We start from the raw sequence: 55,670 nt of genomic DNA on the forward strand, positions 1-55,670 counted from the left end.
GGCTTCACCGCCGGCCTTGACACCACGCTCACGCAACCATTGGCCTACTTCAGCAAGAGAGTGTTGTGCGGCCGCAATTTCTGTTTCAGCATCTGCTGTGCGCTGGATATCAGCTGGTTCCGCTAGGGGCTCGGGCATCCGTTTGATGGGGCCTGCGGCAATGCCGCGTCCGACGCCAATTCCGGTGAGCTCCATTGCTGCTCCTAGTAATCAAGAGGGATAAAGACCTAAATTGTCACCCTCAGAATTCAAGGATAACGAGGCACGTCGTGCCCAAGTATGTGGTTGGCCCACACAAAAACGGGCACAAACACAACGATACCCCCGTTTTGGGTTGACAAACAAGTGGAATCGGGAGTAAAAAAAGATAAACAAACATTTCTGTTGGTTCTCAACAGAAATACCTCGACGACGGAGTCCCATGTACGCACCTGAACGCCACCAGGCCATTTTGGCTAAGGCGCGTCACGCAGGTCGTGTGGAAGTCCGCACTCTCGCGGAAGAACTTGATGTCACTCCCGAAACAATCCGTCGTGATCTCACCGTCTTAGAACGACGAGGCCTCTTGCACCGTGCACACGGTGGAGCTATCCCAGTGGACCGCCTCAGTGTCGAACCCGACGTGACCTATCGCGAAGGTGTTCTCTCCGCAGAAAAAGAACGCATTGCACGGATGGCGCTCTCCGAAATTCCCGCAGGCGGCTCCATTATCTTGGACGCGGGAACAACCACCGCACGTCTTGCCGCGCTCCTTCCCCAAGACATCGAACTCACTGTTGTCACCAACTCCATCCCCATTGCTGCAGTTTTGGCCACTCGACCCAACATTCAGCTGCATCTCCTTGGCGGTCACGTTCGCCCCATCACCTTGGCCATGGTTGGGTCTTGGCCAGAAGATGCTTTGAAATCCCTCTCCGTTGATGTTGCCTTTCTCGGCATCAACGGGCTCACACCTGAACGTGGACTCACTACTCCCGACTTGGAAGAAGCGCGCATCAAGAGTGCATTCGTCGATGCAGCACGACGCACCGTCGTGCTTGCGGACCACACTAAGTTTGGACGTGAAGATTTTGGCCACGTTGCACCGATGAGCCGGATTGATACGGTCATCACCGATAGCAATATCGACAACGAGCACTTACTCGAAATCGAAATGTCTGGCCCAGATGTGGTGGTGGCATGATCATCACTGTGACCGCTAACCCCAGCTTGGACCTCACCCTTGAGGTTGAGAAGTTTGAGCAGGGTGAAGTGAACCGTTCAACCAGCAAGCACAAAGACCCTGCTGGCAAGGGAATTAACGTTTCTCGTGCCCTGCACAAAAACGGCGTCGACACTGCCGCTGTCTTTCCCGCAGATGCCTCTGTAGGTGTCTGGATTGAAAAGGCCCTGACTGAATCTGGAATCCACACCATCACCACTCGAATCAATGATGAGGTTCGCCAGAACATCACCATCGTTGATGCTCAGGGCGACACAACCAAGATTAATGAGACTGGCCCCTTACTCATTGCAGAAGAAGTCTCTTCACTCCTGGCCCAGATTGCTGGCCTGCTGGAAGCCCAACCAGAGTGGCTCGTTGCTGCAGGAAGTTTGCCTCCAGGCCTGGATGGCTCCTTCTATGCTGCGTTGGGCAAGCTCGCTCACGAACACGGTGTGCGTTTCGCAGTAGACAGTTCCGGCTCTGCATTCAAGGAAATTGCACACGCGGGTGTAGCCGATGTGATGAAACCTAACCACGAAGAGTTAGAAGAATTAGCGGGCCGCGAGCTTCCCACCGTCGGAGATGTTGTTGACTTTGCCAAGACCATGCTTGGCAACCCAGATGCCGCCATAGTGGTGAGCCTGGGCGAAAACGGGGCCTTGCTCGTGAACAGCCGCGGAAGCATCTGGGCTGGCCACGAACCTGTTACTCCTGAAAGCACTGTCGGTGCAGGAGACAGCACACTCGCCGGATATCTCAGTGCTGATGTCTCACTTTCGGAAGAAGAATCTGACTCTGAAGCTGGCGATATTGCTCGTATCTCAACAGCTGTCGCTTGGGGCTCGGCCGCCGTGCAGTTGCCTGCCACCACGGTTCCAGGTCCAAAAGACATTACTATTACGGCAGTTCACACTGTTGTTAATCCAAGCCACACCACCGCAATTAAGGAGCTCCACGTATGAGTGCACTAACTACCGAGGACATCGTCATCGTTGGTCTTGTTGCCGAAACCAAAGAAGACGCAACCCGTCAGTTAGCTGTGAAGCTCGCCAACGACGGCCGAGTCACCGACCTCGATGGTTTCCTCGCCGATGTTCGCGCCCGCGAAGAACAGATGGCGACCGGACTTCCTGGGGGCATCGGCATTCCTCACGCACGTTCGGCTCACGTCACCGTACCTTCAGTTGCCGTCGCTACGAGCGTTGACGGCGTGAACTTTGGTGCAGCTGATGGACCCGCACACTTGATCTTCTTGATCGCTGCACCAGATGGTGCAGATGACAAGCATCTCCACATCCTCGCTGCGCTGGCTCGCAAGCTTGTGCACGAAGACTTCCGTCAATCCCTGCGCGACGCCAACTCTGGTGCCGAGATCGCAGCGATTATCACCCGAGAGGTACAGCAATAATGACCAAAATTGTCGCAGTAACATCCTGCATCACGGGTATTGCCCACACCTACATGGCAGCTGAGGCTCTCGAGCAGGCGGCCAAGAAGGCTGGCTACGAGATCACTGTAGAGACTCAGGGTTCTGCAGGCTCATCCCCCATGAAGCAGTCCACGATTGACGAAGCTGATGTTGTCATCTTCGCTACCGATCTTGAGGTCAAGGACCGTTCACGTTTCAACGGTAAGCCTTTTCTTCAGATCGGTGTGAGCAAGGCTCTTGCAGACGCAGAAGGCGTCGTTGCTCAGGCTGTGTCATCCATCGCCACCCTTCCCAAGGATGGCGGAGCTGCACCCGCAGCACCGAAAGCTGCTCCTGCAGCCGAAAAAGCACCCAAAAAGGACTCTGGTGACAAGCCTGGTTTCTTTGGTCGCCTCTTCGGAAGCAAGTAGCAGATTCCCCACAGAGTTCCTGCTGAGACGGCAGGTTCAGTAATACAAATAAAAATGCAATGAGGCATTGGAGGCCACAATTGTCTAGTAATTCAGGAACAGGAACACGCATCCGCCAATGGCTGATGACCGGTGTTTCCTACATGATCCCCTTCGTGGCGGCCGGCGGTATCCTTATCGCTCTGTCGTTCGCAATCGGTGGTTATGACATCGTTTACCAGGACCAGGGAGAGTTCCTGGCAGCGGGCTTCAACCCACTGTCGGCACACGACTGGGCCTACGTCATGTTCGCCGTTGGTGCAGCAACCTTCGGCTTCCTTGTACCCGTGCTGTCAGGTTTTATTGCGTACGCAATTGCTGACCGTCCAGGTCTTGCTCCCGGTTTCGTTGGTGGTGCCATCGCTGGTACCGTTGGCGCCGGATTCCTCGGTGGTCTGATCACCGGTTTCCTCGCAGGTTTCGTCGCACTCTGGCTCAGCCGCCTCAAGGTTGCTGGCTGGTTCCGCCCCATGATGCCTGTTGTTGTGATTCCTTTGATCGCAACCTTCGTCACCGGTGGTTTGATGCTTGTCATCCTCGGTGGTCCACTGAAGGCTCTCATGGACTCGCTCAACGCTTGGTTGACCGGTCTTTCCGGTGGAAGCGTTATCCTCCTAGGTATCGTTCTCGGTCTCATGATGGCTTTCGACATGGGTGGTCCCGTCAACAAGGTGGCTTACACCTTCGCAGCAGCTGGTCTTACTGAGGCCGGCGCAACCGCTGCTGACGACGACGTTCGCTTCGTTGTGATGGCTATCGTTATGGCTGCAGGTATGACACCTCCTCTGGGTCTCGCACTCGCGACTGTTCTCCGCAAGAGCGCATTCTCGAACGCTGAGCGTCAAAACGGTAAGGCTGCATGGGTTCTTGGTGCATCCTTCATCACCGAAGGTGCTATCCCCTTCGCTGCTGCTGACCCCATCCGTGTGATTCCTTCGATCATGATCGGTTCTGCAACTGCAGGTGCTCTCGTTGGAGCATTTGGCTGCACCCTTCGCGCACCTCACGGTGGTCTGTGGGTATTCGGCCTCGTAGGTAACTGGCCAATGTACCTGGTAGCTATTGCTATCGGTACCGTCGTTACCGCTCTCCTCGTTCTCGTCGCAAAGAACATCAAGCCTGGTGTATCTGACGAGGAGCTGGAGGAAGCAGTTGCCTAAAGCTCAGAGAACAGTCACCGTTGGTTCGCGTGTGGGACTGCACGCTCGCCCCGCCAGCACTTTTGTGCAGGCAGTGGCAGCAACCGGTCACAATGTGACGATTACCAAATCAAACGGTGATGACGCAGACGGTGCAAGCATCCTCTCGGTACTCGCTCTGGCAGTTGGACACGGTGAAGAAATCGTGCTCGATGTCGAAGGCGACAACGCTGAGGCCATTGCAGACGAGCTGGCTAGCCTGCTCACGTCTGACCTCGATGCTGACTAATCGTTAGCAGGGCTCTTTGGCCCGTGGGTTCCGATAAGGAATCCACGGGCCTTTCCCTTTAAGCTGACAGGTATGAAAAAGGCACTGGTGTGGGCGCAACAGCGACGCCCCTATCGTGTCTACAAGATTTACAGCGCCGCAGGAGGAAACCTGCTGGCGGCAGGTATGTCATTTCAGGCGTTATTTGCCACCTTTGCTGCTGTGTGGGTTGGATTTAGCCTGAGCGGGATTTACCTCCACGAGAGACCCGAACTCAAGAACGCCATCATCGATTTCATCAATACTCAAATCCCCGACCTAATTCGATCAGGCGGACCTATTGATCCACATGTTCTTGATTCAGCTACGAGCCTGGGGTGGACTGGTGGAATTGCCGTTTTAGTGGTCTTGTACACCGCAATAAATTGGCTCAATTATGTGCGCACGGCGGTCCGTACCATTTTCGCTTTGCCACCATCCAGATTGAATTTCGTTCTGCTCAAGCTCTATGACCTGGTGTTGGCATTGGGTTATGGAATCTTTGTAGTTCTCACGGCAGCACTGACGGTGGTTGTCACCAATCTGGCAAACCTCATCTTCCCCGCGATTGGAATCATCGATGAAAACGGGTGGGGGAAAATAGCTTTTCAAATTGGCGGTTTGGTCATCGTTTATTTCTTTGACGTGGTGATGTTAGCTCTGATGATGAATGTTCTCAGTGGCGTTCCCATTCCACTTCGCAATCTACGAGATGGGGTGCTTCTCGGCGCACTGGCATTGACACTGTTGAAGGTTGCAGGCTCGTTCATTTTGACAAGAACAGACAGCAACCCCCTCCTAGCAAGCTTTACTGTGTTTATCGGGTTGCTGATCTACTTCAATTTCGCCTCTCGAATTTATTTGTTTGCGACCAGCTGGGTTGCATTGAGCATGCAAGACGAACAGGTAGAAGTTCGAGACTTAGGGTGGATTGTTCCCCACCGTCACTCCTCTGACTAGCCCTAGACTTGAAACCATGTCTGTACGCATCGCCACCGTCAATGTCAATGGCGTTCGTGCCGCCTTCCGGAAGGGAATGGACCAGTGGCTTTCCAGTCGCAATGTTGACATTCTTGCCTTGCAAGAAGTGCGTGCATCTACCGAAGATCTAGCTGAGCTATTGGGTCCCGAATGGAACATTCTGCATGATGCCGCCAGTGCGAAGGGTCGTGCAGGGGTTGCCTTGGCCAGTCGCAGCAGTGCAGAGATTCACCGCGTCAGCTTGGGTGCTGACGACTTTGATACAGCAGGTCGCTGGCTTGAAGCAGACTACAAAATTGGCGACAAGATTCTTACTGTGGTGAGTACCTATGTTCACTCAGGCGAGGTAGACACCCCCAAACAGGTAGAGAAGTTCAAGTTCTTAGAGGCGATGCAAGAGCGCCTACCCGAGCTCGAAGCACACACTCCCTACGCACTGGTCGTGGGAGATCTCAACGTCGGCCACACCGAGCTTGATATCAAGAACTGGAAAGGCAACGTCAAGCGGGCAGGATTCCTACCCGAAGAACGCGCCTACTTCTATCGCTTTATGGGCCCCAAGGGTGAGATTGTCACCGGTCCTGACGGTTCCACTGGGACCGGCCTTGGTTGGGTTGATGTGGGCCGCCAAGCAGTCGGCGACGTGCCTGGCCCCTACACCTGGTGGTCCTGGCGTGGGCAAGCATTCGATAACGATGCGGGCTGGCGTATTGATTACCATTTAGCAACACCAGCCTTGGCTGCCCTTGCCTCGAATTACAGTGTTGATCGCGCAGACACCTACGACACTCGCTGGTCAGATCACACTCCCGTTGTTGTCGATTACAACCTCTAGGACATCATGAGTAACAAACCTGTCATTCTCTCCGGCATGCAACCCTCGAGCGATTCGTTGCACCTTGGAAACTACATCGGTGCGTTGGGTAACTGGGTGACCATGCAGGATGAATTTGATGCCTTTTACTGCGTTGTTGACCTCCACGCCATCACGGTTCCTCAGGACCCTGCAGAACTTCGCGAGCGCACCCGCTCCACTGCCGCACAGTACATTGCTGCCGGAATCGACACCGACAAATCAACGTTGTTCATTCAGTCTCACGTACAGGCACACACCCAAATTGCGTGGGTGCTCAACACCATCACCGGATTTGGTGAAGCAAGCCGCATGACGCAATTCAAGGACAAGTCTGCGAAGCAGGGTGCTGATGCAGCTTCGGTGGGTCTGTTTACATACCCCATCCTCATGGCAGCGGACATCCTTGCATATCAAGCAAACGTTGTTCCCGTAGGTGAAGACCAACGCCAGCACCTGGAACTCACTCGTGACCTCGCCACGCGTTTCAATGCACGTTTTGGTGAAACCTTCACGATTCCTGAAGGCTATATTCTCAAAGAGACTGCCAAAATCTTTGACCTACAAAACCCCACAGCCAAGATGTCCAAGTCGGCCGAGACAGAAGCTGGTCTGTTGAAAATCATGGATGACCCCGCTGTCACGGCAAAGAAGGTCATGCGTGCTGTCACAGATGCTGATGGTGAGATTCGCTTTGACCGGGAGAATAAGCCCGGTGTAGCAAACTTGCTCACGATTTTCTCTGTGCTGTCAGGTCGCAGTATTGATGACCTGGTCAATGAGTATGCAGGCGGTGGCTACGGAGCTCTCAAGAAAGATCTTGCCGAGCAGATCACAGCGAGCTTTACTCCCATCCGCGAGCGCACGAACGAACTGTTATCTGATCCCGCTGAGCTGGATCGACTGTTAGGTCAGGGCGCTGATCGTGCCTCTGAAGTGGCAGATAGGACCCTGACGAAGGTCTATGACGCCATCGGTTTACTCCCCCGCTACCACGGCTAGCCTCGCACGCTCTCAGCGAATTCACACCCCAGCCTTAGGTGGGAATAACTCTAGGGAGTAGACTGTTATCTAGAGCAACGCGCTTCGGGGTCAGTGAAAATCTGAGCCGGCGGTGAAAGTCCGCGACCCTCATGCAAAAGCCACCCGGCTGGAGGATGAGGTTGATTCGGTGAAATTCCGAAACCGACGGTTAAAGTCCGGATGGGAGAACGCGCGGGGTAGGTGTAGTCAGTGACCCCTGCCCAGTTCGGATGTCATTTTGGCACCCGTCTACCCGAAGCATGCCTCTAATTCAGAGAGAGCACCCGGTAGATGAACGAAAAAGACACCACGCAGGCCGAACAGGCCGCTATGCGTCGTGCCATCGTGCTTGCCGGGAACGGCCCACACTATGGCGTGAATCCCCAGGTGGGATGCGTTGTGCTCAACCCTGCTGGAGAGATTATTGCCGAGGGGTGGCACCGTGGTGCCGGCACAGCTCACGCTGAAGTAGATGCGTTAAGCCAGCTCACGCCAGAACAGGCGAAAGGCTCAACCTTTGTGGTCACCTTGGAGCCCTGTAACCACACCGGCAGAACGGGTCCTTGTGCACAGGCTTTGATTGAGGCTGGCGTAGGACGTGTTGTGTACGCCGCTACAGACCCAGGTCATGACTCCTCTGGCGGGGCACAGCGTCTGCGTGACGCAGCTATTGAGGTTGTTGGTGGCTTGCTCGAAGCGGAAGTGGAAGAACTTCTCGAAGAGTGGATGCTGGCAGCTCGCTTACACCGTCCCCACGTCACTGTGAAGTGGGCGTCTAGTTTTGATGGCCGTGCTGCAGCAGCTGATGGTACGAGCCAATGGATTTCTGGTCCACAATCGCGCGAGCGTGTTCATCTGCAGCGTTCTGCAGCAGATGCCATCATCGTGGGAACAGGAACGGTTTTGGCAGATAACCCTTCTCTTACTGCGCGCACCACCTCTGGCGATCTTCACGAGCACCAACCGATTCCTGTCATTATCGGGAAACGTCAGATTCCTGGAGATGCTCAGATTTATCAGCACCCTCTCGAACCTCTCGTGATTGGCCACAATGACCTGCATGGCGCATTAAGTGAAATGTTCGACCAAGGTATTCGAACTGTCTATGTCGAAGGTGGCCCCACCTTGGCCAGTGCATTCATTGCGCAGGGGTTAGCCGATCGTCTCTACATCTTCCAAGCACCTGTGTTGCTTGGCGGCGACAAGCTTGCCCTGGGAGATCTCGGAGTATCCACCCTGTCTGAACGTATCGATCTTGAGGTGAGCTCAATTGAGAACTTGGGTGAAGACATTTTGATTACTGCTAAACCACTCAGGAAAGGGGCCTAAACCATGTTCACTGGCCTGATTGAAGAACGCGGAACAATTACCGCAATAGAAACTTTGCCAGATGCGGTGAGACTCACAGTCACCGGACAGAAAGCACTCTCTGGAGCCCAGCAGGGTGATTCCATAGCGGTTAGCGGAGTGTGTCTGACGGTGATCGAACACGATGCCACCTCGTTCACCGCTGATGTGATGCAACAAACCCTCGATATGTCTACCCTTAGTGGCGCACAGGTGGGCTTGGCGGTTAACCTCGAACGCGCTGCTGAGCTTGGTAGTCGCCTGGGCGGCCACATCGTGCAAGGTCATGTGGATGGAACCGCAGTGGTTCTCTCCATTACTCCTAGCGAGGATTGGACAGTAATTCGCTTTAGCCTCAGTAGAGAGCTTGCTCCCCTATTGGTAGATAAAGGGTCCATCACCGTTGATGGTGTTTCACTCACTGTGAGCAACATCAGTGACCCTTCAGAATCCGACCAATGGTTTGAAGTTTCTCTCATTCCAGAAACACTCACAGTGACCACGCTTGGCCTTCGTGCCGTTGGCGATGCAGTCAACCTCGAAACAGACATTATTGCCCGACAGGTCGCACGCATGCTGGCCTTCCTTCCCCAACAGAATGTAGGTGCCTAACATGGCTCTGACACCCATCCCCGAAGTTCTTGAAGCTCTCAAGGCTGGACGCATCGTGCTTGTGGCCGATGACGAAGGCCGCGAAAATGAGGGCGACGCCATCATGGCGGCAGAGTTCGCCACCAAAGAATCCATTGCGTGGATCGTAAAAAACTCCTCCGGTTTGATTTGCGCCCCCATGTCACGCGACGTGGCAGACCGCCTCAACTTGCCCATCATGGTTGAACACAACCAAGACACACGCAAGACCGCATACACGCTCACTGTGGATGCCGCTCACGGAGTCACGACAGGAATTAGTGCATCAGATCGTGCGCTCACACTCAACGTTCTTGCGAACCCACTCTCCGTCTCCCACGACTTGATTCGCCCTGGACACATTCTTCCGCTTCGTGCTGTTGATGGTGGTGTTCTTGAACGCCCAGGACACACTGAAGCAGCCGTCGATCTTCTCCGTATGGCAGGTCTTTCTCCTGTTGGTGTTATAGCGGAAATCGTTGATGAAGATGGCGACATGATGCGCATGCCCGGCTTGGAAAAACTCGCTGACAAAGAAAACATGCCGCTGACCACTGTGGCCGCACTGATCAACTACCTAGAAGCTCATCCTCTCCCTGCGCGTATTGAGGGAGAGATGGATAAGGACCGTGTCGTATTTGAAGTGGAGACAAACGTCCCCACCGAAAATGGCACCTTCCGTATGCGCGGATATCGCGATCGCACCACCGGCACTGACCACGTCGCTATCGTGGCAGGAAACCCCGGCGGTGAAGACGTTCTTGTTCGCGTTCACTCTGAATGTCTCACCGGTGAAGCTCTGCATTCACTCAAATGTGAGTGTGGACCGCAGCTCGATGAAGCATTGCGCATGATTGAAGCCGACCCCAACGGTGGTGTGGTGCTGTATATGCGTGGTCAAGAGGGTCGCGGTATCGGCCTGGTGAACAAGTTCAAGGCCTACCAACTTCAAGAACAAGGCTTGGATACCCTTGATGCCAACCTCGCATTAGGCCTCCCTGCTGATGCGCGCGATTACACCGCTGCAGCGCGAATGCTCTCAGATATGGGAATTCGATCAGTTCGCTTGCTTAGCAACAACCCTGAAAAACAGCGTCAACTCGAAAAATATGGAATCAGAATTAACGGCCTGGTTCCTCTGATCGTTGGTCTAGGTGAGTTCAACACTGGTTACCTCAACGTGAAGCGCGACCGTATGGGACACCAGTTACCTGGCATCCTTCCAGCAATTGAACCAGCTGTCGCCGCCAAGGAGGTCACCGCATGAGTGGAGCAGGCTCCCCCACAATCTCTGTTGATGCAACAGGACTGAACATTGTTATTGTTGCCGGGCAGTGGCATGACGTCATCACTGATGCGATGATTGCATCTGCCCAGCGCACCATTGAGGCAAGCGGCGCATCGCATTCACTTGTGCGCGTGGCAGGAAGTTTTGAGCTTCCTGTGGTGTGTAAAGCAGTCTTGGATGCCGGTGCAGATGCTGTTGTTGCTCTGGGAGTCATCATTCGTGGTGGCACCCCCCACTTTGAGTTTGTCTCCGATGCAGCAACCTCAGGACTCACCCGTGTGGCACTCGATACCGGAAAGCCTGTTGGCTTTGGAGTGCTCACCTTGGATGATGAACAACAGGGTCTCGACCGAGCTGGACTACCCGATTCCACAGAAGATAAGGGTCAAGAAGCGGCACTCGCCGCCTTGGAAACAGCAGTTACCCTTCGAAAGATTCGGAACAAGTAGCTAGGCTGAGGATATGGAACTTTTAGTCACAATCCTCGTCATCCTTCACTTCATTGGTCTGTCCTACCTTTTGGGTGCATTCCTGCTTCAGATCAAAGACATCGCCAAGGGTAAGGGTCGCGTTGTTCGCGGCATGCTCGATGGTGCCTACACACAGTTGGTGACCGGTGTCGCACTGACAGGTATTTACTCTGCCGGCCTCATTGAAGGCGAAGAGGTCAACAACACCAAGATTGCCGTGAAGCTGTCTGTGCTCATTGTGATCATTGTCTTGGCCCTCGTATTCCGCAAGCGTGAGGTTGCACCTTCATGGGCACTATGGACCATCGGTGGTCTGACCTTGCTCAACGTTATTCTCGCTGTCGCCTGGTAGCTAGGACCTGATGAGCTCACCCCGCATGGGTCGTCGTTCATCGGCCCCTGAAAATTCTTCAACTGCACCCAAAGCCAGCTTTGGGCAGTTGATGCCCTACTTGCTTGAACACAAAAAGGTTCTTTCTTTCGTTATTGTGCTCAGCGTATTGGGGGCGGCCGCATCCTTGGCTCAGCCTTTACTGGTTGGTCAAGTAATCAACCGCGTGAGCGCCGGTGAGCTCATGGGCAACCTCGTGTGGTTGCTGATCGGCCTTGTTGTTGCCTCTGCGCTGATTAATGGCTACCAGCACTACCTCCTTCAGCGCACCGGTGAGGGAGTGGTTCTTTCCTCCAGGCGTCGCCTCGTGGCGCGAATTCTGCGGCTACCGATTAGCGAATTTGATACCCGGCGAACCGGTGACCTTGTTTCACGCGTGGGTAGTGACACAACTTTGCTCCGTGCCGTCTTGACCCAGGGTCTTGTTGAAGCCATTGGAGGTTCACTGACGTTCATTGGAGCCATCATTGCGATGGCCATTATTGACCCCGTTTTGTTGGGACTGACCGTCTTGGTGGTCTTCAGCGCGATCATCATCGTTACTGTTCTCTCTCGTCGTATTCGCGTCGCAAGCCGAAAAGCTCAAGCTAAAGTAGGCGAACTTGCTGCTTCTGTGGAGCGAGCTATTTCTGCCGTGCGCACCGTGCGTGCCGCCAATGCAACAGATCGAGAAATCAAGGTCGTTGATGATGAGGCCGAGGGCGCGTGGCGCATGGGCATCAAGGTTGCCAAGATTTCAGCTCTTGTTGTCCCTGTTGCTGGAATCGCCATGCAGGTAGCGTTCCTCACCGTACTCGGCGTGGGTGGTTTCCGCGTTGCTTCGGGGGCCATCACGGTAGCTAATTTGGTGACATTCATCTTGTTTTTATTCATGATGATCATGCCGCTAGGGCAAGCCTTTGGTGCGATCACCTCAGTGAACTCAGCACTGGGTGCTCTCGGGCGTATTCAAGAAATCATTGCCCTGCCCAGTGAAGGAGAGTTCGATCGTGAACTTGCTCCCCTGGCAACGTTAGATAACGGTGCACGCGGCGCAGTGAAGAACTCCCCCATCGCAGTGGAGTTTGTGGACGTTCGCTTCTCGTATCCTGTGCTGGTGCTTCCCGTTGAGGAAGATGAGAGTACGACCGATCCCACCGCCAAAATGTCTCGTGCTGAGAAAGCACGAATCAAAGCTGGTGGCGCAGCAGGTGAAGCTCTCGCCGAGGAAGCGAAGCCCCTTACTGAGGCTCCCGAGATCCTCAAGGGAGTTTCCTTTAGCGTTGCACACGGAACTCGTGCCGCTCTCGTCGGACCCTCTGGTGCTGGTAAATCAACCATCCTGGGTTTGATCGAAAGATTCTATGACCCTAGCTCGGGCGAGATTCGTGTCGGGGGTGTCGATATCAAGGCACTCGAGCGTGAAGATTTGCGTGCACAGATTGGCTATGTCGAACAGGATGCTCCAGTGCTTGCCGGCTCCCTGCGAGATAACCTATTGCTGGGTTCACCCGACTCAACAGATGAGGAGTGCATCGCAGTCTTGGCCGATGTAAACCTCACCTCTGTCCTCGAGCGCAGCCCCCTTGGCTTGGATGCTCCCGTGGGTGAAGAAGGTGTCATGCTCTCCGGTGGTGAACGTCAACGCTTGGCGATTGCTCGCGCCCTGTTAGCTGCACCACCCATTCTGTTGTTGGATGAATCCACCTCAAGCTTGGATGGGGCAAACGAGCAGCTCATGCGTGAGGCAATTGACCGTGTTGCACAAGATCGCACGCTGATCATCATCGCGCACCGCCTCTCCACAGTCGTTGATAGCGATCAGATTATTGTGCTGGAAAACGGTGCTGTTGTCGGAACGGGAACACATTCCGAACTCGTAAGGACAACTCCGCTATATAAAAACCTGGCCAAACACCAGCTATTGGTCTAGTCAATAAACACAGAATCCCCCTCCTTCCGAGGGGGATTCCTTATGTGTTTGAAACTTAGGCAAAAGGATTGGGAGTCATGGTGTACTTCACCGAGAGGTACTCGTTGATACCCTCAAAACCACCTTCGCGTCCCAAACCGGACATCTTGACACCACCAAATGGTGCTGAAGCGTTGGAGATCACTCCAGCGTTGAGGCCCATCATGCCGGTCTGTAGTTTCTCAATCAGACGCTGACCTCGCTGGAAATCTTCGGTGTAGACATAGCCGATGAGACCGTATTCGGTGTCGTTAGCGATCTTGATCCCCTCTTCTTCCGTTGAGAAGGTGGTAATTGAGAGCACCGGACCAAAGATTTCTTCTGTCATGATGTCTGCACCAGGCGTGACACCGGTGAGAACGGTGGGCTCATAGAAGGTTCCCACACCCTCAATTGCTTGACCACCGGTGAGCACAGTTGCACCCTTCGCAACAGCGTCCTGAACAAGTTCATCTGCTTTGGCCACAGCCTTTTCATCAATCAGTGGACCAATGCTGACGCCCTCTTCGGTGCCGCGGCCAACCTTCATTGACTTCACACGCTCGGTAACCTTCTTGGCAAATTCTTCTGCGACAGCCTCGTGGACGATGACACGGTTAGCTGCGGTGCAGGCCTGCCCGATATTACGGAACTTGGCAATCATGACGCCATCAACGGCCTTATCGAGATCAGCATCTTCAAAGACCAGGAATGGAGCATTTCCGCCAAGTTCCATCGAGGTGCGCAACATGTTTTCAGTTGCGAGCTTCATCAACGACTGGCCAACGCCGGTGGAACCAGTAAAGGAAAGCTTACGTAGACGTTTGTCGGTCACTATGGGGTCAGATACAGCTGCGGTGGTGGATGTCGTGAAGACGTTTACCACACCAGCGGGAACACCAACCTCTTCTAAGATCTTGACGAAATAGAGAGTTGTGAGTGGCGTTAGAGTTGCTGGCTTCACTACGACCGTGCAACCGGCAGCTAATGCAGGAGCAATCTTGCGCGTTGCCATGGCCAGTGGGAAGTTCCACGGCGTGATGAGGTAGCTGGGACCGACTGGCATGTGGGTCACGATGGTGCGACCTGTGCCTTCAGGGTTAGTGCCGTAGCGACCAGTAATGCGCACTGCTTCTTCGCTGAACCAACGAAGGAACTCCGAGCCATAGTTGACTTCACCGATGGCTTCCGCCAGGGGCTTACCCATCTCGAGTGTCATGAGAAGTGCAAACTCATTCTTGAGTTCTTGCACACGATCAAAAGCTTTGCGGAGAATGTCACTCCGTACCCGTGGAGGAGTTGCTGCCCACGCATCCTGTGCTGCAACGGCAGCGTCGAGTGCTTTCATTCCGTCTGCAGGTGACGCATCGGCAATGTTTTTCAACACAGCACCTGTTGCCGGGTCGTGCACGGCAACCGTCTTGCCACCTTCAGCATCAACCCACTGACCGTTGATGTACAACTGAGATGGTACCTGTGCAAGCAGTTCTGATTCGGAAATCGTTGACATTCTTCACCTTTTCTACGAATTCCTTATTCTATTCCCAAAATGGGTACGAAATAAAGAGGTCGTTAGGACTCAAACGATAATACAAGAAATGCCAGGATGTTGTCCCCGCAAAACCAGAGAAGGGAGAAGTGCGGGAGAAGAACTGACGTTACGTGGGGCCGCCTGCGGGAATTGAACCCGCGACCTATTCTTTACGAGGGAATCGCTCTACCAACTGAGCTAAGGCGGCGTGAACCGCCTCAGGCGGAACAAGTATCTAGCTTAGTAGCTTGTTTATTTGCTCTGCGAGTTACGACGGCGACGCATCGCCATAAACACAATGACAAGAGCTAACACAACTGATGCGGCTGCGGTGATACCCAAAACTAGTTGTATTTGAGCTGCAGCAGGATCTTGAACCGATGTGGTGCGCAACATGTCTTCGGTGACTACAGGCTCCTCAACGGGCATGGGGGTTTCAACCGGTGCGGGTTCAATTACAGAACCCTCGACCGAGAAATCAACCTGACCCGAAGCAGGGTGGCCATCGATGGAAACAATGCGGTAAACAGCGGTGTAACTTCCGTTAGGCAAGGCGCCCTGAACAATCGGAACTGTCATCGTTGCCCCTGTTGCGTCAAAGGTTGGAGCACCAAGTTCAAAACCAGTTCCGTCTGAAGCGGTCAACACAACCTCTGGTGGAAAGCTCTGCTCAACAGGTTCAACGAACGTGAATTGCAGTTCACTGACATCAGAAACTACGGCACCGTTTGCGGGGACAGAGAGAAATTCATCACTGTGCGCCGAGGCAACACTGGAGAAACCAAGAACAGCAGCAATACTCAACAGCATGGCGACTAACACTGCGCTAAAACGACGAATCATGACAGTAATCCTTCTCCAATAAATCCTCCCGGCTGGCAGCCTGGCGGTAATGCAAACACAGCTGAGCCTATGGGGATAGTCCAAGTATTCAGTAAGTCTAGGTCAGCCAAGCGTTGCTGCACAGGAACAAACTGGTGACCAATGTCTGCCATGTATGCAGCAAAGAGCAACCCAACGTTCGGTGAACCGTCGGAGTTAATTCCTTCGTCGTAGTTCAGCGGTCGACGAAGGAACTTCTGGGTTGGATCATCGGTTCGGGCACGACGCAGATGAGCAAAAGAAGGAATGACCGGCAAACCATTGTCGGATTTCGCCGCAAGGTTCGGTGGATCAAATTCATTGACTCCTGTCAGGGGGGCTCCGTTTGAGAGTTTGCGTCCGACAGAAAGTTCCTTACTTCCCTCATCCAGCTTGTCCCAGGTATCCAAGTTCATTGCGATACGTCGCAGCACCAGAGATGTACCACCGTCAAACCAACTTGGTTTCCCCTGCGCCCAAACTTGAGCATCAAACTCTTCCGAAGTTCGGGGATTAACTGTTCCATCAACTTGGCCGAAGAGATTTCTTCCCGTTTGTCCGTCAGGTTTTGCGCCTGGGGTAGAAGTAAATCCGCTTTGTGACCAGATAATTGTGGCGAAACTGCGTGCTGTTCTTGTGAGTTGACGGACAGCATGTGAAAGCGTTAGCGGATCATCTGACCCCACCTGAATGACTAAGTCGCCACCGGAATACTCGGACTGAAGCTTGTCAATGGAGAAAGCTGGAAGTTCAGCAAAGCCATGGGGAATCTTGGACTCCAAGCCCAGCTTGGTAAAGAAGCTCGGCCCAAAACCAAACGTTGCAGTTAATCGTGCAGGGTTGAGTGCAAGATAGGGATCGTTATCTGGCAATGCCGGTACGCCCTGCGTAAGCCGTGCAGCATCATCGGTGAGCAGTCTCATCATCCGAATAGCACCCTCACGGTCAGTCGAGGGTTTCAGGTTCCAGCCCAGAAATGTTCCATACGCCTGAGGAGGTGTCTCAATTCCTGCTTGGTGTTTTCCGTAAAACGGAACTTTTTCTTGCCCCAGCTCTCCCGAGGCTGCCCTCTGTGCGGCCTGAGCTTGAGCTACCGTGTATCCCGTTCCCACCCCAACTGCAGCAACTCCGGTGGCAAGCCCGGCGGAAACAAGGAAACCTCGCCGTGACACGGCACGGCGAGGTTCCTGTGTTTCTGATGAAGAAAACTTTGACATGTGTCCTGCTTATCAGAGTCAGCTGAGAGCTAGTGGCTCATTTCCATCGAACCTTCGGCATCTGCTTCAGGGTCGTAGGTTTCATTTGCGTTTGCAATTTCACGAGCAATTGCCTCAATGGGCAGAGTTGTTCCGTTGGAGAATTCAAGCGTCAAGGTAATTGTGCTTCCAACAGGAATGGGCTTGAGGAGATCCCAGTACATCACGTGGTAACCACCTGGCTTGAGAGTTACTGAACCCTTGGCAGGAATAACAATTCCACCCTTGGCTTCTTGCATCACCATGTCGCCAGCATCATTCTTGACAACCTCGTGAACCTCAAGTGGTGATTCCGTCAAACCTTCAGTGGTGTTTGTCGCACCGACAAGAGTGATGTCTTCGTCAGAGGGATTTTCCAAAGTCATGAAGACTCCAGTCATTGCCATGCCGTCCATCAGTTCTGGTACTGCTTTGACCCACACATCGGTTGCGCTGGGGGTGACGGGTTCTGGCGTTGCTGGTGCGCAGCCGACTAAAGCCAAAGCCGCAACGATAATGCTGGCCAGTGAGAGACCGCGCTTGATGGGGAAAGTTGTTGTGCTCACTTGAGTTCCTTTGTGACGGGTGTATTCTACGTAACGTAGAAGATTCATATTATTCTACATAACGTAGAATAAGCAACGTGGGAGAGAGAATGACCCCTTCTCGCAATCGAGGAGAGCTAGAGGCAGCCATCATGGACATCCTCTGGGCCTCTGAAACAGGACTCACTGCTAAAGACGTGCAGGCGAGATTCTCCGAGAATATTCCGGCAATCACAACTTTGATTACCGTACTCGACAGAATGTGCGCCAAAGGCCAAGTTAGTAAATCCGCATCAGGTGGACGTAGTTTCGTGTTCTCTGCGACATCCAACAAAGTCGATCACGTCACTGGACTCATGAAGAACGCTTTGCTCAGTGCTGATGACCACATGGCGGCGTTACTTCATTTCGCCGGGACCCTCTCTGAGGATGATCGAGCGTTCCTGCGTAAAGCAATCGATAATTCCTAACTGAGCATGTCTCTTCAGACAATCGTGATTCTCTTTGGCGTATACGCCATAGTCACGTTGGTAGCTCCGAGAGTGCTTATTGACCCTCAGCTGATGAATAAGCATCCCCGGTTTGTTCTGTTTGCCTGGCTTGCTTCGCTGGGAGTTGCAGGAATTTCCCTCATCCTCGCCCTCGGTGGCTTGGTTAGTCGTGCTCTCGAACAACATGTTGAAGATCCTGACTATGCCCGAATCATTATTCCCATCCTGGATCACGTCTTTGGCTGGATTGCGTTAGCTGCCCTGGGTATCTTGCTCTTTCGCCTCATTGCTGCGGTGGGTGAACTCCGGACTGCTCGAGCAGAATTGTTGTCGCAATGGAGCATGATTTCCACAAGTTCACAACATCACACAATTGATGGCCACAGTGTTCACGTCATAGATGTGCCAGAAAACATATTGATGGCAATCCCATCGGCGCACACCATCGTGGCGAGCACGGGATTGATGCAGGCTCTCTCTCCCAGTGAATTAGCAGCTGCACTCGTTCATGAACAAACACACATCAATGAACATCACCAGGCCATACGTGAAGCTGGAGTCTTAGCAGTAGCAGTGGCACCCGGATTTTCCGCGAGTGCTCGAATGGCTCAGGCAACTCGAATCGCAACGGAGCTTATTGCTGATGATGAAGCAGCAAAAAAGTATGGCCCTGAGGTTGTTTCACATGCCCTCGTGGCTGCCTTTGGTGACTCTGCCCTGATTGAAGAACGCGTAGCACGACTGCGTGCTTAGCACCGTAAATCTCTCGGTGGAACTGTTCCTCTCAGTAGGAAAGAATCGACGGCATCCTTCACACACGAGTTGGACTTGTTATAAGCCGTGTGGCCCTCGCCTACATAGGTGATGAGATGACCACGGTCCAACTGGGCGGCAAGCTCCTGTGCCCAACGATACGGAGTTGCTGGATCTCCCGTTGTCCCAACGACAAGAATGTCCCCGGAGCCTGAAGCTGAGACTTCACCGGGGCCCAACACCGCAGGTGCTGGCCATGAGGCACAGGACTGCTCGCCCCACGCCAAATAAGGGCCAATCACGGGAGCAACTGATTTCAACTTCTCAGCGTTGCGTGCCCACTGGGATTGATCGCTTTCAGTTGGGTAATCAAGGCAGTTGATAGCGATGAAAGCTTCCGTGGAATTATCTCCATAAACACCCGCATCGGAGCGGTTGTAATACCAATCTGCCGCTGCGAATGCAGGATCTGCATCGCCTTCATTTACCGCGGAGAAAATATCGGAAAGATAGCCCCAAGCTTCTTTGTCATAGAGCGGTGCAATGATGGCAGTGACCATGGCATCAGCACCTAGAAGGCGGCCGTCAGAAGCTTCAAGTGGTTTTCTATCAAGCTGTGACAGCAGCTGTGAAATGGTGGTCATCGCCTGGTCGACGGTGCCAGTAAAAGGACAAGATGATTGAGTCACGCAGTCGGCAAGATATGCCCGCAAGGCGGCCTCGAAACCCTGCGCCTGTGTCACGGTGACATCAAAACTGGACGAGGCTGGGTTAAGTGCCCCGTCGAGAACCATGCGCCCGGCATTACCTGGAAAAGTTTCTGCATAAATCGCGCCCAGAAGAGTTCCATAGGAATATCCCAGGTAGTTCAGCTGACGATCACCGACCAGATAGCGCAGCATATCGAGATCACGTGCCGCACTGAGAGTGTCAACATGTCCTAACAGTGCTCCAGTTTTTTCCGCGCAATCCAGGGCAAAAGCTTGTGTTGCCGCGGCCCTCTCAGCAAACCATTCAGGCGATTCGCGAGGAGCATTGATAAAGCCGTAGAGATATTCATCCATTTCGGCATCTGAGTCAACACATGTCACTGGGGTGGATTGACCGACACCTCGAGGATCAAAACCAATCACGTCGTAGTTCTTTTGAACGTCTTTACTCACCGCATAGTCCAGAGAATTTGCAATGAGATCCACGCCCGAAGCGCCCGGTCCTCCAGGGTTCACGAACAGAGAACCGAGGCGGTCGGTGCTGGAGGCAACATGTCGCACCATCGCCAGTTCCAGTGTCTGACCTTGAGGGTTGCTCCAGTCAATAGGCGCCTTAGCAACCGCGCACTCCATCGCTTCGTAGCAGTCCTGCCAAGAGATGTCCTGGTTATAAAACGGCGCATACTCGGTTGGGATACTCTCTGGAGGTAAAGAAGGTTTAGGGACCACCGGCGCAGAGCATGCGGACAACGTCACTGTCAGAGTGGCAACAAGTGCTGTCAGTCGCAGAGAAATTCTCATACGGATACTTCAGATCGCGAAGCACGAATCAGTAACGCCTCCATAGCAAGCGCAGGTGAAACATTAGAGTCAATGCGTTCTCGTGCTTGGGCTATTGCTTCCATAGTTGCCAAGGTGTCCTCGGACGGACGTGCTGCGGCCGCAGCGCGGAGTTCGGTTTCAAACTCAACATTGATGAGATCTTCGTTGACACCCAGTTGGATCCGCAAGACGTCCCGGTAGACCGAGAGCAGGTCCACAAGAATGCGATCCAATCCATCGCGCAAGCTTCGTGTTGCGCGGCGTTTTTGCTGCTCTTCTAAACCTTTGACGTGACTGCGCAGATTTGCTGGAACAGCGTCGCCTTCGGCAATACCCATCGATTTACGCAAGTGCTCGAGTTCTTGAGCATCACGTTCTTCAGTGATTGCTTTGGCGTCATCTGTTGCGATCTCAATCATGCGCGCTGCAGCCATCACTGCCTCACGAACGGTCATCACATTCAATGCCAGACGGACTGTTTCTTCTCGCCTCGCAGCAGCTTCAGGATTGGTGGCTAAGCGGTGAGCCATCCCGATGTGAGATTGTGCGTGCCGGGCAGCTCGCTCTGCAGTCTGAGCATCAACACCATCGCGTGCGGCAATCAATTTCGCCACATCCTCAACACTGGGCACACGCAAACGAACAGAGCGAACCCGCGAACGAATTGTCGGAATCAGGTCGGCTTCACTAGGTGCACACAAAATCCATACTGTGCGCTCAGGTGGTTCCTCAAGTGCCTTCAACAGGACGTTGGAGGTGCGCTCAGCCATTCGATCAGCATCTTCGATCACGATGACGCGATATCTGGAGACCGCTGGTGAATACTGTGAGCTTTGCACCAGTGCGCGAACCTCATCAATAGAGATAATCACACGTTCAGTGGTCAGCGAAGAAAGATCTGGGTGTGTGCGGGCAGCGACTTGAGTGCAATCAGAACAATCACCACATCCCCCCTCGCGACAGAGCAAAGACGCGGCAAACGCATAAGCAAGATTGGAGCGCCCAGAACCCGGAGGGCCTGTCACGAGCCACGAGTGCGTCATCGCAGAATCGTGTGTAGCAGAGCTGGCCAGTTCCGCAAGGGATGCAGCACGGAAAACTTCTATGGCCTCTTGTTGGCCAACGAGGTCATCCCACACTGTCATAGTTCAAGGCTACCGCCAGGAGCTGACAGCACCTGTGCGCTAGCTGAGCTCTTGGCTAACTCGAGTTCGAATAGCCAAGGCTAACTCGCCAATCGGTTGCGTCGCATCGAGTACAAGGAACCTTTTCGGTTCAGCGTGAGCTAAGGCAAGGAAGCCCGCTCGTACTCGGGAGTGAAACTCTGCCTTCTCGCTCTCCAAACGGTCAAAAGGTTTATCTGCAGCATCCAGTCGGGTTTGTGCAACATTCTCGTCCAAATCCAAAAGCACAGTGACGTCCGGCAGCAAACTTTCTGTTGCCCACAACGAGAGGTCCCGAACCTCGGTTGCATCCAAGACTCGTCCAGCGCCTTGATACGCAACAGAGGAATCAAAGTAACGATCTTGAATAACAATTTCACCGCGCTCAAGGGCTGGCCGGACCACTGTTGCGATGTGTTGGGCGCGATCTGCGGCATAGAGCAAGGCTTCAGCTCGAGGATCAATGTGTCCACGATGGTGTAACACGAGGTTGCGAATCTCCACACCAACCTCAGAGCCGCCAGGCTCGCGGGTGCGAACGACAGTGCGACCTTGCTCGGTCAACCACTGAGCTAACAGGCCTGCCTGAGTGGACTTGCCCGAACCGTCTCCGCCTTCAAAGGTGATGAACAACCCGGCCATGAAGCTACTCGCTGGCCTTAGAGGAAATTCCTGATTTACCCAAAGTGGTCGCAGCCTTCTTTGCTCCAGCTTTCTTCACCACGATGGTATCGCCGACCTTCTTTGTGGTCTTCTTCTTGGCGGCAGGCTTCTTTGCAGCAGCCTTCTTGCGTACAACGGGTCCTTTGGCGCGCTTGATTGCGAGAAGTTCAACCGCACGGTCGAAGTCAATTTCTTCGGGAACCTCACCACGAGGAATGGTTGCGTTGGTGGTTCCATCAGTGACATAGGGGCCGAATCGGCCATCCTTGATTTTGATGGGTTTGCCACTTTCTGGGTCTGCATCAAATTCTTTAATGGCACTGGCAGCCTTGCGTGCACCGTACTTGGGCTGCGCAAACAGTTCTAGTGCTCCAGCTAAATCGATGGCAAAGATTTGGTCTTCGTTCTCAAGAGAGCGGGTGTCGGTGCCCTTCTTGAGGTACGCGCCGTAACGACCATTTTGGGAGGTGATGACCTCACCGGATTCAGGGTCAACTCCAACCTCACGAGGAAGGTTGAGCAACTTCAGTGCAGTCTCGAGATCAACCGTTGCAGGGTCCATGCTCTTGAACAGGGACGCTGTGCGAGGCTTGACTACCTCGGCCTTTGCAACTCGCTTTTTCTTTTTGACCTCAACGACCTCACCGGTAGCAGGATCAATTTCTGCTTCATCCAGGGCAACCTCTGGCTCTGGTTCAAGCTCGGTGACATAGGGGCCGAAGCGACCGTCCTTGGAAACAACAGTTTTCCCATTTTCTGGGTTGATTCCCAGTACTCGGTCAGTAACGATGGGAGCATCAATGAGTTCTTGCACCTTTTCAGGAGTGAGCTCATCGGGTGCCAAATCCAGCGGAATGTTCACGATGCGAGGCTTTTCATCCTCGGTGGCATCCGGGTTGGCTACTTCGATGTAGGGACCATATTTACCCACTCGGATTGCTGCACCAGTGTCCCCCACAGGGAACGTGTTGAGCTCGCGAGGATCAATATCGCCGATGTTGTCGAGGATTTCTCGAAGACCGTGGTGGCCAGGCTCACCAAAGTAGAACTTCTTCAACCACTGTGATCCGGTTCCTTCGCCGCCGGCGATCTTGTCGAGGTCCTCTTCCATTTCTGCCGTGAAGGCATAGTCCACAAGATCCGTGTAGTGCTCTTGCATCAGTCGCACGATGGAGAAGGCAACCCAAGCAGGAACAAATGCGGAGCCCTTCGGAGTGACATAACCACGGTCAACAATCAGCCCCAAGATAGATGCATAGGTGGAAGGTCGACCAATACCCAGCTCTTCCAGCTTCTTGACCAAGGTTGCTTCGGTGTAGCGGGGAGGCGGGGTTGTGTCGTGGCCTTTGGCTTCGACCTCCGCGAGGATGAGCTTTTGCCCCTCGGTCATCACCGGAAGCTTTGCTTCTGCTTGAGCATCTTGAGCGTTGCGTTCTTCGTCAGTGCTTTCCTCATACGCATTGAGGAAGCCACGGAAGGTAATGACGGTTCCGCTGGCGGTGAATTCAACACTCTCGCCAGAGGCGGGCGTTGCTTTCACGGTCACAGTTGCAGTCTGCCCCTTAGCATCTGCCATTTGAGATGCCACGGTACGCTTCCAAATCAGGTCGTAGAGCTTCCACTCGTTACCGCGCAAAACGTTTTCAAGCTCTGCCGGGGTTTTGAAGGTTTCACCGGCAGGACGAATCGCTTCGTGTGCTTCTTGAGCGTTCTTGCTTTTACCTGAGTACTGGCGGGGAGCATCTGCTACCTGATCAGCCCCATAGAGGGTGGTGGCTTGGGTACGAGCAGCTGCAATAGCTTGCCCAGATAGTGAAGGAGAATCGGTACGCATGTAGGTGATGTACCCGTTCTCATACAACCCCTGAGCAATGCTCATCGTCTGCTTTGATGAGAACTTCAGTTTGCGCGAGGCTTCCTGCTGCAGCGTCGACGTGGTAAACGGCGCTGAAGGGCGACGCGTGTACGGCTTAGTTTCCAGTCCAGCGACTGTGATTTCCGTGGTGGACTCTCGCAATGCAGCAGCGAGTGCAACTGCAGCTTCTTCACTCAACAGGGAAGCCTTGGTGGTCAGCTCACCGTTGTCATTGAAGTCCTTACCCGAAGCAATTGTGTTTCCACCAATGCGCACAAGTTTGGCTTCAAATTGCGTGCTTGCCTCGGTTGTTGTTCCCAAGGTTGCCAGAAGGTCCCAGTAATTGGCTGAGGTGAACGCCATGCGTTCACGTTCACGGTCAACAACTAGACGCAATGCAACTGTTTGGACTCGACCAGCTGAAGTTCCGGGCCCTACTCGGCGGCGCATCACATCGGACATTTCCCAGCCGTAGAGACGGTCCAGGATTCGACGTGTTTCTTGGGCATCTACGAGCGCTGTGTCGAGCTCTCTAGTGTTTTCTTGAGCCGCCTGAATGGCTTCCTTGGTGATTTCGTGGAACACCATCCGGTGCACAGGAACTTTAGGCTTGAGAACTTCGAGAAGGTGCCACGAGATGGCTTCACCCTCACGGTCTTCATCGGTTGCCAGATATAACTCATCAGCGCTCTTGAGTGCCTTCTTGAGCTCAGCAACAGTCTTCTTACTGTTTTCACTCACGACGTAGTAGGGCTGGAATCCATCTTCCACGTTGACAGCAAACTTACCGAAGGGTCCTTTTTTCATGTCTGCAGGAAGCTCGCTGGGCTTGGGTAGGTCACGGATGTGGCCGACGGATGCGAGCACTTCGTAGTCGTCGCCAAGGTACTTGCCAATGGTCTTGGCTTTTGCTGGTGACTCTACGATGACGAGCTTTTTGGTGCTAGACAAACATTCCTCCGAAAATATGGCGTTCCAAAAGGTCAAGATACACGGCAAATCGGGTTCGTCAATCATCGAAGCATATTTTTAGGTCCTGCTTTTGCTCGAGTTTCGATCAAAAACCCCAACACGGTGACCTTCATGGTCACTCGTGCACTGAGGTTATCGACACTGCAGGTTTCAAAATTGAGTTGATGCTTCTGGGCCAGTCTTTCCGCACGATCACAGGGATATCCCGGGATGCGTCCGGAGGCAGCATCTGCTGCTTCTAATGCCGCCTGGTCGGTAACCGCCTGTGCTCTTTCGTACATAACGAGGGCACTTCCGCATACAAATAAAAAACTTGTCACCGAAATCACTCCACTGACCAAAATGAGGGTTGCAGAACTGCTCGAGCCACGATCAGTGCGCATCAAGAACACACTCTCGAACACGGATCTGGGGAACGATCCATTCCAGTGGACCTGGCCCAATGTTTTGTTGCAGCGTGACACAAATCACATCGCTTTCCGCACTTTGACGAAAAAGTGCTTTGCTATTTGCGCTATGTAGTGCTCGCGACACGAGAGCCCCGTCAACACCGCGAGCGAGTTCTTGTGCTGCTTGACGAGCTAACGAAGCATTACTGAGCTGAGTGCCCAAAGCCGCGATTGCCTGTAGGCAGATTCCTAGTATCAATATGATGACCGGGAGCACCATGGCTAATTCCGCGGTGACGCTACCCTCCGAACGTGAGTGCACGTCGAACCATGTCAGTCAATATTGCTTTGACTTCATCCCCGCGAAGGATGGCCACAAGTAAACCTGCAAACCCCACTGCAGCCATGGTTGCGATCGCGTATTCGGCCGTTGCTGCACCTTCTTCCAGTGTGAGGTTGGCCCAGATTTTCTTCAATTGTTTCTTCATGAGAGTTCTCCTTTCGACACCAAGTAGAGTCCACTCGGTTGCTGTAGAAAAACACCTGTATATAAGAGGTGGAAAATCTCTCTAGTACAAGGTTGTGGAGGAGATAACACTTGCCACCAACGGGAGCACCCCCACAGCAATAAATGCGGGGAGAACGCACACCCCGAGGGGAATCATGAGCTTGACACCTAAACGCTCTATGGCTTCATGTGAGGTGCTTCGTGCACGATCGCGCAACAGTTCTGCGTGAGCATGCAGTAGGTCGCTCAAAGCAACACCTGTTCGTGTTGAAAGCTCCATAAATTCATCACACTGCTCAAGCTCGACATGATCAGTGAGATAGTCATTAGCTATTTCTTGAGCACACTGACGTGCATGCCTCAATGAGGCCCCGGAGCGTAAAGCCATCGCCATTACTTCAGTCGGCATTCCATTAGCCCACGTGGTGTGTTCTGCTGTTGCAACGAGCGAGGCAGACCACGTATGTGCAAGCCACATCAACCCGGCCGCCACAACAAGCAAAAACCAGCCCACAGGTTGAAACAATAAAAAAGCGAGCGGGTTGTAGCCGGCAGCCATCCCTCCCACAATCGCAATGCCCGGCAAAATCATGACCAGTTTGGTCGCAGCTTGTGGCCCTGCAAGTTGGCTTCGAGCTTCGCGAGAATTTCGGGATGCGTGAGCAAGCGCATGCGACAGTGACACAAGTATGTCTTTCAGCGGTGCCCCAAGGTCAATGCCCAATCGCCACACATCTGCGAGGAAAGCCAGCGGTGTAGGTGGTTTATTGGCGAAGAACTCTTCGCGCTCAACCCGAGCATGCATAAGTGCTTGATGGGGGCTCAGCCCCGCGACGAGCAGCATGGCTAACAGTTGTGAGAGTGCAGCGACCTCACCCAAATCGTCACGAGCTGCCGAGGCGGAGCGGCTGAATCTCGAGTGAATGAGAGTTCCGAGCAAATGTGCCCATTTGTGCAATACGTCGACCATGTTCACCTCGCTCCACATGAACAACAAGGTCGACTGCCCCGTGAACCAAGGTTGTGAGCAACGGCTCACTCAAACCAGAGAGGAAACCGAGTGCTCGCAATCGTGTAGGGACATCACTCAATGAGTTGGCGTGTAACGTCATCCCGCCACCAGTGTGGCCTGTGTTCAAGGCGCTAAGCACGGCACCGATTTCACTACCGCGACATTCACCAAGGACAAGCCGGTCTGCCCGCATACGCAAAGCCTGTGGCACAAGCTGTTCGAGGGTTAGACCACCCACGCCTTCATTATTTGCTTGCCTAGCCTCCAAAGTGATGACGTGTGGGTGCCGTATGTGTAATTCAGCCACGTCTTCCAACACGAGAATACGCTGGTGTGGATCGGCATCAGATAAAAGGAGGGCCAACAAAGAGGTCTTCCCTGCACCTGCTGCACCCGTAATTAGAAGTGTCTTTTGTGAGTGCACGGCTGCCTGAAGATACTCATGCTGCTGAAGGCTGAGATAGCCCTGTTCCAGGAGCTTTTTCCACGTTAGGTCGTGGTGACGAGATATACGAATAGAGATTGCTGTTCCGTGAGCGGCGACCGGAGCGAGCACAGTATGAACACGAATACCGCCCTCAAGTCGGACGTCAACACAAGGGTGGGCAATATCTAAGTGACGCCCGCCTCGGTCTATTAGCTCAACAGCGAGCGCTCGGACCTCTTTCTCTGTTGCCTGCCAGCCAGGAACTAGAATGAGGCCCGATCCTTGATCGACCCACATTCCTGCATTACTCGAGATGAGGATGTCAGTGACGAGGGGATTGCGAATCTGGGTATCCAACAGGGCAAACATGGCCTCAAATTAGAGAAAAAATTCATCAGATGAGAATTTTTGGACCAAATTGGGGGTATTTGTACCCCTTTTGCCCCTGTGGAGGACAGGTCATGTGTATCCGAAAGACCTCACACACAGAGGAAGGCGACACCAGTTGGGGGGAACGGTGTCGCCTTCGTGGCGCCAGATTGGGGGAATCGGCGGCGCCACCAGTCAGATACGAAGCTCTGAACAATATGAGTGTAAGGCATTTTTCTGAAAATATTCTGTACCCCGAGTACAAAAAGTAACTTTGTATACAAAGTGTGATTTTGGGGGTAATCTCGTATCAGACTTTGATAGAACTTTGTCACCACCCAATGAAGTGAGGTGCTCAAATGAGCAACAACATTGACAACCTGATGCACGAGGAACGTCGCTTTCCCCCCAGCGCAGAATTTACTGCCCAGGCTGTAGGAAAAGCTGACCTTTACGAGGCGGCCAAGAAAGATCGCCTTGGTTTCTGGGACAAGCAAGCCAAAGAACTGCTTCACTGGCACAAGCCATACACTCGCGTGCTCGACTGGAGCGACGCTCCTGTCGCCAAATGGTTCGAAGATGGTGAGTTGAATGTGGCTTACAACTGTCTAGATCGACACGTTCTCGCCGGTAATGGTGACCGCGTTGCACTCTATGCCGAGGGTGAGCCCGGAGATCAGCGTGTATACACATACAGTGAATTGACCGCTGAAGTAAAGCGGGTTGCAAATGTGTATCTCTCGCTGGGTATCACCGCTGGTGACCGTATCGCGATTTATATGCCCATGATTCCTGAAGCCGTGATCGCCATGCTTGCTTCGGCACGCATTGGCGCGGTTCACACCGTTGTCTTTGGTGGATTTAGCTCCGACAGCCTCCGCAGCCGAATCGATGATGCTGAAGCAAAGCTTGTGGTGACAGCCGACGGCGGGTGGCGCAAAGGTAAAGTATTCCCTCTCAAGCCCACTGTTGATGCAGCACTCGAGGCTCACGGTGGTGGCAGCACAGTCACGAATGTTCTCGTAGTCAAGCGTGGCGAGAACGAGGTTGAGTGGACTGAGGGTCGTGACGTCTGGCTTCACGAGGCTATGGCCGGTGTTGACGCAGAACACGAAGCACAGGGTTTCCCCGCAGAGCACCCACTTTTCATTCTGTATACATCCGGTACAACCGGTAAGCCCAAGGGTATTTTGCACACCACCGGTGGCTACCTCACCCAGGCAGCATTTACCCACAAAAACATCTTCGATCTTCACGAAGAAAAAGATGTTTACTGGTGCACCGCAGATGTGGGCTGGATTACGGGCCACTCCTACGTTGTCTATGGTCCACTCGCTAACGGGGCAACCCAGGTGGTCTACGAAGGAACGCCTGACACACCTCACCCAGGTCGCTGGTGGGAAATCATCGAGAAGTACAAAGTCTCGATTCTCTACACCGCGCCAACTGCAATCCGTTCCTTCATGAAACTTGGGCGGGAAATCCCTGCCAAGTTTGACCTCTCCAGCATCCGTGTACTCGGATCCGTAGGTGAGCCCATTAACCCCGAAGCATGGATTTGGTATCACGACATCATCGGCGGCGGAACAGCGCCGATCGTCGACACCTGGTGGCAGACCGAGACCGGCGCAATCATGATTGCGGCGCTCCCAGGAGTCACCACCCTCAAGCCAGGTTCAGCACAAGTACCCATTCCTGGAGTTGTCATCGACATTCTCGACGAACAGGGTGTTCCTCAGGAGAAGAACTCTGGAGGATTGTTGGTCATCTCAGAACCTTGGCCTTCCATGCTCCGCGGAATTTGGGGAGACCCAGCACGATTCCAGGAAACCTACTGGGAAAAGTTTGGAGATAAGTACTTCGCCGGCGATGGTGCTCGTTACGACTCAGATGGTGACATTTGGCTCTTGGGCCGCGTCGATGACGTGATGAATGTCTCCGGTCACCGTCTCTCCACTGCAGAGATCGAATCTGCACTGGTGGGCAACAACATCGTTGCTGAGGCTGCCGTTGTTGGCGCTGCCGATGAGACAACAGGTCAGGCAGTGGTTGCTTTCGTCATCCTGAAGAAGAGCCACGTCGATGACCAGACTCCAGAGGAAGCAAGCGCCATCCTCCGTAAACACGTTGCGGACCAAATTGGTGCAATTGCTCGCCCTTCAAAGGTGTACATCGTTGAAGAGCTTCCCAAAACTCGTTCTGGCAAGATCATGCGCCGTCTTCTCCAGGACGTCGCTGAAGGTCGCGAGATTGGTGACACCACCACGCTGACAGACACTGGTGTGCTCAGCATCATCAGTGCTCAAGTTCACTAAACGAAGCACGAACACACTGAACCCCAGGCCACAGGCCTGGGGTTCAGTGTTGTTGGTCCAGAACTACGTGAACGAAACGATGATTTCTACTTCAACGGGAGCATCAAGTGGCAAAACAGCGACACCAACCGCTGAACGAGCGTGAATTCCTGCATCTCCGAAGATTTCTCCGAGGACCTCAGATGCACCGTTAATCACACCGGGCTGTCCCGTGAAAGCAGGGTCACTGGCGACAAAGCCCACAACCTTGACCACGCGGGTGACACGGTTAAGGTCACCGAGTACTGACTTAACTGCGGCGAGCGCATTGAGTGCACAGGTGCGTGCATACTCTTTAGCGTCGGAGGCAGGCATGAGGCCGTGGCCTTCACCGACTTTGCCAGTGGCAGGAAGTGCACCAGAGACCATTGGCAACTGGCCTGATGTGAACACCAGGTCACCCTGAATGACCGCCGGAGTGTAGGCAGCAACCGGGGGGACGAGATCAGGGATATCAATGCCGAGCTCAGCAAGGCGGTCGTCAATGTTTGCCATGTTGTGTCCTTCGTTTGTGGCTCGAGTTGAGTCTATTCAGCAAGTGGTCGTTTGAGATAGGCGACAAGTCCGCCTTCAGGTCCAGTCACTATTTGGACGAGTTCCCAGCCCTCAGTTCCCCACGTATTGAGGATGGCAGTGGTGTTGTGAATCAGAAGTGGAGTGGTGGTGTACTCCCATTTTGTGGCGCTCATGGCTCTCCGTTCGGTAGTTTCTCAGAAATCCGGGATAAATTAGAGTCTATGTTTGCCAAGAAGCCCTCGAAGTCAGGACTGGTCGGAGGACTGCTCGCGTTTGTCGGCATGAGTGCCGTTGCGTCAGTACTTATTGCAGCCGCTGTAACCCCCGCTATCGCGGTTACCGGCCTCACCACCAACAGTGCTTTGGGTGTCTTTGACGAGTTGCCCGAATATTTGAAAATTAACCAGCTCGCGGAAAAGACCAGTATCTACGCCAAAGCATCAGATGGTTCTGATGTTCTTCTTGCATCGTTCTACGCCCAGAACCGTGTCACGGTTCCTCTGGATGAAATTTCTCCCTACGTCATTGACGCAGCAATCGCGACCGAGGATCCCCGCTTTTATGAGCACGGTGGCGTTGACCTCATTGGTACCGCTCGTGCAATCCTCTCGAACGCATCCGGTGGGGATGTTCAAGGCGGTTCATCCATCAGCCAGCAGTACGTCAAGAACATTCTGGTTCAGCGTGCTGAGGAGCTCGCAGACCCCGACGCTCGTAAGGCTGCCTACATCGCTGCTACCCAGACCAGCATTGAGCGCAAGCTCAAAGAAATGAAGCTGGCTATCAGCATTGAGTCGAAATACTCGAAAGAGGAAATTCTCAATGGTTATTTGAACATTGCTTCTTTCGGTGGTCGTACTTACGGAATCGAAGCAGCAGCTCAGTACTACTTTGGCGTAAAGGCGAAAGACCTCACACTTGCTCAGGCAGCAAGTTTGATTGCCACGGTAAATAACCCAAACAACCTCCGTATTGACTACGAAGAAAACATTCAGGCAAACACTGACCGTCGAAACTACGTTCTAGAGCGAATGCTTGCCGAAGGCAAGATCACGCAGAAGGAATACGCGGCTGCTGTTGCAGAACCTGTGACCCCTGTCATCACACCACCCAGCACTGGTTGTCAGACTGCTGGTGGAGCTGCATTCTTCTGTGACTACGTCACCTGGGTGATCAAAAACGACAAAGCCTTCGGCGCAACTGAGGATGAGCGTTGGAACAACTTCCAGCGTGGTGGATACAAAATCATGACCACCCTCAACCTGGACGTTCAGGCAGCAACCAATGCTGCTATTGACGAGCGCGTTGCCAAAGTGGTTGATGAAGGAAACATCGCTGCAGCCTCTGTCTCGGTAGAGGTAGGAACAGGACGCATTTTGGCGATGGGTCAAAGCAAGGATTACTCCGCTGATCCTGAGGTGGTTGCAACTGGAGCTAACTACACCTCCGTGAACTACAGCACTGATTCGCGTTACGGAAGCTCCACCGGGTTCCCTGTGGGTTCGACCTACAAGGTCTTCACTCTCACTGAATGGCTGAAGAACGGTCACGGCCTCAACGAAATGGTTGACGGCAAGAACCGTATTTGGACCGGTAAAGAGTTCACCAACAGCTGTGAAGGTGTGGGAGATCTCAACAACTGGAACCTACAAAACTTCGACGGTCGTGGAACTGGTCGTGTCTGGTCTGCTCTGCAGTCTCTGATCAACTCGTGGAACACCAACTTCATGATGATGGCGTCCAAGCTGGACCTGTGCAAGATCCGCAAGACTGCCGAAAGTTTTGGTGTTCACCGCGCTGACCTGAATACACTCACCAGCAACCCCATGGCTGTGTTGGGATCTAACGAAATTGCACCATTGACTATGGCCGTGGCAGCTGCGGGCTTCGCCAACAATGGCAAGGTATGTACCGCAATTGCCATCGATGAAATCACAGACCGCAATGGCAAGAAGGTTGATCCGCCTAAGTCCAAGTGCAACCAGGCTGTTCAACCCAACATCGCCAACACTGTCGCATATGCCATGTCTCGAGTTATCGAAGGATCGGCTCGATGGGCTTCTCCTAACGACGGCGTTCCTTTCATCTCTAAGACCGGTACCTCGGATAACTCCGAGCACAACTGGATGATGGGTACCACCACTAAGGTCTCCACCGTCTCCTGGATTGGTAACGTAACCGGCCACACGAACGTGGGTGAGTATGTCTTCCCTCCTTATGTCTTCGTTCAAGGCATTTGGCGCCAAGTGATGGCAACCGCCAATAGCATTTATGGTGGAGATGCCTTCCCGGCACCAGATCCCAATTTGATGAAGGGTAAGTCTGTTGCCGTCCCAGCAATTGACGGCCTGACCCTCAAGCAAGCTCAAGAACTCATTGAAAGCGTTGGCCTGACCTTCAAAGACGGCGGCGAGATGGACTCTGAGAAGCCCAAGGGAACCGTCGTCAAATCAGATCCACCTTCGGGTGAAAACACCGCTGTGGGTGCTGAAATCACGGTTTACACCAGTAACCAGTCACTTGTAGCTGGCCCTGGAACTACGCTTGGCATGACTCAAGCTGCCGCAACCAGTAGCCTGCAATCTGGTGGTTGGGTTGTCCAAGTTATCTTGGCTCCAAGCCCCACACCAACGCCTTGTCCTAGCACCCCTCCTGTTGACCCCAACAACCCCAATGTGATTCCGGCTCCAGTACAAAGCACCTGTCCTGCACCACCAAGTCCAAATGTGGGCAAGGTCATTGCTCAGGACATAGTGGGTGGTTTTGTGAAACCTGGTGCCACTGTGACAATTACGGTTCAGCAATAGCTCGCTGATGGACAAGTTTGTTCGTGATGCGCTCCTCGGAGTAGGTGTCGCCGCTGCCGGCGCCCTGGTCTGGGGGACGCTCATTGAACGGAACCAGTTCACCCTTCGTGAAGTCGAAGCCAAAGTTCTCGAGCCTGGTGCACAACCTCTTCGTGTTCTTCACATTTCAGATCTGCATCTTGCCCCCTGGCAAAAAGGGAAGATCGAGTGGATCAAGTCATTAGCTGCATTGTCCCCCGATCTTGTAGTGGACACCGGTGACAACCTCGGTCATATCAATGCTCTACCTGCCGTAGAAGAGGCACTGTCTGCCTTCCGGGGCATTCCTGGAGTGTTTGTTAATGGTTCCAACGACTACTTTGCTCCCGAGTTCAAAAATCCTTTCACTTATTTCGCTGGCCCCTCACAGGCGAAGACCCATGCGACTGTGCTGGACACAGCAGGACTGCAGCACTTCCTAACCACCGATTTAGGTTGGGCAAACCTCAACAACAAAGCTGCCTCCATCCAAATCGGTGATCGCCGGTTAGATTTCATGGGTGTTGATGACCCCCACCGCAACTTTGACTCACTTTCTCGCATGGAACGCGCATTAGAAAGCCTGCAGTCGGAAGACATTTTTGAAGAAACTGCACCTGAGCTCACAATCGGTGTGGCACACGCTCCTTATCAACGCATTCTGAACGAGTTCGTTGCCCAGGGTGCTCAAGTGTTGTTTGCTGGCCACACCCACGGAGGTCAGGTTTGCGTTCCAGGATTTGGAGCATTGGTGACAAACTGCGATATCCCTCGTGATCAAGTCAAGGGATTAAGCACTTGGCGCCACGGCGCCCACACAGCGGCTTTGAACGTCTCGGCAGGCCTAGGAACATCCATTTATGCTCCCGTGCGATTTGCGTGCCCTCCTGAGGCTTCTTTAGTCACTCTCAGCCCTAGAGACTAGTTAGGGACGCCCCAGGCTGCTGTAATGGAAGCCTGCGGCTCTCCACCTGTCAGGATCTAAAACATTTCTGGCGTCCACGATCCGTTTGTGAGCCATCAAATCTCCAGCTGCCCGAGGGTCTAATCCAACAAACTCAGGCCACTCAGTGACCAAGACGGCGATATCCGCACCCACCAGAACTTGCTCAAGAGTGTCTGCGACGTTGAGTTCGGGGAATCGCTGCAACGCAGGTCCGTGAGCTTGAGGGTCATAAGCAACAACATCTGCTCCTGCCGCACGTAAACCGTGAGCAACATCCAAAGCTGGCGAGTCACGAACGTCATCTGAGTGGGGCTTGAATGCCAGCCCCAACACTGCCACTCGCAGGCCTACGACATCCCCTCCAGAATCGGCAATAACACGGGCAATAACTCGCTCACGCTGCCGGAGGTTAATGGCATCCACTTCATCTAAGAACGCGACCGAGGATCCTAGGCCGAGTTCATGAGCACGAGCAGAGAAAGCTCTGATGTCCTTGGGCAAACACCCGCCACCAAAGCCCACTCCAGCGTTAAGAAATTTCCTGCCAATCCGCGCGTCAAAACCTATGGCATCTGCAAGCTCGGTGACATTTGCGCCCGTTGCTTCAGCAATCTCGCTCATGGCGTTGATGAAACTAATCTTTGTTGCCAGAAACGCATTAGCTGCGGTTTTGACCAGCTCTGCGGTGGCAAGGTCTGTCTCCACAACCGGCGTTCCAGAGGCAATCGCTTGTGAGTACACATCCCTAAGTGCAACGCGTGCCTGCTGTGCACCAGGGCCCGCTCCATAACCAAAGACCAAACGGTCTGGCGAGAGAGTGTCCTTGATGGCGAAGCCCTCACGTAAAAATTCTGGATTCCAAGCCAGGGTCGCCGAACTGCCTGCTGATAGAAGCTTGAGCGCTAAAGCTTCTGCTGTGCCAACCGGAACGGTGCTCTTTCCCACAATGACATCTGTTGATCCCAGATGAGGAATCAGAGAATCTAAAGCTGCGTGTACATAGCGAAGATCTGCCGCGCCACTGTTCTCACTTTGGGGTGTTCCCACAGCAATGAAGTGCAGCGATGCCTCCTCAACTTCACTGATGTCTGTTGTGAAACGCAGCCGCCCAGAGGCTAAAGATGAGGCAAGTATTTCAGGCAAACCCGGTTCAAAGAAGGGCGGTTTACCGTGAGCAAGTGCATCAATTTTCGCCGAGTCAACATCCACGGCAATAACCTCATGCCCAAGATCGGCCATGGCTGTTGCATGCACTGCACCCAGATAGCCGCAACCGATGACTGAGATGCGCATGGTGAAAAACTAGCTAAAGTCGGGGTCTGGCTCGAAAGAATAGGCAACAGGCCACTGACGACGGCCGGCGTTGAGAACACCGTTGCTCTCGATGAGGTAGCAGTTTCCGCACAAAGGCTCATAAGTGACTGCGACGCCATCAATGGCAAGCTGATCGCCGTCAAAGATAAAGCGGTCGTTATATTTGCGAGCGTTAAAGATTGCTTTTTTACCGCAGCGACAAATGGTCTTCAATTCTTCAATTTCGTGGGCGATTTCTAGCAATCGTCGAGAGCCTGGGAATGCAACCGTTTGGAAGTCTGTACGAATTCCAAAGGCCAATACAGGAACGTCTTCGAGTAAAGCGATGCGCAGAAGATCATCGACTTGAGCTTCGGAAAGGAACTGCGCCTCGTCTACCAGTAAGCAACGGACGTCAGCACCTGTTCGACGGATGACCTCATCACGTTGGTGCTGAAACAACCCATACAGGTCACTGTCTGCACCAATGACAAAATCAGTCCTGCGATTGATGCCCAAACGTGAAAGAACACCCTGATCGCCCTTGATGTCAATTGCGGGCTTACACAACACCACATTGTGTCCACGTTCTTCGTAGTTGTGGGCGGCTTGCAACATCAACGTACTCTTACCGCTGTTCATCGCACCATAACGGAAATAAAGCTTGGCCATTAGGTCAAATATCCATCCTCGGCTGCACGCCGAACCAAATCAGCCCGCCGAGACGCGGGTCTTCCTGCTCTAGCGTACTTCTCACGGACCCGTCTGAGGTACGTTTTGGCCGTCTCAAACTGAACATTCATGGCTTGGGCGACATCTTTAGTTGCTAAACCTTGGCAATACAGCATTAATGCCTGTTCTTCCCCGGCACTCAAACGAGGCTTGAACACCTCTTCGGCGTGTTGATGAGGCTCACCCGGGGCGTTCGAATGCATGGCAGGCATTCCCAGTAACTGGCGCATTGTGGCAGCAATGACACGCATCGACGTTGCTTTATCGAAGTATGCATCAGCTCCAGAAGCGTTGATGCGTTCCTCAAGCTCAGTGCCACCAAGAGCACTGATCACCACGACCTTGGCCCCGGCAGCTTTACACGTGAGCACACGTGCCTCAATAGAGACGTTTTCTGCCAACTGGTAGTCCATCAACACCATATCGGCAGGAAAAGCAGGGTTCCCTAAACACCCCGCCCACGAGGTTTCACTACAAACCACGTCGAAATCTGGAGCGTTTTCAGAAAACCAACTCGTGATGCTTTCGACCAACAGCCCGTGGTCATCCAAAATTGCCAACGTCGCAGGCGCTCTGCGTCCCCCATTACTGTGCATAGTAGAACAACACCTTCACTTCCCCATCTTGTTCAATCATGCGCACATCGTGAAACACGACGTACATCACACGCAGATAAGGGGCGAGTTTGATTCGCAAACGGTAGCTGGCGGCATTTCGTTCGCCATGGTCTTTCCCTAAGACCACGCAGGAAAGTCGACCAGTTACCGGATCTGACCGCAAGGACACGGTGATTGATCGAACTCCGTTATCTCTCAAGCCAGTGATCAAGGCCGAAATGCTTGATTGGGAAGAGAGGTCAAATCGTCCCAACAATTTTTCTGGATCGTGCAGCTCACAGCCAATCCGCTCAACCCAGGTACGAGTGGAGAGGCTGAGAAGCTCTCCACGAATTTCAGCTGAGAGTTGCCGTGCTTTTTCGACGTCCTCCGCATTCACACGACCTGTTTCGAGAAATTCTACGTAAAAATGTTTCACCTCGTCAATGAAAGGTTTTGTGACGTCAACAGTCACGGCACTTTGCGGTTGAGATGGTGGCTGCGTTTGTTCGCTCAAGGTTGCATTCCACGCTCTGAGAACACTGGTAGCTTTCTGGGTGTAGCTGGCCTGGCCTAGGACAACGATGCCGATGAGCGTTATTCCAGACACAGCAAAGTATGCCGGTCCGAACGGGATGTTCAGATTCAGGCTAGTCAAAGCGAGTAGGCCACCAACTGACAGGACTGCGGCCAGACCTGCGTAATACTGATCCGAAAGTGGACGATACCCGCTCGCGCTTGCAAAGAGCAATGCCAGTGCTATTGGCCCCCATTCGAGAAAATATCCTGTGACGTGGGTATCCATTGCCGAGACTTGAAAACAGGCCGCACTGATGGCAAAGAACACCACGATGGCGTAGCTCCACTTGCCATATGGGGCATGACGAGGAGCAGCAAACCAGAGATGCAGCCCAAGTGAAATTGTCATAAACATGACTGCCAAAGCCATCAGTGCGATGTGCGAAACATGCGCCAAAGAGCTAATCGTGGCAAGGACGACGTAAACCCACGTCACGAGAACAATGATGATGGCTGCTTCCCAGCTCGTGGCAGCGGTAAGCGGATCAATTTGTTGCAGGCTTCTGCCTCTATCGCTCATCACTCACCTCCGTTTGGAACTGCATCATGATTGCGGTACCTTGATTTGGATTCGCCCATATTCGAACAGAGCCACCCGCCTTTTCAATACGTTCCCGAACTGAAAGCCTCAGGCCCAACCGGTCTTCAGGGACCGCTTCAACATCAAAACCCACACCACCATCAATAACTGTGATGCTCACGTGCGAGGAAACTCCCAAGAGAACAATTTCGGAGTTCCTCTGACCTGAATGAGCTAACACATTGGCTAAACACTGGGTGAGTGCTGCAGCAACTGCAGAAATCTGATCATCTGTCAGGCTTTCTAAAGAAGCAAGATCCCCACTGAGGTTGATCACGAGTCCGTTTCGCTCCGCTTCAATAAGCGCCTGTGAAACTAAGCTCACGCGTTGATGATTTTCTGAGCCGTTGCCCTGTGCAGCAGTTGTCTGTCGAGTAGTCGCGAGTTCACTCTTTTCCAGACGTGCAAGTTGCGCCTCGATTGATTCACGAACATCCTGCTGAAGCATTCCAGGTTTTGTTTGCGCAATCAGGGCTAGGTTAGCCAGCAACGTGTCATGCAAGTGCGCGGCAATATCTTTAGCAGAGGCAACAACCTCAGCATCCTGTGAAACAAAATCCATGCTCTTATCAAGTGAAGGCTGAATCTTGCTTTGTGAACGCAGCATTCCTGGAGTGAGGGAAACTGCGATTACTACAATCACAAACCCCGCAAACAGCCTCAGATCAAATTCAAAAACACCCCCGGCAATCTGTGCTCCCACAAAAATTGCCACATTCGCCATCAGATATCCCAAGGTTGCCCAGAACAATCTGTCCCGAACACGAGCAGCAACACCGCAGGTAGTAATCAGGGCAAATCCCAGCAGGCTAAATGGCAGAAACTTTGTCGACACCACATCTGGCATCGTTGCGAGCACAGCCCACGTAGCAATGACTAAACAGGTACTTAAGAACACCAAATACAGGGATGCCGAGAAGGGTGACAGCGGTGAAAACATAAGCCACCACAGCACAAAACCAGGAAAGCCGACCAAGAACCCTGCCCACAAAACAGCAGCATTGCCCTCATGCCAGCCAGCGAGCAAAAGTAGAACTTCAGCAAAGATGACTGAGTAGGCCGAGTACACCAAGAACAGGCGTGAGAGTGCCTGAGCAAACAAGACAGGCGCGAGTTTGGCAGGAATACCGATCTGCATTCTCGCTCCCCCTCACACACATGGTCGTAAAGACCAGTCTTCCCTATGTGGAGAGTTTGAGAGCCTGAGCTGAAGCTGCAAAAGACTTCTTCGCGGTCGCAGGGTTGTCAGACAAACGTGTTCCGTAACTGGGAATCATTTTCTTGATTTCTGGCTCCCACCCAGCAAACTCCGCGGGGAAGCAGCGCTTGAGTACGTCCAACATGACAGGCACGGACACAGAAGCACCTGGCGAGGCACCCAACAGGCCAGCAATGGTGCCGTCCGCAGAGGCAATGACCTCCGTACCAAACTGAAGCACACCCACCTTCTTGGGGTCAGACTTCATAACTTGAACGCGCTGACCGGCAGTGATGAGCTCCCAGTCTTCGTGCTGTGCTTCAGGGAAGAATTCACGCAACGCATCGAGCTTCTTTTGCGGGCTCGCCATTAATTCGCCGATGAGGTATTTCAACAAGTCAAGGTTGGTCGCTCCGACGGCCAACATGGGGAAAATGTTGTTTAGGCGAATTGAACCAGGAAGATCGAACCAGGAACCCTCTTTGAGGAACTTGGGTGTAAATCCTGCGAACGGTCCAAACAACAGTGACTTTTCGCCATCAACAACACGGGTGTCTAAGTGAGGAACGGACATTGGAGGCGCACCAACAGATGCCTTGCCATAGACCTTGGCTTGGTGGCGAGCTACGAGGGCGGGATTGGTGGTGCGCAGGAACTGTCCGGAGATAGGGAATCCACCGAAGCCCTTGGCTTCTTTGATTCCCGCGCTTTGGAGCAGTGACAAAGCGCCACCACCGGCACCCACAAAGACAAACTTGGCCGTAATGGAATGCGGGGTGTTGCCGACCATGTCACGCAAGCTCAAGCGCCAGTGCCCGTTGTGAAGCTTCTTTACGGATGTCACCTGAGTTCCTGTGCGCAGTTTTGCACCGTTGTCGGTGATGTACGTGAAAAGCTGCTTGGTAAGTGAACCGTAGTCAACGTCAGTACCAGACGTAATTCGAGTTGCGGCAATCGGTTCGTCACCGGTGCGGCCATCCATGAGAAGTGGTGTCCACTGGGCAATGACTTCTGGATCTTCCGAATACTCCATGCCGGCAAACAGCGGCTGATCTTTGAGCACCGCATAGCGCTTGCGCAAATATTCAACGTTTGCTTCTCCCCAGACGAACGTCATGTGAGGGGTTGAGTTAATGAAGGTGGTGGGCGCATCAAGCATCTTGGAAGCGACCATGTATGCCCAGAACTGGAGTGATACCTGGAATTGCTCATTAATCGCAACTGCCTTAGAAGGCTCGACAGAACCATCAGGAGCCTCAGGCATATAGTTCAATTCACATAAGCCTGCGTGACCGGTTCCCGCGTTGTTCCAAGGGTTTGAACTTTCCTGAGCTACTTCGCCCAGACGCTCATAAACTTGGATGCTCCAGTCAGGTTGCAGCTGTTTAATGAGTGCGCCCAGGGTGGCGCTCATAATTCCGCCACCAATCAGGGCGACGTCAACTGTCTTTGCATTCACATCCGCAAGTTTACGTGGCAAAGCCACTGAGCAGTGCCCTCGGTGCTTCCATCTACCGGGAGGAACACTGAAGGCCACCAGAAGCTCTCCTGGTGGCCTTCGTGAAATGGTGAAGAGAATTAGGCGCGATCTGCAGCAATCAACTCAGCAATCTGCACTGCGTTGAGGGCAGCACCCTTACGCAAGTTGTCATTACTGACAAACATTGCCAGGCCGCGACCGCCATCTACTGTCTCATCTGCACGGATTCGACCAACGAAAGAAGGATCAGCTCCGGCAGCTTGAAGTGGTGTGGGTACTTCTTCGAGCTGGACGCCGGGAGCGTCTGCGAGCAATTCGCGAGCGCGCTCTGGCGAAATTGCCTTACCAAATTCTGCATTGATGGACAAAGAGTGACCAGTGAACACGGGAACACGAACACACAAGCCGGAAACTAACAGTTCAGGAAGCTCCAGAATCTTGCGGCTTTCGTTGCGCAACTTCTTTTCTTCATCGGTTTCGTTGAGGCCGTCTTCCACGATGGCGCCGGCAAGTGGAACAACGTCAAAGGCAATCGTCTTGACATATTTCACAGGTGCGGGGAAAGAAATAGCTGAACCATCGTGAACCAAGTCTTCAATGTTTCCCTGATCAACGGCTGCACGAACTTGGCCAGCAAGTTCTTCGGCACCTGCCAGTCCAGAACCAGACACAGCCTGGAAGGTGGTCACGTTCATTCGCTCAAGACCTGCTTCAGCATCGAGAACTTTAAGCACAGGCATGGCGGCCATGGTGGTGCAGTTGGGGTTCGCAATGATGCCTTTGACTGCCTGCTTGATGGCGTGAGGATTGACCTCGGACACAACCAGAGGAACTTCTGGATCCATGCGCCATGCAGAAGAGTTGTCCACCACAGTGACACCGGCGGCTGCAAAACGTGGAGCTTGCGCCTTGGAGGCTGTTGCTCCCGCAGAGAACAGGGCAACATCAATACCAGTTGGGTCAGCGGTTTCTACGTCCTCAACGACAACATCATGGCCTGCGTAGGGAAGCACGCTTCCGGCAGAACGAGCAGAAGCAAAGAAACGAATCGACTTGACTGGGAAGTTACGTTCCTCGAGCAAACGACGCATGACCTTACCGACCTGGCCAGTTGCACCGACCACGGCAACATTGAGCCCCTCGGGGGCGATGACGGTCATCGGCCGGTTCCTGCATGAACGACGGCCTCAACAGCGGAGTCAAGTCCGAAAGCAGTGTGAACCTTACGTAAAGCCTCGTTGAGCTGGTCCGCACGCATGATGACCGAGATGCGAATCTCAGAGGTAGAGATCATGTCGATGTTCACCCCTGCTTCAAACAGAGCGGTGAACAGCTGAGCAGAAACACCCGAGCTAGTGCGCATACCCGCACCCACCACGGAGAGCTTGCCGATGTTCTCATCCAGTGCAAGATCGGTGAAACCGATCTGTGACTGAGCAAACTTTAGAGCAGCAAGAGCTGAGTCAGCTTCTGCCTTGGGGAGGGTGAATGAAATATCGGTCTGTCCAGTTCCTGCAGGCGATACGTTCTGCACAATCATGTCGATGTTCACATCTGCCTCAGCAACGATGGTGAAAATTTGTGCTGCTTTACCTGGGACGTCTGGAACACCGGCAACGGTGATCTTGGCCTCGCTCAGGTCACCGGCAACACCGGTGATGATGGGCTCTTCCACTGTTTCTCCCTCCGTGGGGTTGTACACGATTGTTCCCTCGTCGGGGACGAAGGAGGAGCGCACGTGCAATGTCACACCATGACGGCGTGCATATTCCGTTGCGCGAATATTGAGAACTTTGGCACCGTTTGCTGCCAACTCCAGCATTTCTTCGGTTGAAATGCGGTGAATTTTAGATGCGTGAGGAACAACACGTGGGTCAGCAGTAAAGACACCATCCACGTCGGTGTAGATCTCACACACATCTGCGTTGAGGGCTGCCGCAAGAGCAACAGCTGAAGTATCAGATCCGCCACGACCGAGTGTGGTGATGTCACCGGTGGAACGGTTGAAGCCTTGGAAACCAGCAACAATGGCAATGTCGCCATCGGCAACGGCATCACGCAGACGGTCAGGAGTGACTTCAACAATGCGAGCAGTTCCGTGCTGGGCATCGGTAATCATTCCGGCCTGAGATCCCGTGAAGGATTTTGCATCGTGCCCGAGAGAGCGCACAGCCATGGCGACTAGAGCCATTGAAATACGCTCACCAGCGGTGAGCAGCATGTCAAGCTCACGTGGCGCGTGGTCGTGTGAGACCTCGTTAGCAAGGTCCATCAGTTCATCGGTAGTGTCTCCCATTGCAGAAACGACAACAACGACATCATTTCCCGCTTCGCGAGTATCGACGATGCGCTTGGCGACGCGCTTGATGCTTTCAGCATCAGCAACGGACGATCCGCCATATTTCTGCACAATCAAGCTCACGGTTTGAAACTCCTGAAAGAAGATGCTCACGGCTTCGTTTCACGCGAGCTGGAAACTCTATTCTACGGGGAGTTTCAGGGCGCTTTTGACGCTCAGGAGACGGTGCGACGGCCTTCAAAGGCGCGGCCGAGGGTCACTTCGTCGGCATATTCCAAATCGCCACCAACAGGAAGACCGGAAGCTAGACGCGAGACCTTAATTTCTAGAGTCTTCAACAAACGAGAAAGATACGTCGCGGTTGCTTCGCCTTCGAGATTGGGGTCGGTGGCGATGATGACCTCAGTGACTGTGCCATCCGCTAGACGCGTCATGAGTTGGCGAATACGAAGGTCATCCGGCCCAATGCCATCAATGGGGCTAATTGCTCCGCCCAGTACGTGGTAGAGCCCGCGGAATTCTCGGGTGCGCTCAATAGCAACGACGTCTTTGGCTTCTTCCACGACACAGATGAACGTCGGGTCACGCCTGGGGTCACGGCAGATAGCGCAGGTCACTTCTTCAGATACGTTTCCGCAAATCTCACAGAACTTAACTTTTTCCCGAACTTCCAACAACACTGCTGACAGGCGGGTCACATCGAAAGATTCTGTTTGCAGAATATGAAACGCGATGCGCTGAGCTGACTTGGGTCCTACACCGGGAAGTCGGCCCAATTCATCAATGAGCTCCTGAACTATGCCGTCATACATGCCTAGTCCTCAGCAGAAATAACGGGAGTGGGGGCAGTGACCTCTTCAGAAATAAACTTGGCATCCAAGATTTCCCGAACTACTGCTTCACCATAACGGCGGTCTTGAAGCTCTGCTTCCTCGGCGCTGAGTTGAGAACCAGTGTCAGCCACGTCAGGCTCGGATGTGGCCTTCGAATCTGAAGATGATTCATCATCGAGAACTGCTGGAGTTCCTGACGGGATTGCAACAACATCCCAGCCATCATCGGCTTGCACATCTACTGGAGGTTCTTCTGCAAGATCAGCTGGTGGTTCCTCCGGAAGAGGAGGCTCCTCTTCTGCGGGAGCTGGGGTTGCAAACTCTCGCGGTGCGTTGTGAGCGGATCTCCCAGCATCTGTTGTTGTGCTGACTTTGTCGATAGGTGCGGTCGCACTGGAGTCACTGGAAACTTTGAAGCTCACGCGAACACCAACGGTATCCAGGATTGCTTGACGCAAAATTTCGTGGACACCGCCGGGAACACCCTTTTGTGGGCGGAAAGACGCAGCATCTGCTTCGTTACTAAATACGAGCGTGAGTACTTCATCTTCAAGAGAGCGAACTTGCGCTGCAACAACGACGAGCCAGGCTGCACGGGACGTCGCCTGGATTTTGTCCAATACAGCAGGCCATGCTTCAAGAAGTTCACGTGTTCCCACCGGCCCTGCAGGAACCACCTTGGATTCTTCCTTCATTGGCTCAGTGGCAGGTGCAGGCTTTTCAGCCTTTGGTGTTGGTGCAGAAGCAACTGCAGTTGCAGGTGCTGGAGCTGGGGCTTCCTTTTTCTGTGCAGCAGGCGCAACAGCCGGTGCGGATGCAACTGGAGCCACAACCGGACCAGAACCACTACCGGTTGCACGAACAAGCAGACGGGCAATCATCAATTCAAGATGGAGACGCGGTGAAGTTGCACCGGTCATCTCAGTTAGTGAGGAGTTGACCACATCTGCGGCACGAGAAAGATCCGCGGCACCAAAATTCTGAGCCTGTGCCTGCATATGCTCGAGTTCATCTGAAGGAATACCGCGCAGTACCGCGTTTGCGTTTGCTCCGGTTGCGGCAACAAGAATGAGATCACGCAGTCGTTCCAGAAGATCTTCCACAAAACGACGAGGATCTTGACCTGTCTGAATCACTCGATCGACGGCAGCAAATGCTCCTGCGGAATCTCCAGCGGCGAGCGCATCAACGGCTTCATCAAGCAGTGCGGCGTGGGTATATCCCAGGAGGGAAACAGCACGCTCGTAGGTGACGGCATCATTTTCAGAACCGGCAATGAGTTGATCGAGCAAGGAGAGAGTGTCGCGGGCAGAGCCACCGCCCGCACGAACAACCAATGCCAGCACCCCTGGTTCAACCGAGATATTTTCTGAGGCGCATAAGCTCTCGCAGTATTCCAACATTTGAGCTGGAGGAATCAAGCGGAAGGGGTAGTGATGGGTGCGCGAACGAATCGTGCCGATAACCTTTTCAGGTTCCGTAGTAGCGAAAATGAACTTCACATGCTCGGGTGGTTCTTCGACGAGCTTGAGCAAGGCGTTGAAGCCCTGCGGGGTGACCATGTGTGCTTCATCGAGAATGAAGATTTTGTAGCGGTCACGCGCAGGAGCAAAGACCGCACGCTCACGTAAGTCGCGTGCATCATCAACGCCGTTGTGGCTGGCAGCGTCAATTTCGACCACATCGAGAGATCCGCCACCCTCACGAGAAAGCTCGACACAACTGGGGCAGACGCCACAGGGAGTATCAGTTGGTCCTTCGGCACAGTTCAAGCATCGAGCGAGAATTCGAGCAGAGGTTGTCTTACCGCAACCACGAGGACCGCTGAAAAGGTAAGCGTGGTTGACCCGATTTGTTCTCAGAGCCGTCATCAACGGTTCGGTGACATGGGATTGCCCAATTACGTCAGCGAAGGATTCAGGCCGATAACGGCGATACAGTGCGGTAGCCACAGTTCAATAGTACGCGTCAGAGCCGACATCCAGACCACTACGTCAACGCTGTGAGCGCAATAAAAAGGACCCCCCGCGCACCCGCCAGAGCCCGGTTACCCTTGCTACGTTTCCGTCCTGGGGGAGTTGGCCTGGATGGCGCCACGCGAGGAGCCATTCAACATTCTAAAGCACTGAACTGTATGGCACACCCTCGGTTCGTCAGCACCAGTGTTGAGCAGTTAGAATGTTCAAGTTGTCCTCTTGCGTAAGCAGGCGGGCCATCAGGAGGATTCGCCTAGTGGCCTATGGCGCACGCTTGGAAAGCGTGTTGGGTTAACGCCCTCGGGGGTTCGAATCCCCCATTCTCCGCCACCAAAAATGACCGCCCTACGTGGCGGTCATTTTCTTTGTTACGTCCCCCATTTGTTGTGATGAACGAGAGCCCCCGCCTCCAGTAGTGTGTGGCCATGGTTAATTCCCTCTTTGTGAATCTCCCCATCGCAAACCTCAAGAAATCTGTTGAGTTCTTTACTGCACTGGGTTTCACCTTCAACCCCCAATTCACGGATGATCAATCAACCTGCATGATTGTCAACGACAACATCTTCATCATGCTGCTCGAACACGCAAAGTTTGAAAGCTTCATTGAGAAGAAGATCGCCCCCAGAGACACCGCTGAAGCTATTTTTGGACTGTCGTGTGACTCTGCTGACAAAGTACGCGAGCTCTGCGAGAAGGCATTTGCCCAAGGTGCACGTCAGCTGAATGATCCTGAAGATATCGGCTTCATGTTCAGCTGGGGTTTTGAAGATCTCGATGGCCACCTGTGGGATGTGTTCTGGATGAATCCAGAACACATTATTTCCTAAACACATTTCGCAAGAAGGAACTCCTATGCCAACTCCCATTGATTTCACCACCGTTTCAACTCACGGCGTGGAATCTTCCCCGCACTCTGAGGCGCTGGCGGGACTTCGCGCCAATGAAGCTCGCTATTTCAAGAACAAGTACGACATCGTTTTCGAAACCACTCCAGCCAGTGAGGCACCTCAGCTCGTGGATTACGTAGCTAAGGTGTTACTCGAAAGAGACATTGTTGTATCGTCTAAACCGCTGGAAGTCACCCAAATGATGGTTGACACTGCGGATGGCCTCGTGAGATGGACCTATGTTTTTTATGAAAGCGGGCTTGCCATCAACGTTCTCTACACCGTCAACGACAACAAAAAACGTGCTGTCGGCTTCAAGCTCTCTGACGGCATGGACGTTCCAGAGGAACTAAGCAGTTTCAAGTTCGCACGGATGAAGTCCAAGCTTGCCGGAACGATTCGTGGCAGTTACTTCGTTGTAAAAGGTGAGTACTAGTCACCCACTTACCAAGGTGATGGGCGCTCGTGATCTCTCGTGGCATCGTGCGGGTAGCTGGTGAGCTCACCTGCACCAGCACGAATGCAAATCCACCGCAATTGACCATCGCTTTCAGGTAGTGCTCGCCAGGTTCGCCACACGTCCTGTCCCACGCGAACGACAGAACCGGCAGTGACATCAACAATGTCCTCATCAAGACCCATCTGCCCTGAGCCTTCAAGAAAGATGTAGAGCTCTTCGATCTCGGAATGGGTATGCCAGTATCCGGCTTCTTCACCGGGTTCATAGGCATTAGCCGTCATACCAATAAATTGGTTTGTCATTTCATGATCGACGACCCTCCGACCCTGACGTGTCGTCTGGGGCACGAAGCCGCCAAGGTGGTCGCGCCATGTTTCCGGCGCACCTATGTTCGTGATTTCGTAACCGCTCATGCTGTCACGCTAGCAACCGCCCGCGATCAAGGGAAGGACTAATTCGCCACCAAGAAAAGCATGTATTGCCCTCCACCAGAAGTGATCTGGGTACTCACTGAGAAATCGGGCGCATATCGCGAGAGACGATCTAGTAACCACTCAGATGCTTGTTCAGCATCCTCCTGGCTCGGGCAGCGAGCTATCACTTCACGTCCACCCTTACGTTGCAAACGGTCAACGGTTGCCACAATCGGAGATGGGTCAACGACTAACAGTTCAGGACCCCAGGGCACAACGGGAGCTTTTTTGCCCTTCATCGTGTTGCAATCGCGATGAGCCAAACGTTCAACAGTGACAACGTTCTTCTTCGACTTGGCCACTGAGTAGCTATCAACACTAGGGCCCCGGTCCGAGTTCACTGAGGCGTCAGGGTCTACAGGGGTGTCACACAACCAGCAGATCCAGTTGTCGCGTTCTCCTACTTCGTTCAAATCGCTCATGACATCAGGCTACGCGAAAGCCTTCTCTTCCAGGAAAACAGCAGTTTGCGGTTATAGACTCTCTCAATCCCTCCAGTAAGAACAGCAGTGCAATAAATGAGCGAATACCCTATTGATCACCTCAGCGATGAAGAATCCTGGGACGTCATACAGACCAACCACATTGGTCGGATTGCCAGTGCACGCGAGGGTGCCCCTGACATTTATCCCGTGGCATACGTCACCCACAACTGGAAGATCTACTTCCGCACCGGTGCCGAATCACGACTGCGCAAAGAAACGGACGGTCGGCTCGTAGCTTTTGAAGCTGCACACCAAATGATGCGCCACTTTTCCAGCACGGTTGCACTTGGCCTTGTGAGAACGTTGACCAGTGCCGAGGCAGCTCAGGTTCTCGACGAACTTCCCATCGTGGAATTCGCACCCAATAGTGAATATGTCTGGATGGAGTTCACACCCAACGAGGTACGTGGCAGACGACTCAACGTCCTAGACCCGCACAGATAAACCTGACTTAGAACACCATATACATCGCAAGAATCAACAAGATTCCGGCGAGAACAATGCTGGGTATAGCACCTTTGTTGTCTTTGAACCGCAGGTGATACACCGCGGCACCAATCATGAGTATGGCCAAACACAGTGCCGCAATCAGAGGAATCAGCAAGCCAAGTCCAACGATTCCGGGTAAGACCAGGCCCAGACCACCTGCGAGTTCTGCAAAACCAATGAGGCGAACTGTTCGCTTGCTGAATGTGTTCACCCACGGCATCTGGCCAGCTAGTTCAGGAATAGGACGGAAAGCTTTTTTCGTTCCCACAAAAACAAAAAGAACCGCAACAGCCAAGTTCAAAATCGACAGCACAATAGCCATAAATACTCCTCAGTAACGCAGGAACTTTATCGCTCCCCCACACACAGAATATCTTGTGCCACAACAGGTCAGAATCAGCCGACAACAGTTGGGATACTCTCCGTTCAGTATTGCGGGTGAGCTAGATTGGTGCCATGCGCCTTCATGTTGCTGAACACCCACTCATCACACACAAGCTCACCGTTCTTCGTGACAAGAACACTCCTTCTTCAGTGTTCCGTTCACTGGCAACAGAACTTGTAACCCTGCTGGCATATGAAGCAACCCGTGATGTACGTGTAGAGAAGGTAGATATAGAAACCCCCGTGACAACAACTACGGGAGTCATGTTAAGCCAACCTCGACCTTTGGTCGTGCCCATTTTGCGCGCAGGTTTAGGAATGCTTGACGGCATGGTGACCTTGCTTCCCTCGGCTGAAGTTGGGTTCCTTGGAATGGTTCGTGACGAAGAAACCCTTCAGCCCAGTACATATGCGGAGCGTTTACCAGAAAATCTCTCAGGCAGACAGTGCTATGTTCTCGACCCCATGCTTGCTACCGGAGGATCGCTCATCGCAGCGATAGATTTCCTCTTTGCGCGAGGGGCCACAGACGTGACTTGTGTGTGCCTACTTGGTGCACCTGAAGGTGTTGCCGCTGTTGAAGCAGCTACAGCGGGTAAGAACGTCACCCTTGTTTTGGGTGCACTCGACGAGCGCCTCAATGAGCACGGGTATATCGTTCCCGGTCTTGGGGATGCCGGTGACCGTCTCTACGGAACGGTCTAAGCCGCCCTTAAATCAGGCTCTTTGTGTGCCACACCGTCTTTACTTCAGTAAAGGTTGTGATTCGATTCAGCGACAATCCAGGTACTCCTTCAACTGGGGAACTGGTTCTCATCAGCGTTTCAGCTGCAGCAATCTGAAGTGATGCCCAATCCAAAGATCCCGCCCCGGCAAGATCAAGTGCATTGATATCTGCGTGGGAGGCCATCCAGGGAGCCAGCTCTGCTGGGCTTCCGGTGATCACATTCACCACACCACCAGGAACATCACTGGTGGCCATGACTTCAGCGAAGCTAATGGCCGTCAATGGCGCATCCTCGCGAGGAACAACGACGACAGTGTTTCCAGAAACCAGGATGGGGGCAATGGTGGCAACGAGCCCCAGTAAAGAACCTGAGGTCTGTGGCGCAATAGCGCCCACAACTCCGGTGGGTTCGGGAACAGAGAGATTGAAGTAGGGACCAGAGACAGGGTTGGCCTGTCCGGCAACCTGGGTGTACTTATCCGCCCAACCGGCATACCAAATCCAGGTGTCGATGGCGGCATCTACTTGTGCTGTGGCTTCCTTTGCAGAGGAGCCTTCCACCAACATGATCTCTTCAATGAACTGTGCTTTGCGGCCCTCGAGGACTTCCGCGATGCGGTAGAGCACTTGTCCGCGGTTATATGCGGTCGCACCACTCCAGCCTGGCTGCGCGGCTCGAGCGGCAACAACAGCATCACGCAGGTCCTTGCGTGAACCTTGAGCGGCGTTGGCGACAAACTCTCCGGAAGGGGAGTTCACTTCGTAAACGCGTCCTGATTCACTGCGGGGGAACTTTCCGCCAATGAAGAGCTTGTAGGTTTTGGGGACAGCGAGACGGTTCATGCTGCACCACCTTCCAGATAAGCAGCCAATCCGGAAAGGCCGCCTTCGCGTCCGTAGCCGGACTCTTTGTAGCCTCCGAAGGGACTTGCTGGATCGAACTTGTTGAAAGTATTGGCCCAGATCACGCCAGCTCGGAGCTTGTCCGCAACGGCCAAGACGCGGCTGCCTTTCTCGCTCCAGATTCCGGCAGAAAGTCCATAAGGAGTGTTGTTTGCCTTTGTAATTGCTTCAGCAGGTGTACGGAAAGTAAGCACCGACAAGACGGGTCCAAAGATTTCTTCACGAGCAATGGTGTTACTGGGAGAGACACCCGTAAACACGGTTGGTGCAAACCAGAAACCCTGAGAGGGAATCTCACACGCCGCACTCCAACGCTCTCCACCCTCGCTTTCACCCTGGGCAGCCAGAGCAGTTATTCGGTCCAACTGTTCGCGAGAGTTAATTGCACCGATGTCGGTGTTTTTATCTAGGGGGTCGCCCAGGCGCAGAGTGGACAGACGAGCCTTAAGGCGGTCCATCACTTCGTCATGGATGTTCTCTTGCACAAGCAATCGACTTCCTGCACAGCACACGTGGCCTTGGTTGAAGAAGATGCCACTGACAATTCCTTCAACGGCTTGATCGAGGGCGGCATCGTCGAAGACAATGTTGGCGCCCTTGCCACCCAGCTCGAGCGTGAGCTTTGTGCTGCTGCCGGCGACTGCGCGAGCAATCTCACGTCCCACAGCGGTTGAACCGGTAAAGGCGATCTTGTTGATATCTGCGTGGTTGACCAGTGACTTACCTGTGTCACCTGCACCGGTGATGATGTTGACGACACCAGCTGGAAGATCTGCCTGCTGGCAGATCTCAGCGAAGAGCATTGCCGTTAGTGGAGTGGTTTCTGCAGGCTTGAGTACGACAGTGTTTCCTGCGGCGAGTGCGGGAGCGATCTTCCAGGCGAGCATGAGGAGTGGGAAGTTCCAGGGGATGACCTGTGCGGCTACACCAAGAGACTTGGGGTTTGCTCCCAGGCCGGCGAAATCGAGCTTGTCAGCCCAACCTGCGTAGTAAAAGAACCAAGCAGCTACGAGAGGGATGTCCACATCGCGGGTTTCCTTGATGGGCTTGCCGTTGTCGAGAGTCTCAGCAACCGCGAGTTCACGTGAGCGCTCTTGAATCAGGCGTGCAATGCGGAACAGGTACTTTCCACGATCAGCGCCAGACATCTGTGACCACACCGTGTCATAGGCGGCGCGTGCTGCTCGAACAGCTACGTCAACGTCTGCCTCATTGGCACTGCTGAAGGTTGCAATGGGGGCCTCAGTTGCTGGGGAGATACTGATGAAGTTCTCACCTCTGCCGGCGACAAATTCTCCATTGATAAAGAGGCCGTAATGCTCGTTGAGGTTCAGAATCCCGGTGGATTCTGGTGCTGGTGCGTAGTCCATGAATGACATGTGATTCCCTAATCGAGAGTGACGTAATCGGCACTCGAGTAGTGACCCGAGGCAAGTTTTTGGCGTTGCAGGAGAACATCGTTAAGCAGGCTTGAAGCGCCAAAACGGAAGAGGTGTGGCACTAGCCACTCCTCCCCAACAGTCTCTGCCACGACGACAAGATACTTAATGGCATCCTTGGTGGTTTTGATACCACCGGCAGGCTTCACGCCGATGCGTTGGCCCGTTGCGACATACCAGTCACGCACTGCTTCCAGCATGAGCAAAGTGACCGGCAAGGTTGCTGCGGGAGTTACTTTGCCCGTTGAGGTTTTGATGAAGTCTCCTCCAGCGAGCATGGCGAGCCAAGAAGCTTTGCGTACGTTGTCATAGGTGACAAGTTCGCCGGTTTCGAGAATCACCTTGAGGTGAGCGTGTGATCCATCGGCACGACGGCATGCTTCTTTCACCGCAACAATCTGTTGGAAGACAGTCCACCAGTCTCCAGCCAAGAAAGCTCCACGGTCAATAACCATGTCAATCTCGTCAGCGCCAGCGGCAACTGCCTCCTGGGTATCGGCGATCTTGATAGCAAGTGAGGATCTGCCACTAGGGAAGGCGGTAGCTACAGCCGCAACGGAAACTTTGCCCTGGTCGGGGTCACCATGCATATCCCCCAATGCCGCAACAGCAGTGCCAACCATATCTCCGTATACGCACACTGCGGCAACTCTCGGCGTGGTGAGGTCCCCAGCATCAGGCACGAGTGCCTTGGCAACGAGAGTGCGAACTTTGCCTGGAGTGTCAGCACCCTCCAGAGTAGTGAGGTCAATCAACTTGATAATGGTGTCGATTGCCCACGCTTTAGATGACGTCTTGATACTGCGAGTGCCCAAATCGGCTGCTCTGGCTTCGAGGCCAACAGCGTCAACACCGGGCAGAGCTCGAAGAAAGTCCGCGAGTGATTCTGCGGTGAGATCTGATACTGCTGGGATAGAACGCATCTCTCCACACTACTGGGAGAAACCCCAGTTCGAGCCTGATGTTTACTCATATCTGGTGGCTAGGATGAGTCAATGGATTCAACGCTGAAAAACCCAGAAGAACTTCTCAACCCTCTCTCCAACCCTGACGTGGACCCGTTTGAGGTGGCCCGCGAAGCGGCTGCTCAAATTGCGGAGAAAACAGGCGTATCTCAGCACGACATTGGCCTGACCTTGGGTTCTGGCTGGGGCAAAGCGGCAGAGCTGATGGGCGAGACCACTGCCACAATTGATGCCGCCGAAATCACTGGTTTCAGCGCTTCTGCCGTCGTGGGTCACTCTGGAACCTTACGCAGCATCTTGCTTCCTAGCGGAAAGCGTGCATTGGTTATCGGTGCCCGCACCCACTACTACGAGGGCCACGGCGTGCGCCGCGTGGCCCACAGCGTGCGAACCGCGGCTGCGTGTGGCGCCACCACCATGGTGCTGACAAATGGCGCAGGCGGAATCAAACCAACCTGGAATCCAGGAACCCCGGTACTCATTAGCGACCACATAAATTTGACCGCAGACTCACCTCTCGAGGGTGCGACCTTTGTTGACCTTACTGATCTGTATTCATCTAGACTGCGCGAGCTTGCTCGCACTATAGACAGCAGTCTCGATGACGGTGTCTATGTCCAATTCCGTGGACCACACTACGAAACTCCTGCCGAAGTGCAGATGGCTAAAATTCTCGGGGGCCACATCGTGGGTATGTCCACCGCGTTAGAGGCGATTGCCGCACGTCAAGCAGGAATGGAAGTTCTGGGACTTTCCTTGATTACAAACTTGGCTGCTGGCATTTCTGAGAACCCTCTTTCACACAAAGAGGTCCTGGAAGCTGGCGCCGCTGCAGAAGCTCGCATTAGCGAACTTCTTGCTCGCATCGTAGACAAGCTCTAGAAAATCCAACCATGACAACATTGCATGAGTATCACTCCGAGGTTCTGGCTTGGATCGATCAAGATCCGGATCTCGAAACTGTGGCAGAACTTCGCGCGCTTCTCGAAGCGTCTCAAGCCGGTGACGAACATGCACAGGCAGAGATTACTGACCGCTTCTCCACTCGATTAAGCTTTGGCACCGCAGGTCTCCGTGGTGCCATCGCTGCAGGTCCCAATCGGATGAACCGGGTAGTTGTGATTCAAGCAGCTGCCGGATTGGCACGCTATCTGCTTGCTCATGCCCAGGCAGGAAAGACTCCTAGCGTAGTCATTGGGTTTGACGGCCGAAAGAACTCTGAAGTGTTTGCTCGCGACACTGCTGAAATAATGTCGGGCTTAGGTGTTGAGGCATTGTTGATGCCCAGAATGCTACCGACTCCAATTCTCGCTTTTAGTGTCCGTGAGCTCAATGCCAGTGCTGGCGTCATGGTTACTGCGAGCCACAACCCTGCAGCAGACAATGGCTACAAGGTTTATCTCGGCGGAAATGATCAGGGCTCACAGATTGTCTCCCCCGCTGACGCTCTCATTGCTGAACAGATTGACTTCGTTGCCACACAAATGAACGTGGGCGAGCTTGCACGTGGAACATACAGCATCATTGCTGAATCGGTTATTGAGAACTACATCAGCCAGACCGCTTTGGTCGCGGGTAACACAGCACTTGCGCCTTCAATTCAACCCCACTTTATTTACACTGCCATGCACGGAGTGGGGTATGAAACCTTCGCAGCTGTGATGTCACGAGCTGGTTTTGTAGTACCAGAAGTCGTTGCTGAACAAAACATTCCAGATGCCACGTTCCCCACCGTGGAGTTCCCCAATCCTGAGGAACCTGGCGCACTCGACTTGGCCTATGGCCTTGCGAGAAGGACGAAGGCGGAATTAATTGTGGCCAACGATCCAGATGCGGACCGTTTAGCAGTGGCCATCCCAGATGAGACTGCGGCTGCAGGCTATCGTCGCCTCACCGGCAATGAGCTGGGTGCTGTGCTGGGTTGGCGAACAGCACGAGAGCTCACCCGCACGAACAAGTCTGGAACCTTGGCGTGCTCTATCGTGTCCAGTCCCGCACTCTCCGCTGTCGCTAAACACTATGACCTGGACTTCCGATGGACCCTCACCGGTTTCAAGTGGGTCTCGCGAGTTGAGAACTTGGCTTACGGATATGAAGAAGCCCTGGGCTATCTCGTTAACCCAGGCACTATTCGAGACAAGGATGGAATCTCTGCTGCTGTTGCGCTGCTCAGCCTCGTGAACGAACTGAAATCCAACGGGTCAACCTTGAGAGACCACCTCGAAGAGTTCAGTATGACCTTTGGCCATTTTGCGAGCGAACAGATTTCATTGCGCGTATCTGACCTCTCAGAGATTCCTCGCTTGATGACGAATCTGCGCTCCTCACAGCCCGACTTTGTTGGCGGGAGTGCAGTGTTGACCTTCGATGATCTTCTCGAAGGGAACTCTGACTTCCCACCCAGTGATGTGCTCAGGTTCTGGTTAGAAGATGGTTCTCGAATTATGGTTCGTCCCAGTGGAACAGAACCTAAGCTCAAGATCTATATCGACGTGGTATCTCGG

General features: G+C 53.4%; 58 protein-coding genes, 2 tRNA genes, 1 other RNA gene and 1 riboswitch (2 of these 62 cut by a window edge). Of the genes, 27 read left to right on the forward strand and 34 right to left on the reverse strand.

Annotated features, from left to right (window positions below; all coding sequences use genetic code 11):
• Window positions 1-195 carry the 5' end (the start) of a phosphoenolpyruvate--protein phosphotransferase gene (gene ptsP, locus AURUGA1_RS06465; protein ID WP_114129391.1) on the reverse strand. 1,449 nt of this gene lie to the left of the window's left edge, so the window shows 195 of its 1,644 coding nt (coding positions 1-195); it begins with the start codon at window positions 193-195; its stop codon lies off the left edge, out of view.
• Between the two features lie 226 nt (window positions 196-421).
• Between ptsP and AURUGA1_RS06470 the strand changes: the two genes are divergently transcribed.
• From AURUGA1_RS06470 to AURUGA1_RS06540, 15 genes are all read left to right on the forward strand, one after another.
• Window positions 422-1,183 (forward strand): DeoR/GlpR family DNA-binding transcription regulator, encoded by a 762-nt coding sequence (locus AURUGA1_RS06470; protein WP_114129392.1) that lies wholly within the window; start codon window positions 422-424, stop codon window positions 1,181-1,183.
• On the forward strand, window positions 1,180-2,166 hold the full coding sequence (locus AURUGA1_RS06475) for a 1-phosphofructokinase family hexose kinase (RefSeq protein ID WP_114129393.1): 987 nt from the start codon (window positions 1,180-1,182) through the stop codon (window positions 2,164-2,166). The genes AURUGA1_RS06470 and AURUGA1_RS06475 overlap by 4 nt, the downstream gene beginning before the upstream one ends.
• On the forward strand, window positions 2,163-2,612 hold the full coding sequence (locus AURUGA1_RS06480) for a PTS sugar transporter subunit IIA (RefSeq protein ID WP_114129394.1): 450 nt from the start codon (window positions 2,163-2,165) through the stop codon (window positions 2,610-2,612). The genes AURUGA1_RS06475 and AURUGA1_RS06480 overlap by 4 nt, the downstream gene beginning before the upstream one ends.
• Window positions 2,612-3,043 carry a PTS fructose transporter subunit IIB gene (locus AURUGA1_RS06485; RefSeq protein WP_114129395.1) on the forward strand — a complete coding sequence of 144 codons (432 nt, stop codon included), beginning with the start codon at window positions 2,612-2,614 and terminating at the stop codon, window positions 3,041-3,043. Before AURUGA1_RS06480 ends, AURUGA1_RS06485 begins: the two co-directional genes overlap by 1 nt.
• Window positions 3,044-3,123: 80 nt before the next feature.
• A complete protein-coding gene (locus AURUGA1_RS06490; protein ID WP_371412354.1) occupies window positions 3,124-4,242 on the forward strand; it encodes a PTS fructose transporter subunit IIC in 1,119 nt (372 codons plus the stop codon).
• A complete protein-coding gene (locus tag AURUGA1_RS06495; RefSeq protein ID WP_114129397.1) occupies window positions 4,235-4,510 on the forward strand; it encodes an HPr family phosphocarrier protein in 276 nt (91 codons plus the stop codon). Before AURUGA1_RS06490 ends, AURUGA1_RS06495 begins: the two co-directional genes overlap by 8 nt.
• 72 nt (window positions 4,511-4,582) lie before the next feature.
• Window positions 4,583-5,488, forward strand: coding sequence for a YihY/virulence factor BrkB family protein (locus AURUGA1_RS06500; RefSeq protein WP_114129398.1), 906 nt, complete (start codon window positions 4,583-4,585; stop codon window positions 5,486-5,488).
• 16 nt (window positions 5,489-5,504) lie between these two features.
• Window positions 5,505-6,344: an exodeoxyribonuclease III gene (locus tag AURUGA1_RS06505; protein ID WP_114129399.1), complete on the forward strand. Its 840-nt coding sequence runs from the start codon at window positions 5,505-5,507 to the stop codon at window positions 6,342-6,344.
• Between the two features lie 6 nt (window positions 6,345-6,350).
• A complete protein-coding gene (trpS, locus tag AURUGA1_RS06510) occupies window positions 6,351-7,364 on the forward strand; it encodes a tryptophan--tRNA ligase (RefSeq protein ID WP_114129400.1) in 1,014 nt (337 codons plus the stop codon).
• 75 nt (window positions 7,365-7,439) lie between these two features.
• A riboswitch (FMN riboswitch) is annotated at window positions 7,440-7,581 on the forward strand.
• A 95-nt stretch (window positions 7,582-7,676) separates the two neighbouring features.
• Complete coding sequence (gene ribD / locus AURUGA1_RS06515; RefSeq protein WP_240187355.1) at window positions 7,677-8,714, forward strand: bifunctional diaminohydroxyphosphoribosylaminopyrimidine deaminase/5-amino-6-(5-phosphoribosylamino)uracil reductase RibD; 1,038 nt, start codon at window positions 7,677-7,679, stop codon at window positions 8,712-8,714.
• 3 nt (window positions 8,715-8,717) lie between these two features.
• Complete coding sequence (locus AURUGA1_RS06520) at window positions 8,718-9,344, forward strand: riboflavin synthase (protein ID WP_114129401.1); 627 nt, start codon at window positions 8,718-8,720, stop codon at window positions 9,342-9,344.
• 1 nt (window position 9,345) lies between these two features.
• Window positions 9,346-10,629 carry a 3,4-dihydroxy-2-butanone-4-phosphate synthase gene (gene ribB / locus AURUGA1_RS06525; protein WP_114129402.1) on the forward strand — a complete coding sequence of 428 codons (1,284 nt, stop codon included), beginning with the start codon at window positions 9,346-9,348 and terminating at the stop codon, window positions 10,627-10,629.
• The gene (gene ribH, locus AURUGA1_RS06530) at window positions 10,626-11,099 is read left to right on the forward strand and encodes a 6,7-dimethyl-8-ribityllumazine synthase (RefSeq protein WP_114129403.1); all 474 of its coding nucleotides are present in this window, start codon (window positions 10,626-10,628) and stop codon (window positions 11,097-11,099) included. Before ribB ends, ribH begins: the two co-directional genes overlap by 4 nt.
• A 13-nt stretch (window positions 11,100-11,112) precedes the next feature.
• Window positions 11,113-11,472 (forward strand): hypothetical protein, encoded by a 360-nt coding sequence (locus AURUGA1_RS06535; RefSeq protein WP_114129404.1) that lies wholly within the window; start codon window positions 11,113-11,115, stop codon window positions 11,470-11,472.
• 10 nt (window positions 11,473-11,482) lie between these two features.
• Window positions 11,483-13,423 (forward strand): ABC transporter ATP-binding protein, encoded by a 1,941-nt coding sequence (locus tag AURUGA1_RS06540; RefSeq protein WP_114129405.1) that lies wholly within the window; start codon window positions 11,483-11,485, stop codon window positions 13,421-13,423.
• 55 nt (window positions 13,424-13,478) lie between these two features.
• Here AURUGA1_RS06540 and AURUGA1_RS06545 read toward each other — a convergent pair whose 3' ends face one another.
• The 5 genes from AURUGA1_RS06545 to AURUGA1_RS06565 form a co-directional block, all read right to left on the reverse strand.
• A complete protein-coding gene (locus AURUGA1_RS06545; protein ID WP_114129406.1) occupies window positions 13,479-14,951 on the reverse strand; it encodes an NAD-dependent succinate-semialdehyde dehydrogenase in 1,473 nt (490 codons plus the stop codon).
• Between the two features lie 153 nt (window positions 14,952-15,104).
• Window positions 15,105-15,180: transfer RNA gene (locus tag AURUGA1_RS06550), tRNA-Thr, on the reverse strand.
• A 44-nt stretch (window positions 15,181-15,224) separates the two neighbouring features.
• A complete protein-coding gene (locus AURUGA1_RS06555) occupies window positions 15,225-15,815 on the reverse strand; it encodes a copper resistance protein CopC (RefSeq protein ID WP_114129407.1) in 591 nt (196 codons plus the stop codon).
• Entirely contained in the window at window positions 15,812-17,050 is a 1,239-nt protein-coding gene (locus tag AURUGA1_RS06560) for a Dyp-type peroxidase (RefSeq protein ID WP_114129408.1), read from the reverse strand. Before AURUGA1_RS06560 ends, AURUGA1_RS06555 begins: the two co-directional genes overlap by 4 nt.
• Before the next feature lie 29 nt (window positions 17,051-17,079).
• On the reverse strand, window positions 17,080-17,634 hold the full coding sequence (locus tag AURUGA1_RS06565; protein WP_162784084.1) for a copper chaperone PCu(A)C: 555 nt from the start codon (window positions 17,632-17,634) through the stop codon (window positions 17,080-17,082).
• An 89-nt stretch (window positions 17,635-17,723) separates the two neighbouring features.
• Between AURUGA1_RS06565 and AURUGA1_RS06570 the strand changes: the two genes are divergently transcribed.
• Together AURUGA1_RS06570 and AURUGA1_RS06575 are read left to right on the forward strand one after the other, a co-directional pair.
• A complete protein-coding gene (locus AURUGA1_RS06570; protein ID WP_114129410.1) occupies window positions 17,724-18,083 on the forward strand; it encodes a BlaI/MecI/CopY family transcriptional regulator in 360 nt (119 codons plus the stop codon).
• Between the two features lie 6 nt (window positions 18,084-18,089).
• The gene (locus AURUGA1_RS06575; RefSeq protein ID WP_114129411.1) at window positions 18,090-18,857 is read left to right on the forward strand and encodes a M48 family metalloprotease; all 768 of its coding nucleotides are present in this window, start codon (window positions 18,090-18,092) and stop codon (window positions 18,855-18,857) included.
• Here the strand turns inward: AURUGA1_RS06575 and AURUGA1_RS06580 are convergent.
• From AURUGA1_RS06580 to AURUGA1_RS06620, 9 genes are all read right to left on the reverse strand, one after another.
• The gene (locus AURUGA1_RS06580) at window positions 18,854-20,368 is read right to left on the reverse strand and encodes an alpha/beta hydrolase (RefSeq protein ID WP_114129412.1); all 1,515 of its coding nucleotides are present in this window, start codon (window positions 20,366-20,368) and stop codon (window positions 18,854-18,856) included. The two genes, AURUGA1_RS06575 and AURUGA1_RS06580, sit on opposite strands and share 4 nt — an antisense overlap.
• Entirely contained in the window at window positions 20,365-21,534 is a 1,170-nt protein-coding gene (locus AURUGA1_RS06585) for a DNA polymerase III subunit delta' (RefSeq protein ID WP_114129413.1), read from the reverse strand. The genes AURUGA1_RS06580 and AURUGA1_RS06585 overlap by 4 nt, the downstream gene beginning before the upstream one ends.
• 39 nt (window positions 21,535-21,573) lie before the next feature.
• Entirely contained in the window at window positions 21,574-22,194 is a 621-nt protein-coding gene (gene tmk, locus AURUGA1_RS06590; RefSeq protein WP_114129414.1) for a dTMP kinase, read from the reverse strand.
• Between the two features lie 4 nt (window positions 22,195-22,198).
• Window positions 22,199-25,021 carry a type I DNA topoisomerase gene (topA, locus tag AURUGA1_RS06595; protein WP_114129415.1) on the reverse strand — a complete coding sequence of 941 codons (2,823 nt, stop codon included), beginning with the start codon at window positions 25,019-25,021 and terminating at the stop codon, window positions 22,199-22,201.
• A gap of 62 nt (window positions 25,022-25,083) precedes the next feature.
• Window positions 25,084-25,425, reverse strand: coding sequence for an Rv3654c family TadE-like protein (locus tag AURUGA1_RS06600; protein WP_114129416.1), 342 nt, complete (start codon window positions 25,423-25,425; stop codon window positions 25,084-25,086).
• Window positions 25,415-25,753, reverse strand: a complete 339-nt coding sequence (locus AURUGA1_RS06605) for a TadE family protein (protein ID WP_162784086.1) — start codon at window positions 25,751-25,753, stop codon at window positions 25,415-25,417. Before AURUGA1_RS06605 ends, AURUGA1_RS06600 begins: the two co-directional genes overlap by 11 nt.
• Window positions 25,731-25,919, reverse strand: coding sequence for a DUF4244 domain-containing protein (locus tag AURUGA1_RS06610; protein WP_114129418.1), 189 nt, complete (start codon window positions 25,917-25,919; stop codon window positions 25,731-25,733). Before AURUGA1_RS06610 ends, AURUGA1_RS06605 begins: the two co-directional genes overlap by 23 nt.
• Before the next feature lie 81 nt (window positions 25,920-26,000).
• Window positions 26,001-26,927, reverse strand: coding sequence for a hypothetical protein (locus AURUGA1_RS06615; RefSeq protein ID WP_162784087.1), 927 nt, complete (start codon window positions 26,925-26,927; stop codon window positions 26,001-26,003).
• Window positions 26,824-27,747 (reverse strand): ATPase, T2SS/T4P/T4SS family, encoded by a 924-nt coding sequence (locus AURUGA1_RS06620; protein ID WP_114129420.1) that lies wholly within the window; start codon window positions 27,745-27,747, stop codon window positions 26,824-26,826. Before AURUGA1_RS06620 ends, AURUGA1_RS06615 begins: the two co-directional genes overlap by 104 nt.
• A 359-nt stretch (window positions 27,748-28,106) precedes the next feature.
• On the opposite strand from AURUGA1_RS06620, the gene acs reads away from it, so the two are divergent.
• Window positions 28,107-30,062 (forward strand): acetate--CoA ligase, encoded by a 1,956-nt coding sequence (gene acs, locus AURUGA1_RS06625; RefSeq protein ID WP_114129421.1) that lies wholly within the window; start codon window positions 28,107-28,109, stop codon window positions 30,060-30,062.
• 63 nt (window positions 30,063-30,125) lie between these two features.
• On the opposite strand, the gene AURUGA1_RS06630 is transcribed toward acs, so the two are convergent.
• Window positions 30,126-30,596, reverse strand: coding sequence for a RidA family protein (locus AURUGA1_RS06630; RefSeq protein WP_114129422.1), 471 nt, complete (start codon window positions 30,594-30,596; stop codon window positions 30,126-30,128).
• A gap of 32 nt (window positions 30,597-30,628) precedes the next feature.
• Window positions 30,629-30,790, reverse strand: coding sequence for a hypothetical protein (locus AURUGA1_RS08115; RefSeq protein WP_172418207.1), 162 nt, complete (start codon window positions 30,788-30,790; stop codon window positions 30,629-30,631).
• Between the two features lie 48 nt (window positions 30,791-30,838).
• On the opposite strand from AURUGA1_RS08115, the gene AURUGA1_RS06635 reads away from it, so the two are divergent.
• Both AURUGA1_RS06635 and AURUGA1_RS06640 read left to right on the forward strand, forming a co-directional pair.
• Window positions 30,839-33,424, forward strand: a complete 2,586-nt coding sequence (locus tag AURUGA1_RS06635) for a transglycosylase domain-containing protein (protein WP_114129423.1) — start codon at window positions 30,839-30,841, stop codon at window positions 33,422-33,424.
• A 7-nt stretch (window positions 33,425-33,431) separates the two neighbouring features.
• Entirely contained in the window at window positions 33,432-34,367 is a 936-nt protein-coding gene (locus AURUGA1_RS06640) for a metallophosphoesterase (RefSeq protein WP_114129424.1), read from the forward strand.
• Here the strand turns inward: AURUGA1_RS06640 and AURUGA1_RS06645 are convergent, their stop codons facing one another.
• From AURUGA1_RS06645 to ffs, 11 genes are all read right to left on the reverse strand, one after another.
• On the reverse strand, window positions 34,368-35,681 hold the full coding sequence (locus AURUGA1_RS06645) for a UDP-glucose/GDP-mannose dehydrogenase family protein (RefSeq protein WP_114129425.1): 1,314 nt from the start codon (window positions 35,679-35,681) through the stop codon (window positions 34,368-34,370). It lies immediately after the preceding gene.
• Window positions 35,682-35,690: 9 nt separating this feature from the next.
• Window positions 35,691-36,353: a thymidine kinase gene (locus AURUGA1_RS06650; protein ID WP_114129426.1), complete on the reverse strand. Its 663-nt coding sequence runs from the start codon at window positions 36,351-36,353 to the stop codon at window positions 35,691-35,693.
• The gene (locus tag AURUGA1_RS06655; protein ID WP_114129427.1) at window positions 36,353-37,009 is read right to left on the reverse strand and encodes a response regulator transcription factor; all 657 of its coding nucleotides are present in this window, start codon (window positions 37,007-37,009) and stop codon (window positions 36,353-36,355) included. The genes AURUGA1_RS06650 and AURUGA1_RS06655 overlap by 1 nt, the downstream gene beginning before the upstream one ends.
• The gene (locus AURUGA1_RS06660; RefSeq protein WP_114129428.1) at window positions 36,999-38,108 is read right to left on the reverse strand and encodes a hypothetical protein; all 1,110 of its coding nucleotides are present in this window, start codon (window positions 38,106-38,108) and stop codon (window positions 36,999-37,001) included. Before AURUGA1_RS06660 ends, AURUGA1_RS06655 begins: the two co-directional genes overlap by 11 nt.
• Window positions 38,098-39,306, reverse strand: coding sequence for a sensor histidine kinase (locus tag AURUGA1_RS06665; RefSeq protein ID WP_114129429.1), 1,209 nt, complete (start codon window positions 39,304-39,306; stop codon window positions 38,098-38,100). Before AURUGA1_RS06665 ends, AURUGA1_RS06660 begins: the two co-directional genes overlap by 11 nt.
• A 43-nt stretch (window positions 39,307-39,349) precedes the next feature.
• Window positions 39,350-40,852, reverse strand: a complete 1,503-nt coding sequence (locus tag AURUGA1_RS06670; protein WP_256372953.1) for a malate:quinone oxidoreductase — start codon at window positions 40,850-40,852, stop codon at window positions 39,350-39,352.
• A 92-nt stretch (window positions 40,853-40,944) separates the two neighbouring features.
• Window positions 40,945-42,006 (reverse strand): aspartate-semialdehyde dehydrogenase, encoded by a 1,062-nt coding sequence (locus AURUGA1_RS06675; RefSeq protein ID WP_114129430.1) that lies wholly within the window; start codon window positions 42,004-42,006, stop codon window positions 40,945-40,947.
• Window positions 42,003-43,268 (reverse strand): aspartate kinase, encoded by a 1,266-nt coding sequence (locus AURUGA1_RS06680; RefSeq protein ID WP_114129750.1) that lies wholly within the window; start codon window positions 43,266-43,268, stop codon window positions 42,003-42,005. The genes AURUGA1_RS06675 and AURUGA1_RS06680 overlap by 4 nt, the downstream gene beginning before the upstream one ends.
• A 92-nt stretch (window positions 43,269-43,360) precedes the next feature.
• The gene (gene recR / locus AURUGA1_RS06685; RefSeq protein ID WP_096380052.1) at window positions 43,361-43,957 is read right to left on the reverse strand and encodes a recombination mediator RecR; all 597 of its coding nucleotides are present in this window, start codon (window positions 43,955-43,957) and stop codon (window positions 43,361-43,363) included.
• A 2-nt stretch (window positions 43,958-43,959) separates the two neighbouring features.
• Complete coding sequence (locus AURUGA1_RS06690) at window positions 43,960-45,930, reverse strand: DNA polymerase III subunit gamma and tau (protein WP_114129431.1); 1,971 nt, start codon at window positions 45,928-45,930, stop codon at window positions 43,960-43,962.
• Window positions 45,931-45,991: 61 nt separating this feature from the next.
• Window positions 45,992-46,088: signal recognition particle sRNA small type (gene ffs, locus AURUGA1_RS06695), an RNA gene on the reverse strand.
• A 108-nt stretch (window positions 46,089-46,196) separates the two neighbouring features.
• On the opposite strand from ffs, the gene AURUGA1_RS06700 reads away from it, so the two are divergent.
• The 3 genes from AURUGA1_RS06700 (at window position 46,197) to AURUGA1_RS06710 (ending at window position 47,277) form a co-directional block, all read left to right on the forward strand.
• Window positions 46,197-46,284: transfer RNA gene (locus AURUGA1_RS06700), tRNA-Ser, on the forward strand.
• Between the two features lie 95 nt (window positions 46,285-46,379).
• The gene (locus AURUGA1_RS06705) at window positions 46,380-46,781 is read left to right on the forward strand and encodes a VOC family protein (protein WP_114129432.1); all 402 of its coding nucleotides are present in this window, start codon (window positions 46,380-46,382) and stop codon (window positions 46,779-46,781) included.
• A 25-nt stretch (window positions 46,782-46,806) separates the two neighbouring features.
• The gene (locus AURUGA1_RS06710; RefSeq protein WP_114129433.1) at window positions 46,807-47,277 is read left to right on the forward strand and encodes a phage tail protein; all 471 of its coding nucleotides are present in this window, start codon (window positions 46,807-46,809) and stop codon (window positions 47,275-47,277) included.
• An 8-nt stretch (window positions 47,278-47,285) separates the two neighbouring features.
• On the opposite strand, the gene AURUGA1_RS06715 is transcribed toward AURUGA1_RS06710, so the two are convergent.
• Both AURUGA1_RS06715 and AURUGA1_RS06720 read right to left on the reverse strand, forming a co-directional pair.
• Window positions 47,286-47,714, reverse strand: a complete 429-nt coding sequence (locus AURUGA1_RS06715) for a cupin domain-containing protein (RefSeq protein ID WP_114129434.1) — start codon at window positions 47,712-47,714, stop codon at window positions 47,286-47,288.
• Between the two features lie 38 nt (window positions 47,715-47,752).
• Window positions 47,753-48,196: a hypothetical protein gene (locus AURUGA1_RS06720; RefSeq protein WP_114129435.1), complete on the reverse strand. Its 444-nt coding sequence runs from the start codon at window positions 48,194-48,196 to the stop codon at window positions 47,753-47,755.
• Window positions 48,197-48,292: 96 nt separating this feature from the next.
• On the opposite strand from AURUGA1_RS06720, the gene AURUGA1_RS06725 reads away from it, so the two are divergent.
• Window positions 48,293-48,703 carry a pyridoxamine 5'-phosphate oxidase family protein gene (locus AURUGA1_RS06725; RefSeq protein WP_114129436.1) on the forward strand — a complete coding sequence of 137 codons (411 nt, stop codon included), beginning with the start codon at window positions 48,293-48,295 and terminating at the stop codon, window positions 48,701-48,703.
• A 7-nt stretch (window positions 48,704-48,710) separates the two neighbouring features.
• Here the strand turns inward: AURUGA1_RS06725 and AURUGA1_RS06730 are convergent, their stop codons facing one another.
• Window positions 48,711-49,070 carry a DoxX family protein gene (locus AURUGA1_RS06730; protein WP_114129437.1) on the reverse strand — a complete coding sequence of 120 codons (360 nt, stop codon included), beginning with the start codon at window positions 49,068-49,070 and terminating at the stop codon, window positions 48,711-48,713.
• A 134-nt stretch (window positions 49,071-49,204) separates the two neighbouring features.
• On the opposite strand from AURUGA1_RS06730, the gene upp reads away from it, so the two are divergent.
• The gene (gene upp / locus AURUGA1_RS06735) at window positions 49,205-49,837 is read left to right on the forward strand and encodes a uracil phosphoribosyltransferase (RefSeq protein WP_114129438.1); all 633 of its coding nucleotides are present in this window, start codon (window positions 49,205-49,207) and stop codon (window positions 49,835-49,837) included.
• A 7-nt stretch (window positions 49,838-49,844) separates the two neighbouring features.
• Here the strand turns inward: upp and AURUGA1_RS06740 are convergent, their stop codons facing one another.
• The 3 genes from AURUGA1_RS06740 to deoC are packed head-to-tail and all read right to left on the reverse strand — an operon-like array spanning window position 49,845 to window position 53,124.
• The gene (locus tag AURUGA1_RS06740; RefSeq protein ID WP_114129439.1) at window positions 49,845-50,702 is read right to left on the reverse strand and encodes an aldehyde dehydrogenase family protein; all 858 of its coding nucleotides are present in this window, start codon (window positions 50,700-50,702) and stop codon (window positions 49,845-49,847) included.
• Entirely contained in the window at window positions 50,699-52,141 is a 1,443-nt protein-coding gene (locus AURUGA1_RS06745; RefSeq protein ID WP_114129440.1) for an aldehyde dehydrogenase family protein, read from the reverse strand. Before AURUGA1_RS06745 ends, AURUGA1_RS06740 begins: the two co-directional genes overlap by 4 nt.
• Window positions 52,142-52,149: 8 nt before the next feature.
• Window positions 52,150-53,124, reverse strand: a complete 975-nt coding sequence (gene deoC / locus AURUGA1_RS06750) for a deoxyribose-phosphate aldolase (protein WP_114129441.1) — start codon at window positions 53,122-53,124, stop codon at window positions 52,150-52,152.
• Window positions 53,125-53,196: 72 nt separating this feature from the next.
• Here deoC and AURUGA1_RS06755 point away from each other — a divergent pair, with 72 nt between their 5' ends.
• Window positions 53,197-54,048, forward strand: a complete 852-nt coding sequence (locus AURUGA1_RS06755; RefSeq protein WP_114129442.1) for a purine-nucleoside phosphorylase — start codon at window positions 53,197-53,199, stop codon at window positions 54,046-54,048.
• Between the two features lie 11 nt (window positions 54,049-54,059).
• Window positions 54,060-55,670: the 5' portion of a phospho-sugar mutase gene (locus AURUGA1_RS06760; protein ID WP_114129443.1), read on the forward strand. The gene runs 87 nt beyond the window's last position; 1,611 of the gene's 1,698 nt are visible here — the first part of the coding sequence; it begins with the start codon at window positions 54,060-54,062; its stop codon lies beyond the right edge, outside the window.

The sequence above is a fragment of the Aurantimicrobium sp. MWH-Uga1 genome, from assembly GCF_003325955.1.
Classification (GTDB): Bacteria; Actinomycetota; Actinomycetes; order Actinomycetales; family Microbacteriaceae; genus Aurantimicrobium.

Coding starts and splice junctions, on each gene's coding strand:
- AURUGA1_RS06615 (WP_162784087.1), bottom strand. CDS start 26,927: ATGTGGAGCGAGGTGAACATGGTCGACGTATTGCACAAATGGGCACAT.
- AURUGA1_RS06610 (WP_114129418.1), bottom strand. CDS start 25,919: ATGAAGAAACAATTGAAGAAAATCTGGGCCAACCTCACACTGGAAGAA.
- AURUGA1_RS06520 (WP_114129401.1), top strand. CDS start 8,718: ATGTTCACTGGCCTGATTGAAGAACGCGGAACAATTACCGCAATAGAA.
- tmk (WP_114129414.1), bottom strand. CDS start 22,194: ATGGCCGGGTTGTTCATCACCTTTGAAGGCGGAGACGGTTCGGGCAAG.
- recR (WP_096380052.1), bottom strand. CDS start 43,957: ATGTATGACGGCATAGTTCAGGAGCTCATTGATGAATTGGGCCGACTT.
- AURUGA1_RS08115 (WP_172418207.1), bottom strand. CDS start 30,790: ATGAGCGCCACAAAATGGGAGTACACCACCACTCCACTTCTGATTCAC.
- AURUGA1_RS06480 (WP_114129394.1), top strand. CDS start 2,163: ATGAGTGCACTAACTACCGAGGACATCGTCATCGTTGGTCTTGTTGCC.
- AURUGA1_RS06660 (WP_114129428.1), bottom strand. CDS start 38,108: ATGAGCGATAGAGGCAGAAGCCTGCAACAAATTGATCCGCTTACCGCT.
- deoC (WP_114129441.1), bottom strand. CDS start 53,124: ATGCGTTCTATCCCAGCAGTATCAGATCTCACCGCAGAATCACTCGCG.
- AURUGA1_RS06585 (WP_114129413.1), bottom strand. CDS start 21,534: ATGACAGTGTGGGATGACCTCGTTGGCCAACAAGAGGCCATAGAAGTT.
- upp (WP_114129438.1), top strand. CDS start 49,205: ATGCGCCTTCATGTTGCTGAACACCCACTCATCACACACAAGCTCACC.
- AURUGA1_RS06535 (WP_114129404.1), top strand. CDS start 11,113: ATGGAACTTTTAGTCACAATCCTCGTCATCCTTCACTTCATTGGTCTG.
- AURUGA1_RS06755 (WP_114129442.1), top strand. CDS start 53,197: ATGGATTCAACGCTGAAAAACCCAGAAGAACTTCTCAACCCTCTCTCC.
- AURUGA1_RS06720 (WP_114129435.1), bottom strand. CDS start 48,196: ATGAGCGATTTGAACGAAGTAGGAGAACGCGACAACTGGATCTGCTGG.
- AURUGA1_RS06655 (WP_114129427.1), bottom strand. CDS start 37,009: ATGCACAGTAATGGGGGACGCAGAGCGCCTGCGACGTTGGCAATTTTG.
- AURUGA1_RS06645 (WP_114129425.1), bottom strand. CDS start 35,681: ATGCGCATCTCAGTCATCGGTTGCGGCTATCTGGGTGCAGTGCATGCA.
- AURUGA1_RS06710 (WP_114129433.1), top strand. CDS start 46,807: ATGCCAACTCCCATTGATTTCACCACCGTTTCAACTCACGGCGTGGAA.
- AURUGA1_RS06600 (WP_114129416.1), bottom strand. CDS start 25,425: ATGCGCACTGATCGTGGCTCGAGCAGTTCTGCAACCCTCATTTTGGTC.
- ribH (WP_114129403.1), top strand. CDS start 10,626: ATGAGTGGAGCAGGCTCCCCCACAATCTCTGTTGATGCAACAGGACTG.
- AURUGA1_RS06740 (WP_114129439.1), bottom strand. CDS start 50,702: ATGAACCGTCTCGCTGTCCCCAAAACCTACAAGCTCTTCATTGGCGGA.
- AURUGA1_RS06665 (WP_114129429.1), bottom strand. CDS start 39,306: ATGCAGATCGGTATTCCTGCCAAACTCGCGCCTGTCTTGTTTGCTCAG.
- AURUGA1_RS06555 (WP_114129407.1), bottom strand. CDS start 15,815: ATGATTCGTCGTTTTAGCGCAGTGTTAGTCGCCATGCTGTTGAGTATT.
- AURUGA1_RS06560 (WP_114129408.1), bottom strand. CDS start 17,050: ATGTCAAAGTTTTCTTCATCAGAAACACAGGAACCTCGCCGTGCCGTG.
- AURUGA1_RS06640 (WP_114129424.1), top strand. CDS start 33,432: ATGGACAAGTTTGTTCGTGATGCGCTCCTCGGAGTAGGTGTCGCCGCT.
- AURUGA1_RS06485 (WP_114129395.1), top strand. CDS start 2,612: ATGACCAAAATTGTCGCAGTAACATCCTGCATCACGGGTATTGCCCAC.
- AURUGA1_RS06545 (WP_114129406.1), bottom strand. CDS start 14,951: ATGTCAACGATTTCCGAATCAGAACTGCTTGCACAGGTACCATCTCAG.
- AURUGA1_RS06470 (WP_114129392.1), top strand. CDS start 422: ATGTACGCACCTGAACGCCACCAGGCCATTTTGGCTAAGGCGCGTCAC.
- AURUGA1_RS06650 (WP_114129426.1), bottom strand. CDS start 36,353: ATGGCCAAGCTTTATTTCCGTTATGGTGCGATGAACAGCGGTAAGAGT.
- AURUGA1_RS06730 (WP_114129437.1), bottom strand. CDS start 49,070: ATGGCTATTGTGCTGTCGATTTTGAACTTGGCTGTTGCGGTTCTTTTT.
- ribD (WP_240187355.1), top strand. CDS start 7,677: ATGAACGAAAAAGACACCACGCAGGCCGAACAGGCCGCTATGCGTCGT.
- AURUGA1_RS06715 (WP_114129434.1), bottom strand. CDS start 47,714: ATGAGCGGTTACGAAATCACGAACATAGGTGCGCCGGAAACATGGCGC.
- AURUGA1_RS06745 (WP_114129440.1), bottom strand. CDS start 52,141: ATGTCATTCATGGACTACGCACCAGCACCAGAATCCACCGGGATTCTG.
- AURUGA1_RS06575 (WP_114129411.1), top strand. CDS start 18,090: ATGTCTCTTCAGACAATCGTGATTCTCTTTGGCGTATACGCCATAGTC.
- AURUGA1_RS06540 (WP_114129405.1), top strand. CDS start 11,483: ATGAGCTCACCCCGCATGGGTCGTCGTTCATCGGCCCCTGAAAATTCT.
- AURUGA1_RS06675 (WP_114129430.1), bottom strand. CDS start 42,006: ATGACCGTCATCGCCCCCGAGGGGCTCAATGTTGCCGTGGTCGGTGCA.
- AURUGA1_RS06570 (WP_114129410.1), top strand. CDS start 17,724: ATGACCCCTTCTCGCAATCGAGGAGAGCTAGAGGCAGCCATCATGGAC.
- AURUGA1_RS06705 (WP_114129432.1), top strand. CDS start 46,380: ATGGTTAATTCCCTCTTTGTGAATCTCCCCATCGCAAACCTCAAGAAA.
- AURUGA1_RS06620 (WP_114129420.1), bottom strand. CDS start 27,747: ATGTTTGCCCTGTTGGATACCCAGATTCGCAATCCCCTCGTCACTGAC.
- AURUGA1_RS06635 (WP_114129423.1), top strand. CDS start 30,839: ATGTTTGCCAAGAAGCCCTCGAAGTCAGGACTGGTCGGAGGACTGCTC.
- AURUGA1_RS06500 (WP_114129398.1), top strand. CDS start 4,583: ATGAAAAAGGCACTGGTGTGGGCGCAACAGCGACGCCCCTATCGTGTC.
- ribB (WP_114129402.1), top strand. CDS start 9,346: ATGGCTCTGACACCCATCCCCGAAGTTCTTGAAGCTCTCAAGGCTGGA.
- AURUGA1_RS06580 (WP_114129412.1), bottom strand. CDS start 20,368: ATGAGAATTTCTCTGCGACTGACAGCACTTGTTGCCACTCTGACAGTG.
- trpS (WP_114129400.1), top strand. CDS start 6,351: ATGAGTAACAAACCTGTCATTCTCTCCGGCATGCAACCCTCGAGCGAT.
- AURUGA1_RS06475 (WP_114129393.1), top strand. CDS start 1,180: ATGATCATCACTGTGACCGCTAACCCCAGCTTGGACCTCACCCTTGAG.
- AURUGA1_RS06630 (WP_114129422.1), bottom strand. CDS start 30,596: ATGGCAAACATTGACGACCGCCTTGCTGAGCTCGGCATTGATATCCCT.
- AURUGA1_RS06725 (WP_114129436.1), top strand. CDS start 48,293: ATGAGCGAATACCCTATTGATCACCTCAGCGATGAAGAATCCTGGGAC.
- acs (WP_114129421.1), top strand. CDS start 28,107: ATGAGCAACAACATTGACAACCTGATGCACGAGGAACGTCGCTTTCCC.
- AURUGA1_RS06505 (WP_114129399.1), top strand. CDS start 5,505: ATGTCTGTACGCATCGCCACCGTCAATGTCAATGGCGTTCGTGCCGCC.